This is a genomic window from Kineosporia rhizophila, assembly GCF_021277265.1.
GTDB lineage: Bacteria > Actinomycetota > Actinomycetes > Actinomycetales > Kineosporiaceae > Kineosporia > Kineosporia rhizophila.
Genome location: NZ_JAJSOH010000004.1, coordinates 1 through 57671, shown reverse-complemented (window position 1 = coordinate 57671; position 57671 = coordinate 1). Strand labels below are relative to the sequence as shown.

The window sequence follows — 57671 nt, the reverse complement described above, 5'->3', positions numbered from 1 at the left end:
GTGACGACGAGGGCGGCGACGCCGGCTCGGACGGCCAGGTCACGCTGAAGGTCTCGACCTTCGGCCGGTTCGGCTACGAAGAGCTCTTCAAGAAGTACCAGGCCGACAACCCGAACATCAAGATCGTCGAGTCCAACGAGGGTGACCTGGGCAAGTACACCAACGCCCTGACCCAGCGGATCGCGGCCGGCAGCGGTGCCGGCGACGTGGTCGCCATCGAGGAGGGCGCGATCGTCCAGTTCCTCCAGGCCCCGGACAAGTTCGTGAACTTCCAGGAGCACGGCTCCGAGGAGATCAAGAGCAACTGGCTGGACTGGAAGTACGCCCAGGGCACCACCGCCGACGGCAAGCAGACCATCGGTCTGGGCACCGACGTGGGCGGTCTGGCCATGTGCTACCGCACCGACCTGTTCAAGGAGGCCGGTCTGCCGACCGACCGCGAAGAGGTCTCCGCGCTCTGGCCCACCTGGGAGGACTACATCGAGGTCGGTAAGGACTTCGAGGCCGGCAAGAAGGGCGCCGCCAAGGACGCCAAGTTCGTCGACTCGGCCACGAACACCTACAACTCGATCCTGATGCAGACCGCGGGCGCCAACCCCGGCTACACGTACTTCGACCGCGAGAACAACTTCGCGATGGAGAGCAACCCGTCCATCAAGGCCGCCTGGGACACCACGAACAAGCTGCTGGACGCGGGCCTCTCGGCCAACCTGAAGTCGTTCACCGGTGAGTGGGACGCGGGCTTCAAGAACAGCGGCTTCGCCACCATCGCCTGCCCGTCCTGGATGACCGGCTACATCTCCGGCCAGGCCGGCGACGCCGGTGAGGGCAAGTGGGACATCGCCTCGGTGCCCGGTGGCAGCGGCAGCTGGGGCGGCTCGTTCCTGGCCGTTCCCACGCAGAGCAAGCACCAGGAGGAGGCCGTCGCCCTGGCCAAGTTCCTGACCACCGCGGACAGCCAGATCGAGGCGTTCAAGGCCGAGGGTGTTCTGCCGTCCTCGCCCGAGGCGCACAAGGACCCGGCGCTGGCCGCGTTCAAGAACGAGTACTTCAGCGACGCCCCGGTCGGGGAGATCTTCGTCAAGGGTGCGGCCAGCCTCAAGCCGGTCTACCTGGGCGCCAAGAACCAGGCCGTGCGTGACGTGATCGAGAACGACCTGCGGGCCATCGAGCAGGGTCAGCAGAGCGCTGCCGAAGGCTGGACCGCTGCCATCGAGCACGCCAAGGCCGCGGCGGGTGTCTAACACGCTCACCCCGGTTCCACCGGCTCCCGCGAAGGTCCGCCCCACCTGGCGGATGCGCGTGAGCCGGTGGGACCACAAGGGGTCCCCCTACGCCTTCGTCTCGCCGTTCTTCATCCTCTTCGCGATCTTCGGGGCCTTCCCTCTGCTCTACACCTTCTGGGTGTCGCTGCACGCCTGGCCCCTGCTCGGAGAGCACAGCTTCACCGGTCTCGACAACTACGAGAAGCTGCTGACCGACAAGCAGTTCTGGAACGCCGCGAAGAACACGCTCGGCATCTTCGTGGTCTCCACCGTCCCGCAGTACGTGCTCGGCCTCTGGCTCGCGGTCACGCTGAACCGGAAGATCCGCGCCCGCACCCTGTTCCGGGTCGGCGTGATCATCCCCAACGTCACCTCGGTGGCCGCGGTCACGCTGATCTTCACGATGATCTTCGCCAAGGGTTTCGGCCTCGCCAACTGGATGCTCAGCTGGTTCGGTGTGAACGCGGTCGACTGGACCGCCCACACCTGGTCGTCCTGGCTGGCCATCTCGGTGATGGTCGACTGGCGCTGGACCGGTTACAACGCGCTGATCTTCCTGGCCGCGATGCAGGCGATCCCCAACGACCTGTACGAGGCCGCGGCGATCGACGGCGCCAGCCGCACCCGGCAGTTCTGGTCGGTCACGCTGCCGCTGCTGCGCCCGACGATCCTGTTCACCACGATCATCTCGATCATCGGTGGTGTGCAGCTGTTCGCCGAGCCGCTGCTGTTCGCACCGGGGGCCGGCGCCATCCAGGGTGGTTCGCTGCGGCAGTTCCAGACGCTGACCATGTACCTGATCGAGAACGGCTTCACCCGCTTCGAGTTCGGTTACGCGGGGGCCGTCGCCTGGATGATCTTCCTTCTGGTGCTGATCATCTCGCTCATCAACATCTGGCTGGTCCGCCGGATCGGCGGGTCGGACTGAGATGCTGAACCAGGTTAGGAGGCGGTCGCGATGACCGCGGTGACACCCCCGATCCACGCCGAGCCCCAGGGCACCGGCACCACCCCGCCCCCGGCCGGCCGCAAGCGGCTGAGCCGCCGGGTGGCCGAGAGCAACAACCAGCTGTTCAACGCCAGCCCGCTGAACTACATCGTGCTCGTGATCACCTTCATCCTGTCGGTGTTCCCGCTGTACTGGATGCTGGTCATGGCCTCCCGGCGCAACGACGAGATCGTCCAGGTCCCGCCGGTGCTCACCCCGGGAGACCGCCTCGGCGCCAACTTCACGGCACTGTTCGACAACGCCGACGTGATGTTCGCCAAGGCCCTGATGAACTCGTTCATCGTGGCCGGCACGATCACCGTCGTGGTGGTGATCCTCTCGGCGCTGGCCGGGTTCGCCTTCGCCAAGCTGCGCTTCCGCGGCAACGGGGTGCTGCTGGCCCTGGTGGTGCTGACCATGATGGTGCCGATCCAGCTCGGCACCGTGCCGCTGTACATGATGATGGACTGGCTCGGCATCCAGGGCACCCTGGCCACGGTCATCCTGCCCTACCTGGCCAGCGGTTTCGGCGTCTTCATGATGCGCCAGTACGCCAGCCAGTCGGTGCCGGACGAGCTGATCGAGGCGGCCCGGGTGGACGGCGCCTCGACCCTGCGGATCTTCTGGTCGGTGGTGCTTCCCGCACTGCGCCCGGCCGCCGCGATCCTGGGTCTGTTCACATTCATGACTTACTGGAACGATTTCCTCTGGCCATACGTGGCGCTCAGCCCGGAGAATCCGACCGTACAGGTCGCACTCTCCAGGTTGTCCACCGGCTACTACACCGACCAGTCCCTGGTCATGGCGGGCACCCTGATGGCCACGCTCCCGCTGCTCGCCGTTGTCATCCTCTTCGGACGGCAGCTGATCAGCGGAATCATGGATGGAGCAGTGAAAGCATGAGTTTCTCGGACGATTTCGTCTTCGGCGGGGCCACGGCCGCGTACCAGATCGAGGGGGCCGCCGACGAGGACGGGCGCGGCAAGTCGATCTGGGACGTCTTCTCGCACACCCCGGGGAGAGTGGTCAACGGAGACACCGGCGACGTCGCGATCGACCACTACCACCGGTACAAGGACGACGTGGCGATCATGTCGGACCTGGGCCTGCAGGCCTACCGCTACTCGGTGTCGTGGCCGCGGATCCAGCCGGACGGGCGGGGCCCGGCCCTGGAGGCCGGCCTGGACTTCTACTCCCGGCTGACCGACGAGCTGCTGAACGCCGGCATCGACCCGTGGATCACGCTGTACCACTGGGACCTGCCGCAGGCGCTGCAGGACGCGGGCGGCTGGCCGAACCGTGACACCGCGTACCGGTTCGCCGAGTTCTCCGCGATCGTCCACGAGCACCTGGGTGACCGGGTGAAGCACTGGATCACCCTGAACGAGCCGTTCGTGTCGGCCTTCGTCGGCTACGCCGCGGGCCGGCACGCCCCCGGCATCCGCGACCCGCGGGCCGCCCTGAGCTCGGTGCACCACCTGCTGCTGGGCCACGGCCTGGCGCTGCAGGCGCTGCGGGACCAGAACGTGGAGCAGGCCGGGATCACGCTCAACCTGTACTCGGTCGAGGCCGCCTCGGACTCGGCCCTGGACACCGACGCCGCCCGCCGGGTGGACGGCTTCCAGAACCGGCTGTTCCTCGACCCGGTGCTGAAGGGCCGCTACCCGCAGGACATGCTGCACGACCTGGCCGAGTTCGGCGGGATGGGCGAGGTCCGCGACGGCGACCTGGAACTGATCAGCGCGCCGATCGACCTGCTCGGGGTGAACTACTACACCAAGTACCTGATCACCGGTGACCCGGAGCACCCCGACCTGGTCGGCGAGCGCACCGGTCAGCTCGACTCGCCCTACCCGGGCGCGGCGCACTGCCGCGAGGTCCGGCACGGCAAGCCGCTGACCGACATCGGCTGGGAGATCGACCCGGACGGTCTGCACGACGTGCTCACCCGGCTGAAGCGGGAGTACCCCGCGGTGCCGCTGGTGATCACCGAGAACGGTGCGGCGTTCGACGACGAGGTCGCCGAGGACGGCGGGGTGCACGACGAGCGGCGGATCGCCTACGTGCGTGACCACCTGGCCGCCTGCGAGCGGGCGATCGACGACGGGGTGCCGCTGCAGGGCTACTTCCTCTGGTCGGTCTTCGACAACTACGAGTGGGCCGAGGGCTACGCCAAGCGGTTCGGCGCGGTGCACGTGAACTACGGGACCCAGGTGCGCACGCCGAAGGACTCGGCGCTCTGGTACTCGAAAGTCATAGCCACCCGCTCGCTCGACGAGCAGTCATAATCGGCTGAATGAACAGGCGCAACCGGCCCCCGACGCTGGAAGAAGTGGCGGAGCGGGCCGGGGTCGGGCGGGGCACGGCGTCCCGGGTGATCAACGGCTCGCTGCAGGTCAGCGAGACGGCCCGGAACGCCGTGCTGCGCGCGGTCGACGATCTGGGCTACGTGCCCAACCGGGCCGCCCGGTCACTGGTCACCCAGCTCACCGACGTGGTGGCCCTGGTGGTCTCGGAGTCGGAGGACCGGCTGTTCGGGGAGCCGTTCTTCGCCCAGGTGGTGCGGGGGGTGAGCAATGCGCTGGCCGGTACGTCACGGCAGCTGCTGCTGGCCATCGCCCACGAATCCGACCGGGGCCGGCTGAACGACTACCTGAGCCGGCAGCACGTCGACGGCGTGCTGCTGCTCTCGATCCACGGCGACGACCCGCTGCCCGACCAGCTCGCCGCCCGCGGGGTGCCCGCGGTGCTCGGCGGCCGGCCGAACCGGAACGTCACGCTGCCCTTCGTGGACATGGACAACGCAGGTGGTGCGGCGGCCGCGGTGGAGCACCTGATCGCCGGAGGCCGTCGGTGCGTCGCCACGATCACCGGTCCCCTGGACATGACCGCCGGGCAGTTGCGGCTCGAGGGGTACACCTCGGCGCTGGCCCGGCACGGCCTTCCCGAGCTCATCGAGCACGGCGACTTCAGTGAGAACAGTGGACGAGTGGGGGCACGCAGGCTTCTCGAGCGGGCTCCCGGTCTGGATGCCATCTTCTGCGCCTCCGACCAGATGGCGATCGGGGCCCTGGCCGAACTCGCGGCGGCCGGGCGGAGGGTGCCCGAGGACGTGGCCGTGGTCGGCTTCGACGACTCCCCCACCAGCCTCTACACCAGTCCGAGCCTGACCACCGTGCACCAGCCGGTGGAGGACATGGGGGCCCGGATGGTGCAGACGCTGTCCCGGATGATCGAGAACCCGGGCGAGCCGGTGTCCGACGTGGTGCTGCCGACGCATCTGGTGGTCCGGCACTCCGGCTAGTACCGAAACTGGTTCGGCCGGAGTTATTGCAAAGCATGTGCAACTGAGCCAATCTGTGCTGGCCAGACACCATCCGTCCCTGAAGGGTCAGGATCACCGCCATGCATGCACCGGACGGATTCATCGACGTCCCCGTCTCGATCGCGGCCGGGGTGGTCGCGGTCGGCGGGGTCGCGCTCTGCCTGCGGGGCGCCCGCCGTGAGCTCGACGACCGCACGGCGCCGCTGGCCGGCCTGGTCGCGGTCTACGTGTTCGCCGTGCAGATGCTGAACTTCCCGGTGGCCGGCGGAACCAGCGGTCACCTGCTCGGCGGCACCCTGGCCGCGGTGCTCGTCGGGCCCTTCACCGGAGCCTTATGTGTCTCCGTGGTCCTGCTGGTCCAGGCGGTGCTTTTCGCCGACGGAGGCCTGACCGCGCTCGGGGTCAACATCTCCACCATGGCGCTGGCCACCGTGCTGATCGGCTACCCGCTGGCCCGGCTGCTGCTCAAGGCCCGGCTGGGCACGGCCCTCGCGGCCGGTCTGGCCGCCGGGGTCTCGGTGGTGGGGGCGAGCCTGGTCTTCGTCCTGTTCTACGCCCTGGGCGGCACCACCGACGTCGACCTCGCCCGGGTCACCGGGGCGATGGTCGGTGTGCACGCCCTGATCGGGATCGGTGAGGGCCTGATCACCGCGCTGACGGTCGGGGCGATCGCCAGTACCCGACCCGATCTGGTCCATCTCGGCAGGCCCGCCGCCTGGGGCCCGGTCTCCGCCAGCTGGAAGGCCTGATCTGATGCGTACCCGAAACCTGCTGGTCGGTCTGCTCCTGGTCAGCCTGCTCTTCGCCGGCATGGTCAGTTACTACGCCAGCAGCTCACCCGACGGCCTGGAGAAAGTCAGCGAGGACAACGGCATCTCGGCCCAGGCCAAGGAGCACGACCTGAGCGGTTCACCCCTGGCCGACTACGGGGTGAGCGGTGTGGACGATGCCCGGCTCTCCGGCGGGCTGGCCGGGGTGATCGGCGTCGGGGTGACGTTCCTGGCTGCCTCCGCCCTGGTCTTCGTGGTGCGCCGGAGCAAGAGCTCCGGCGAATGAGTGGCGGTCACGCGCACCAGGGCCTGCTGGTTCCGGGCGCCTCGGTGCTGCATAGCCTGCCAGCCCACGTGAAGCTCGTCGCCGCCCTGTTCTCGGTGCTGGCGATCGTTGCCGCGCCCGGTTCGCAGTTCTGGGCCTTCGGCGTCTTCGCCGGGGTGATCGCGCTGCTGGCGGCCGTCGCCCGGATCCCACCCGGCCTGATCGCCCGGCGCCTGCTGATCGAGCTCCCGTTCGTGGTCTTCGCCCTGCTCCTGCCCTTCGTCGCAGCGGGCGAACGTACTGAGGTGCTCGGAGTACCGATGAGCGTCGAAGGGCTCTGGAGCGCCTGGGAACTCGTGGCCACGGCCACGCTGGGCCTGGCCGTCTCGGTGCTGCTGGCCGCCACCACCGGTCTGCGGGAGATCCTGACCGGTCTGGAACGTCTGCGCATGCCCACGCTGATCGTGCAGATCATGAGCTTCATGATCCGCTACGCCGATGTGGTGGCGGACGAGCTGCGGCGGATGCGGATCGCCCGGGAGTCAAGGGGTTTCGTGGCCCGGGACATCCGCCAGTGGCCGGTTCTGGGACGTAGTGCGGGGGCGTTGTTCGTGCGGTGCTTCGAACGGGGCGAGCGGGTGCACCTGGCCATGCTCTCGCGTGGGTACGACGGAAGGATGCCGGGAACGGACGGCCCGGGCGCATCTTCCGTGGTCTGGGCAACCGGTCTGAGCCTGCCGTTGCTCTTCACCGTGGTCACCGCCGTCGCGGTGCTGACAGGAGGAGCGCGATGAACCCGGCAGTGGCGGTCGAAGGGCTGCGGTTCAGCTATCCGGACGGTCACGCCGCCCTGGACGGGGTGGATCTGACCGTTCAGCGCGGCGAGCGACTGGCCGTGCTCGGCCCGAACGGCGCCGGCAAGACCACCCTGGCTCTGCACCTGAACGGCATCCTCCGGCCCACCGACGGCTCGGTGCGGATCGACGGGGTGCCGGTGGTCAAGGAGAACCTGCAGCAGATCCGGCGGCGGGTGGGTCTGGTCTTCCAGGACCCGGACGACCAGCTGTTCATGCCCACGGTGCGCGAGGACATCGCTTTCGGGCCGCGTAATCTCGGCCTGAGCGCGGCCGAGACAGCCGCCCGGGTGGAGTCGGCGCTGGAGAAGGTGGGCCTGACCGATCTGGCCGACCGGCCGCCGCACCACCTCTCGTTCGGGCAGCGCCGCCGGGCCGCCGTGGCCACCGTGCTGGCCATGGACGCCGACGTGCTGGTGCTGGACGAGCCCTCGAGCAACCTCGACCCGGCCGCCCGCCGGGAACTGGCCGAGATCCTGCTCGGGCTCGACGTCACGGTGCTGATGATCACCCACGACCTGCCGTACGCCCTGCAGCTGTGCCCGCGGTCGGTGATCCTGGCCGACCGGCGGATCCAGGCCGACGCCCCGACCGCCGAACTGCTGGGCGACCCGGAACTGCTGGCCCGCTACCGGCTGGAACTGCCCTACGGTTTCGCCGTACCGGCTACTGCGTAGCCTTGAGCATCAGGTCCCGCAGAAGACCCATCCCGGTCAGATCGCCGGTGTAGCTGAGCTTCTCACCAGCGATCCGGTTGTACAGCCACAGTTCCAGGTCCGAGGCCCCGCCGCGGATCGTGGTGCCCGCCCGCCCGTCGGCCGAGACCTCGAGCCCACCCGGCTCGAAGTGCACGAACCACGAACGGGACGGGGTGCGCACCTCGAGGTCCGGCCGTCCGGCCGGGTAGTCGCCCGGTTCGATGTCGCTGACCAGCATGGCCACCAGCACCTCGTCGATGCCGTCCTCGGCCAGGCCGGCCTCGATCTCGGTGGGGGTGCCCACGGCCAGTTCGGCGTCGAACCGGTGCACCGCCGTCTCGTGGGCCATCCGCCGGATCCAGAAGGCCACGCTCTGGTCCGGCTCGAACCAGGTCCAGGCCGGGGCGTCGGGCGGGTACTCGTCGAAGGTCTCGTTCAGCCGGGCCCAGCCCTGCTCCAGCACCTGCAGGCTGCTCAGCCCGGTCAGGTCCGGCTCCTCGGTGGGCCGGGCGTTGAGCCGGATGCAGTCCACCTTGTGCCAGTAGACCTCGCCGACGTGCTGCACCAGGTCGTCCAGCGACCAGTCCGGGCACGACGGCACCCGGATCCCGGTCAGCGACGAGTCGGCCGGCAGCACCGACCGAAGACGCGAGTACTCGATCCCGAGGTGACGCCTGAGTTCTGAAGTCTCCATGAGATCGATGGTTCCCCAGGGGTCAAGCCGTTTTCACCTACCCAGGCCGACCAGACCGTCTTCGATCCGGATGTTGTCCAGGTTGTCGGTGAACCAGCGGTAGGTGCTCTCCACCCCTTCGCGCAGCGACACCGTGGGGGCCCAGCCGAGCCCTCGCAGGCGGGACACGTCCAGCAGCTTGCGCGGTGTGCCGTCCGGCTTGGAGGTGTCGAAGGACAACCGCCCCCCCCAGCCGACGACGTCCGCAATCGTCTCGGCGAGTTCCCGGATGGTGACGTCCACGCCGGTGCCGACGTTGATCGTCTCCGGCGAGTCGTAGTGCTCCAGAAGGAAGACCAGCGCCGAGGCCAGGTCGTCGACGTGCAGGAACTCGCGCCGCGGAGTGCCCGAGCCCCAGATCCTGACCTCCTCGGCCCCGGTCTGCTTCGCCTCGTGGAAACGGCGGATCAGGGCCGGCAGGACGTGCGAGTTGGTGGCGTCGAAGTTGTCGCCGGGCCCGTACAGGTTGGTCGGCATGGCGCTGACGTAGGGCAGGCCGTACTGCTTGCGGATCGCCTGGACCTGCATGATCCCGGCGATCTTGGCGATCGCGTAGGCGTCGTTGGTGGGCTCCAGCGCGCCGGTGAGCAGCGCGGACTCCTTGATCGGCTGCTCGGCGAACTTCGGGTAGATGCAGGAGGAGCCGAGGAAGAGCAGGCGCTGCACCCCGGCCTGGTGGGCGGCGTCCATCAGATTGACCTGGATCCGCAGGTTGTCGGACAGGAACTCGGCCGGGTAGGTGTCGTTGGCCAGGATCCCGCCCACCCGGGCGGCGGCCACCACCATCACGTCGGGCCGGTTGTCCAGGACGAACTCCGTCGTCGCGGCCCGGTCGCGCAGGTCCACCTCGGCCGAGGTGGCCCCGAGGAGGTCGCCGAACCCGCGGGCGGCCAGCGCGCGCCAGACGGCCGACCCGGCCAGGCCCCGGTGACCGGCCACGTAGACCTTCATGTCCGGAGTCAGCAGGGGCCCGCTCGACGTAGGGGTGCGCTCGACCGAGAGGTCCGCCGAGGAGAGGGAGGACGGAAGGGTGGTCATGACCCCGAACGGTACCCGAGCAAGGGAACTATGAGTGCTCATTCGGTGACCATCAGTTCTGACGACCAGCACACGGCGCATCGGGCAAACGCCGGAGGTTGGCCATACCCTGCAGTAACCGCTCTCCGTGATCGTCCCATCACGCTACGGTACGGACAGAATCGGCTACCCAACGGAATCAGCTCATCGCCATCAGTGACGCGGGCGGTGGGCACCCCCGTCCATCCTGGCGAGGAGCGGCATTTTGCAGACTTCGAAGAAGGCCCTGATCACCGGGATCACCGGTCAGGACGGTTCGTACCTGGCCGAACTGCTGCTGGAGAAGGGCTACGAGGTGCACGGCATCGTGCGCCGCTCCTCGCAGTTCAACACCTCGCGGATCGACCACCTCTACGTCGACCCGCACGACCCGCGGGCCCGGCTGTTCCTGCACTACGGCGACCTGACCGACGGCTCGCGGCTGGTCACGCTGCTGGAGAAGGTGCAGCCCAACGAGGTCTACAACCTGGCCGCGCAGTCGCACGTGCGGGTCTCGTTCGACGAGCCGGAGTTCACCGGGCTGAGCACCGGGGTGGGCTCCACCCGGCTGCTCGAGGCGATCCGGATGATCGGCCTGGAGTGCCGCTACTACCAGGCCAGCAGCTCGGAGATGTTCGGGGCGACCCCGCCGCCGCAGAACGAGAACACCCCGTTCTGGCCGCGCAGCCCCTACGGCGCGGCCAAGGTGTACGCGTACTGGATGACCCGCAACTACCGCGAGGCCTACGGGATGTTCGCCACCAACGGCATCCTGTTCAACCACGAGAGCCCGCGCCGGGGCGAGACGTTCGTGACCCGCAAGATCTCGATGGCGGTCTCCAACATCGTCGCCGGCAAGCAGGACTACCTGTACATGGGCAACCTGGACGCGGTGCGCGACTGGGGCTACGCCAAGGACTACGTCGAGGCGATGTGGCTGATGCTGCAGGCCGAGGAGCCCAGCGACTACGTGGTGGCCACCGGAACCGCCTACACCGTGCGGGACTTCCTGCAGTTCTCGTTCGAGCACGTCGGCCTGGACTGGGAGAAGTACGTCCGGTTCGACGAGCGCTACCTGCGCCCGACCGAGGTGGACTCGCTGATCGGCGACGCCTCGAAGGCCCGGGACATCCTGGGCTGGACGCCGAAGGTGCTCACCCCGGAGCTGGCCCGGCTGATGGTGGACGCCGACCGCGCGACCATCGACCTACGGACCGAACTGCCCGCCCAGCTGTGATCAAGGCGGCGGCCCCGGCCGCCGAGGAGTCGACCGTGGAGACTGTCCAGACCAAGGTTCGGCGGCCTCGGTGCCGGGTGTCGCCGGGGAACTTCCGCCGGCTGATCGAGCGCTTCTCGCCGGTGGTCGAGACCGGTGCGGTCGAGGCGTCGCCCCGGTCGGTGCTGGTGATCCGGACCGACGAGGTCGGCGACCTGGCCATGACCCTGCCGCTCCTGACCTCTCTGCGCTCGGCCTGGCCCCTGGCTCGGATCACGTTGCTGACCCGGGGCTCCCGCGGTGAGATGATGCGCGGCGGTGCCCTCGTCGACGAGGTGATCGCCTGGCCCGACCTGGAAAGCACCTGGTCCGGATCGCTTTCCGGCCAAGTGCGCTGCTGGCGCCTGGGCCGCCGCCTACTGCACCACAGCCGTCCGTTGCACGGGCGCTTCGATCTGGCGATCCTTCCCCAGCCCGACGCCGAGCCGTTCGGCACCCGATATGTGGCCTGCACCGCCGCACTTCGCGTGGTCGGTTTCGATCCCGCCGACTGTTTTTCCGGGGACGAGCGGGGCCTGCTCACCGATCCGGTCAGCCCGGGCGACCCGCAGACCCATGCGCTGCGGCACAGTGAGCGGCTGGCCTCGGCGCTGGGGATCACCATCACCCCCGACACCTACGACGCTCCTGGTCTGGCCCTGATCGGTCCGGCCGACCGGGCCGCGGCGCGCAGCCTGCTCTCCCCCCTGGCCCCGTCGCCGGGCCCACTGATCGCCGTGAATCTGACCGCGCGCGACTGGCCCCCGCAGTCCTGCGCGGCCGTCGTCAACGCGGTTCACGCCCGGGTTCCGGTGCGGTTGGCACTGATCGGCGAAACCAGTTCGCCCGAGGATTTTTTGAGGACGCTCGACCCCTCGATTCCGTTGGTGAGCGCGATCGGCCGGGCTCACCCTCGAACCCTCCTGGCGCTTCTGGCCGACAGTGACCTGTTCCTCGGCGGAGCCGGGGACGAGATGCACCTGGCCTCGTCGGTGGCCACGGCCTGCGTGGTGGTGGGCGATCCGCCCGCCGCTTCGGCCGGCCCCTGGTCAGCCGGTTCGCAGGTGGTGCCGGGCAGCGGGGTGAGCCAGGCCGTACTCGAGGTGCTGACCGGGCTGTCCTGGCCGGTGGTCGGTGGTCAGACCTCAACCCCGGCCGATCGGCGGGTCCGCCTGCCGGCTTGAGCGATCTGACCGCTCTTCACCCGATCGGCGGTCGCCCACCCGCCTCCCCTCGGGCGAGTCTTGCCCCCTTGGTTCGCTACGGCGGGAGGGGTGGCAGCAGATGGGGGCACGACGATGCGTCGTCATCCCGGTGATCGAGCGGGCCAACGGCATCATCATGACGCCGTCGGCGACCGAGGGCGGGTTCTTCCCCCGGGTGATCGTCGAAGGGCAGATCCGGTACTCGAGGCTGACCCGGGACGGGGTGGACGAGGTCTGGGGGCCGACACTGGCCGACGCCCAGGAGCGGGTCGCCGAGAAGAACGCCGCCTGGGGCCTGACCGGCGAGGACGTGCTGCAGATCCTGATCGGCTGGCAGCTCGCACGGGACGAGGAGGACGCCCGGGTGTTCTGCCCGGTCTGCCGTCGGCAGTACGACTGGGGCGCCGGTGACCGGTGTGCCTCCTGCGCCTGAGCTCAGGCAGGTCCGGTTCTCCGGTACCACCCAATTTTCCTGAGGTTTTCCTACGGTAACCAAAGACATGCGTAGGGTATGGGGCTTACGCGAGTTGGAGGGACTTGTCGTGGGTGCTGTTGGTGGTCTGATCGTGTCCGAACGCCGCTGGGTGAAGATCGCGCTGATCTCGGCGCTCGCCATCGCCGTCGGGTCGATGATGTTGGTGACGTCGCACCGGGCGCGCACCGGCGCGGCCGATCTGGAGCAACCCGGTGAGCACTGCACCACGATCACCACGCAGTGCTGAGGACCGTCGGTCCGGAGCAGGCTGAACTCGTCGCTTCCTGGGCCACCTCGGAGCAGGAGGCGAGGTGGTGGGCGGGCGCCCCGTACCCGGTCCCGCCGTCGCTGGTCTCGTCCTGGGCGGACGACCCGGACGCTCACGGTTTCGTGCTGTACCACGGCACGGAACCTATTGCCTACGGGGAGATCTGGGACGACGCCGACGAGGGCGAGTCCGAGCTGGCCCACCTGATCGTCGCGCCCGATTGCCGAGGTCAGGGTTTCGGTCGGCGGCTGGTGCGCTCCCTCGTGCCCCGGGCCGGGTTCGGGGCTCTGGTGATGCGCGTGCACCCGGACAACTCGGCGGCCCAGGCCTGTTACCTCGGCGCCGGTTTCGGCCGGGTGGACGAGGCCCGCGAAGCGGAGTGGAACGCGCCTCAGCCGGTGCGCTACGTCTGGCTGGAGTACACCGCCTTCTGAGTGGTGTGGTCTGAGGCACCGCGTCGTCGGGGACACGGGAGACCGCTCGTTCGTTCTTTCCGGTGGCAGCCGGTAGGTGTGAGCGAGTGGGAGGCCTGGTCTTGAGCGAGGGTCTGCGGGAGCGGCGACGGGCCGCCTCGAGGGCGATCACCGTCGAGGTGGCGCTGCGGTTGTTCAGCGAGCGCGGCTTCGAGAACGTGACGGTGGCCGACATCTGCTCGGCCGCCGAGATCGCCCCGCGCACGTTCTTCCGCTACTTCGCCACCAAGGAGGAGGTGCTGGCCGAGCCCTCCCGCGAGATGGCGGTCCGGATCCGGGAGTTCTTCGCCACCGCCCCGCTCGAGCTCGACGACATCGCGGTGCTCACCCTGGCCCTGCACGACCTGGCCGAGCACGTGATCGAGCACAGCGACCAGCTCCGGGGGTTCCACCGGGCGTCGGCGGTCCGGGTCAGTCCCTACGTGAGGCTGTCCGACCGGGAACGCCAGCTGGCCGTCGACCTGGTCAACCGGGCGGTGCCGGAAGGTCCCGAGGGCCCGGTACTGATCCCCGACTGGCGTACCCGGCTGATGGTCGCGCAGGGGGTGGCGGCGTTCCGGGTGTGGATGGAAGATGCGCTGGGCCCCGACGCCCCGGCCGACCCGCAGGCCCACCTGAGTCAGATCCTGGATCTGGGCGCCCCGGCCGGCGCCCTCGGCTGATCCACACTCAAGGTTCCCTGCATCCCCGCCGATATCGAGGACGGATCATCCCGTCCGCGGAATTGGGGGCGACGTAAGTGTCCAGTGTTCTGGTCGTCGAGGACGACAGCGACATCCGCAGGTTGCTCGAGATCCGGCTGGCCCGGATGGGCCACTCGGTGATCAGTGTGGGATCGGCGGCGGCCGCGCTGGCCGCGATCGATCGCTACGGCGTACCGGACGCGGTGGTGCTGGACATCGTCATGCACGGCGCCTCGGGCATCGACCTGCTGCGGCAGTTGCGCGACCAGCCCGGGTCCCGTGACCTGCCGGTCATCCTGCTCACCGCGCGTGACCTGCAGGAAGACCGGAAGGCGGCGCAGGAGCTGCACGCCCACCTGATGCAGAAGCCGATCGAGGTGGCCAGCCTGACCCGGATGCTGGAGCGGGCCCTGACCAGCTAGCCGCGCGCTGGGCGGGGCCTAGAGGATCGCGCCCACGGCCGTCTTCAGGTCGTCGGTAAGGGCCTGCGAGCCGATCCGGTTCAGGTGGTTGAAGTCCCAGTAGGCCAGCTCGCCGTCGACCAGGGGGCTGCAGACGTCGCCGTTGCAGAACCGGTCCCACGGGTCGTAGACGCTCACCCCGGGAACGCTGGTGACGACGTCCCACTCGGCCTGGCGGGAGGTGCCCTGGTACTCCAGCACGTCTTCCTGGCTCTTGTCGCAGACGAAGTTCAGGAAGCCGCCGCTGCACGCGGTCTGCCGATTCATCGCCTGGGTGGCGTAGTTCGGCACGTCCATCACATAGAGCACCGGGATGCCCGCCTCGGTCAGCTCCTGCAGCGCCGGCTTGAGCTGCTGCGGCCACTTCCCGTCGACGTCGTGCCGGGCCAGGGCCCACTGCCCGACGACCACCAGGGACGGCGGGTCGTCGCTCTTGGTGGCCCGGTCGAGCAGCGCCGAGGCCAGTTCACCGCAGTTGGCGACCTCACGGCTGGGCTGGGCGTCGCGCATCAGCGGGCAGCTGGCCCCGGTGAGGGCCAGGGTGCTGTAGCCGAGCCGGCGGTCGGCCTCGATCAGGCCGGTGGAGTAGGCCTCGGCGTGCGAGTCGCCGGCCAGCATCACCCAGCCCTTGGCGTTGGGCACGGTGTCCATGCAGCGGTCGAAGTCGGCGGCCTCGAACGACCGGTTGCGCACCAGACAGCCGTTCTCCCGGCCGAAGGTGAGCTCACCGCGCTGGCCCGCGTAGGCAGCCGCGTTGGGCACCGCCCACGGCCCGGCCACCTGCAGCGTGACCGCCGCAACCACCACCATGCCGGCCGCAACCGCACCACCCAGGTAGACCCGGGGCAGGCGCACCCCACCGTGACGCAGCGGCTGCTCCACGAAGCGGTAGCTCAGGTAGGCGGGCAGCAGCGAGAACAGGGCGGCCAGCACCGGGGTGTAGGGCCGGGGCCAGATCAGGGTGGCGATCACGATCGCCGGCCAGTGCCAGAGGTAGATGCTGTACGACAGGTCACCGGTGACCACGAACGGCCGCGACGAGAGCACCCGCTTGATCGGCCCCTCGCCCACCGTCCCGGCCAGGATCAGCAGGGCGGTCGCCACCACCGGGACGATCGCGGCGACGCCGGGCCAGACCGTCTGGTCGTTCACCGTGAGGTTCAGGTACACCAGCAGCGCCAGCCCGGCCGCGCCCAGGGCCACCGGCAGCACCGTGCGCTCCGCCGTGTAGTGGCGGGCGGCCCGCTTCGAGGCCCAGACCGCGAGCAGGGCACCGACGCCGAATTCCCAGGCCCGGGTGGGTGAGGAGTAGAAGGCCACGTCGGAGGCCGGGTAGCTGTGCACCCGGAAGTCGCCGTACGACAACCACATCGACAGGGCGAAGCTCGCCGCGGTGAGCAGGCCCAGACCGATCGCCTGGCTGCGCGCCCCACCTCGGCCGAACTTCCAGGTCAGCGCCAGCAGCAGCGGAAACACCAGGTAGAACTGCTCTTCCACGCTCAGCGACCAGACGTGGGTGAGCGGGTTCATCACCGCCCCGGCGGCGAAGTAGTCGCCCGAGGTGCTCAGCAGGTCGAAGTTCCCGGCCAGCAGAACCGCGGCCAGGGCCGTGCCGGCCGTGGTCGACTGCGCCCCGATCGGCGACTGGAACAGGAACGAGAGCAGCAGGACGGCCAGCAGCATGACGACCATGGCGGGCAGCAACCGGCGGATGCGGCGGGCGTAGAACGAGCCGAACCCGAACCGCCCCGAGGAGCGCAGGCGCTCGATCTGCCCGGTGATCACGAAACCGGAGATCACGAAGAACACGTCCACCCCGGCGAAACCCGCGGGCAGGGGAAGCTTTGCGTGATAGATGACGACGAGGACGACCGCGATCGCCCGCAGCCCTTGGATGTCGGCGCGCTTACTCTCCCGCTGCCTCTCCTGCTGAACAGGCGCAGTGGCTACGGCAGGGCGAACGCCAGGATCGGTGTCCGTGGACCAGCCAGCAGTACTCGTCATGATGCCCCATCGTGCCCAAGGACCCTATGCATCGCCTCCCGAAACGCACATCACAGGGTGTTCACAGGACAACTCGCCGTCAGAAGAACGAGCTCAGACCCGGTCCGACCAGACCTCAGGGCTACCCCGTTCCTCCTCCCGATCCTGCCCTTTCGAGCCCGGCCAGGACGAAGGGCGGGATCCGCGGATCCCGCCCTTCACCTGCGCTGTGAACTAGAGCACATTCACCGGTCGAGCTCGTGCCAGGCCGGCGCGCCACCCTCCACGTGAGCCACGTTGACGAAGCCCCGGCCGATCAGGTTCTGCGCCACCGGGCCCGAGCCGTTCACCGATCCGCAGATCACCACGATCGGGGTCTGCAGCGACGCGACCTCGGCGTGCCGCTCCGCGGAACCGAAATCGAACTCGGCGTCAAGGTTGTCACGGTCGACGATGATCGCGCCCTCGATCGGGCCGGTCTTCTCCCGGCCCCCCGGGCTGCGGGTGTCCAGCAGCACCGCTCCCTCGGCCACCCTTCGGCGTGCCTCGGCGGCGTCGATGAGCGGCGGCTCGGCCGGGCCGGTGGCCACGGGAGTGTCGGGCCGACTTGCCCACTGCGAGTAGGAACCCGGGTACAGCGGCACCCGGTCGGCATCGAAACCGGCCACGGCCAGGGCGAGCAGGTCGTGCGCGGCGGTGACTCCGGAACCGCAGTAGACCCCGACCGCCCGGTCGTCGCTCACCCCGAGATCCCCGAACTTCCGCCTGAGGACGTCGGGGGCGGCGAATCGTCCATTGTCACCGAGGTTTCCGGTCGCCGGAGCGCTGACCGCGCCCGGAATGTGGCCGGGCCGAGGATCGATCGAGGCGACCTCGCCGGAGAACCGGCCGGCCGGGCGGGCGTCGAGCAGCAGCCCGCCGTTCTCGACGAACTCGGGCACCTCGTCCACCTCGACGGTGGGGAGCTTGCCCTCGCCCAACGTGACGTCCCCTTCGGCCGGGGCGGGCTCGTCGCCCGTGGCCAGCGGCTGGCCGGCCTCCTTCCAGGCCTGCAGACCGCCGTCCAGCAGGCGGACCTCGCCGTCGAACCCGGCCCAGCGCAGGAGCCACCAGAGCCGGGCGGCCGCCAGCAGGCCGTTGTCGTCGTAGACGACAACGGTGTCGGAGCTGTTCAGGCCCCACGACCGGGCCGACTGCTGGAAGGCCGCGGCCGTGGGGAGCGGGTGACGACCGGCCTCGGAGCTGCCGGGCGAGGCCAGCTGCGCGTCGAGGTCGACGTAGACGGCGCCGGGGATGTGCCCGGCCCGGAACTCGTCCGGCCCGGGCGGGCCACCGAGCTTCCAGCGCACGTCGAGCAGTCGCGGCGAACCGCTGCTGCGCAGGGCCAGGAGTTCCTCAACGGTAAGGAGCGGGCTCATGCTTCTTCCTTCGTGTCAGCCGATGCCGGCAGACCTAGTGTCTCGTCTGGTTCGCGCGTGGTCAGGGAACGGGGATCAAGTCGGAGAGCAGGTCGGACAGACGGTTCGTGTCCGGGGGCAGTCCGGCGGCGGCCTGGGCCCCCAGCAGGCGTTGCAACCGTTCGTTGGCCGGTGTCGGTACCCCGTGCAACCGGCCGAGCCGGACAATCTCTCCGTTGAGGTGGTCGACCTCGCTGGAGCTGCCCCGGGCGAAGCTCTGCCAGGTGGAGAGGTTCCCGCCGACGTGCCCGGGCACCTCCTCGACCACCAGGTGGGCCGTCGCCTCGGGCGCGACCTCGATGCCCGCCGCCGCGAACACCGCGCGGGCCTCGGGCACCAGCAGCGCCCGGGCCTGCTCCCGCTCGGTGTCGCTGCCCTGCAGCACGCCCAGGCCGTTGGCCAGGTTGAGCAGGAGCTTGCGGGCCTTGTAGGCGCGGACGTCCTCGACCAGGCTCACGTCGTAGCCGGCCTCGCGCAGGTCGCGGGCGAACTGCGCACCCTCGTCGCCCGGATCCGCCGCCCGGTAGCGGCCCAGCCAGGCCACCCCGACGATCGGGTACGAGGGAGAGACCACCTCACCGGGGGTCAGATGGCTGGCGGCCACGCCGATCGAGACCCCGTAGACCCGCCCGAACCGGCGCACCGCCAGGTCCTCGGTGGCCAGGCCGTTCTGGAAGGTGAGCAGGGGCAGGTCGGCGGCCAGCAGGGTGGGCCGGCCGTGCTCGTCGGAGACCGGCAGCCAGGCCCACCCGGCCAGCACCGGCTCCGCGTCCTGGGTCTTGGTCGCCAGCACCAGCACGTCCTGGTGGGTCAGGTGCAGTTCCTGAGGCCCGCCGACCACCGGCACCCGGACCTGCTCGGTGCTGCGCGGCCGGCGCACCCGTACGCCGCCGGCCCGGATCGCCTCCAGGTTGGCGCCCCGGGCCACCAGGACCACCGACTTGCCGGCCAGTTCGAGCTGGGCGGCCAGCAGGGCACCGATCGCACCGGCCCCGATCACGACATAGCGAGTACTCATACCGGGTTCGCTCCGATCGGCCGGCCGGGGATGGAGTCGAGCAGTTCCCGGGTGTAGGGCGACTGCGGGGCATCGAACACCTGCGCGGCCGGGCCCTCCTCGACGAGCTGACCACGGCGTAGCACCGCCACCCGGTGCGACAGGCTGGCGACCACCGCCAGGTCGTGCGAGACGAACAGGTAGCTCAGGCCCAGGTCGTCCTGCAGCGAGGTGAGCAGGCTCAGGATCTGCGCCTGAACCCGCACGTCCAGGGCCGAGACCGGCTCGTCGAGGAGCAGCAGCTCCGGCTTCAGCGACAGCGCCCGGGCGATGGCCACCCGCTGACGCTGCCCGCCGGACAGCTCCGACGGCAGCCGGCCGGCGAAGCTCTGAGGCAGGTGCACCGCGTCGAGTAGTTCCCGCACCCGCTCCCGGCGGGAGGCCCGGTCGCCGATGCGGAACGACACCAGCGGCTCGGCGATCGTCTGCCCGACGGTGAACCGGGGGTCCAGGGCGGAGAACGGGTTCTGGTGTACGAGCTGGAACCGCCGGCGCAGCGGGCGTAGCTGTCGCCAGCCCAGACCGGTGATGTCCTGGCCACCGAACCAGACCTGCCCGCCGGTCGGCGCGACCAGGCCCAGCGCCACCCGCAGGGTGGTGGTCTTGCCCGATCCGGACTCCCCCACCAGGCCCAGGGTCTGGCCTTTCGGGACCTCGAGCGTCACCCCGTCGAGAGCGCGGAAGCTGCCGCCCCCGGGCAGGGTGTAGTCCTTGGACAGATTCTCCAGGCGCAAGACAGGTTCAGCGGTTTCGGCTGGGGCCCGGCGCTCGGTGAGTGAGAGCCCCGGAGCCGAGCGCAGCAGGTCTTTCGTGTACTCCTGCTCGGGCGCCCGCAGAACCGTTGCGGCCGGTCCGCTCTCGACCACCGCACCGGACCGCATCACCACCACCCGGTCGGCCCGGTCGGCGGCCACCCCCAGGTCGTGGGTGATCAGCAGCAGCGCGATCCCGCGCTCGGCGACCAGGCGCTGCAGATGGTCCAGGATCCGCTTCTGCACCGTCACGTCGAGGGCGCTGGTCGGTTCGTCGGCGATCAGCAGGTCGGGCTCCCCGGCCAGGCCGGCCGCGATCAGCACGCGCTGGCGCAGGCCACCGGAGAGCTCGTGCGGGTACTGCCGGGCCCGCAGCACCGGATCGTCCAGCCCGGCCGCGGCCAGAGCGGCCAGAACCTCGGCGTCCACACTGCGTTTCGGTACGTCGGGCCGCCGGCGCACGGCCTCGGCCACCTGCGGGCCGATCCGCCGGGTGGGGTTCAGGGTGACGGTCGGATCCTGCGGCACCAGGGCCACCACCCGCCCCCGCAGGTCTCTCAGGGCTCGTTCGCCGGCGCCGGTGACCGGTTTCCCGGCCACGGTGATCGAACCGCCGCTCACCCGGCCGGTTCCGGGCAGCAGGCCGAGCACGGCCGAGGCCAGGGTGCTCTTGCCCGAGCCCGACTCCCCCACCACCGCGACCGTCTCACCCGGGGCGATGCTCAGCGAGACGCCCCGCAGCGCGGGCACCGGAGGCCGGCGCCGGTGCGGGTGGTAGTCGACCGAGAGGTTCTCGATCTCGAGAACGTTGCTCATCGCTGGAGCTCCTCGAGGCTGCGGGAGATGTGGTTCAGGCTGAACACCATCAGCCCGACGAAGGCCCCGGGCAGCAGGGTCAGCCACGGTGAGGTGATCAGGTAGCTGCGGCCCTGCGAGATCAGCGTGCCCCACTCGGCCGACGGCGGGGCCGCCCCGAAGCCGAGGAAGCTGAGCGCCGAGATGGCCAGGATCGCCACCCCGAAGTCCAGCACCGCCAGCACCAGCACCGGGCCCCAGCTGTTGGGCAGGATGTGCCGCACCAGCACCCGGGTCCAGGACGCCCCGCCGGTGCGGGCCGCCTCGATGTAGGGCAGGGCCTTGATGCTCAGCACCCGGGCCCGGGTGATCCGGGCGAAGCCGGGAACGATGCCCACCCCGACCGCCACCGCGATCGGCAGGGTGCCGAAACCCAGTGCGGTGACGATGGTCAGGGCCAGCAGCAGACGCGGGATCGCCAGCAGCACGTCGATCACCCGCATCAGCACCGAGTCGGCCCAGCCGCCGAAGAAGCCGGAGACCACGCCGATCGCCAGCCCGGCCACCACGGCGATGCCGATCGCCCCGAGGGTGGCCTGGATGGTCAGCGTGGAACCGTGCAGCACCCGGCTGAACAGGTCGCGGCCGAGCTCGTCGGTGCCGAACCAGTGCGCGGCCGAGGGGGCCAGCAGCTTGTCCGCGCCGGCCGTGGCGTTCGGGTCGTGACCGGTGAACCAGCCCGGCGCCACGGCCGAGACCAGGACGAAACCCACGTAGACGAGGGCGAGCACGAGCCCGGGGCGGGCCGTGAGGGTTCTCCAGCGAGCCGGCGCCGCCGGTTCGCCGACCGCGTCGCCGGCCACCGGCGTCGTCAGTTCTGGTGCGAGATCGACCGACATTCCCTGTCCTCCTAGGAGATCCGCGGTGTGTGCGTGATCCGCGGATCGAACAGCGGGTACACCAGATCGATGAGCAGATTGATCACGACGAACACCGCCGCGGCCAGCACCACGATCGCCTGCACCAGCGGTACGTCCTGAGCCAGGACGGCCTGCTGGGCCATCTGCCCGACGCCCTGCCGGGAGAACACGGTCTCGGCGACCACGGCCTCGGTGACGGTGGCGCCCAGCAGCAACCCGAGCAGGGTCAGCGTGGGCAGCAGGGCGTTGCGCAGAGCGTGCCGGGCCTGCACGTACTGCCGGCTCAGACCCCTGGCGGCGGCGGTGGTCACGTAGGGTTCGGCCAGCTGGTCGTCGAGGCTGCGGGTGAGCACCTGGGCCAGCAGCGCCGCGGTGGGCAGGGCCATCGTGACCGCGGGCAGCACCAGGCTGCCGGCCCCGGTGGTACCGGTGGCCGGGAACCAGCCCAGCTCGAACGCGAACACCTGGATCAGCAGCAGGCCGACGAAGAACGGTGGGAGCGAGACCCCCACCGCCGGAAGCCGGTTCAGCAGCGTCTTCAGCCAGGAGACCCGGACGAAGGCGGCCAGGTAGGCCAGACCCCCGCCGAGCACCAGGGCCAGGGTGATCGCGGCGGCGCCCAGGGCCAGGGTGGAGGGCAGCCGCTCGGCCAGCAGCTCGCCGACCGGGCGGTGCAGTGAGATGGACCGGCCGAAGTCACCCCGCAGCAGCCCGCCCAGGTGGTCCAGGTACTGGTGGCCCAGCGGCTGGTCCAGACCGTACTGCTGCTTGGCGGCGGCCAGCTCGGCCGGGGTCAGCTCGTTCACCTGGACGTTGGCCGCCGCCAGCTGCAGCTCGACCGGGTCGCTGGGCAGCAGGTAGAGGATGCCGAAGGTGAGCGTGTAGACCGCCCAGAGCACCACCACCGCCTGGAGCACCCGGCCGGCGACGTACCTCGTCACTGACTGATCCAGATGTCGTTGGCCCGTAGGAAGGCCTCACTGGTCCAGGCGAAACCGTGCACCTTGGCGGCCACCCCGGCCGTCTGCACCCGCTCGTACAGCGGGAACATCACGCCCTGCTCGACGATCAGCTTCTGCAGGTCGGCGTAGGTGCTTGCCCGCTTGTCCTCGTCCACGTCCTGCAGGCCCTCGGCGAACAGGCCGCTGATCTGCGGGGCCACGTCGGCGGTCTGGGAGAGCTGGGCCGTACCGGCCTGGCTGACCTCGGAGTCCAGCACCGAGCCGAGCACGCTCGGGTCGGCCCGGGTGTAGTAGGTGGCCAGCAGGTCGTAGCCACCGTCGGCGGCGGCCGCCTGGTACTGGGCCAGGGTCAGCACCTTCAGGTCCACCTTGATCCCGACCTGCTTGAGCTGGTCCTGCACCAGCTGGTCGCCCGGGGTGGTGGTCTGCACCGGGATGGTCAGGGTCAGCGGCTTGCCGTCCTTGGCCCGGTAGCCGTCGGCCCCCGCGGTCCAGCCGGCCTCGTCCAGCAGGGCCTTGGCCCCCTCCGGGTCGTAGGCCAGGGCGCTGGAGGAGTCGGTGGCGTAAGGCGTGGTCTCGTCGAACGGACCGCTCACCACCGGGTAGCCGTCCCAGAAGACGGTGCTGGCGTAGCTCTTGCGGTCGATCGACTTCTGCAGGGCCTGCCGCACCTTCTCGTCGGCCAGCGGCTTGCCCGCGCTGACGTTCGGGAACAGGCTGCTGCTGATGCCGGGCAGGGAGCGCGACTCGATGCCGGCACCGGTGGCCTCGATCACCTTCTGGTCGGCCTCCGAGATCGGCAGGCGCGGCCACGCGATGTCGATCGAGCCACTGGTCAGGCTGCCGACCCGGACCCCGTCCTCCTTGATGTAGCTGACCTCGATCGCGTCCAGGTAGGCGTCACCCTGGTTCTCGATCAGCTCGGAGGGCCAGGCGTAGCCGTCGCGGCGGCTCAGTTTGGCCTCGGTGGCGGCGGTGTAACTGTCCAGGGTGAAGGCGCCGCTGCCGACGAGATTCTTGCCGGTGCAGCGTTCCTCGGGGGTCTGCTCGTACGTCTTCGGGCTCAGGATCGCCATCGTGGTGGTCGAACTGGCCTGCAGGAAAGCGCTGTTCGGCTTCTCGAAGTCGACCTTGACGGTGTAGTCGTCGACCACCTCGGTGGACTTGTACCCGGCCGTGTAGGTCAGGCCGAGCAGCGACTTGGCGCCCAGGGCGTGGGTGGCGTCGTAGGCGGTCTTGACCGCGGTGGCGTCGAACTTCGTGCCGTCGGAGAAGGTCACGTCGTTGCGCAGCTTGAAGGTGTAGCTGGTGGCGTCGTCGTTGACCTCCCAGCTGGTGGCCAGCCAGGGCACGATCTTGCCGGTCTCCGGGTCCTGGTCGGTCAGCGAGTCGGCGAACTGCCGGTTCAGCGAACGACTCTCGATCCAGTACACCTGGTTCGGGTCGATGCAGCCCTGGGCGTCGTCCCAGAAGGCGATGCGCAGCGTGCCGCCCTTGACCGGGGTGCCACCGGCGCTGTCGTTCGCCGCGTCTGCTCCCCCGCCGCAGGCGGTCAGCAGGGCGAGAGAGGTCAGGGCCAACAGTGGACGTTTGTAGCGCATCTTCGTTTCTCCTACGGCGTCTTGAGAGAAGCTCGGCCGGCGATCAGCAGGGCCGCGTCGTCCTGGGGCGGGTGCACCCTCGAACAGAGCACGTCCCGCAGGTGTCGCTGCAGCGGGTTGTGCCGGGTCAGCGCCGGGTTGCCGAGGGCGGCGACCGCGGTCTGCACAGCGGTGACGGCACTGCGGGTGGCGATCAGCTTGGCGCTGAGCAGACGCTGGGTGGCGACCGGATCGTGCGCGTCCACCCGGGCGGCCAGACCGAACAGCACCTCCTCGGCCTGGATCAACTGCACCTCGATCTCCCCCGCCACGGACTGGATCCGCTCGGTGGTGGCGATCGGCCGGCCCAGCGAGGTGGGCACCCGCTCGTTGGCGAACTTCACGAACCAGGCCTGGGCAGCTCTGGCCACGCCCACGTAGAGCGCCGCCAGGCCCAGCACCGCCGACCCGGACACGTCGCGCCCCTGCTGGGACAGCGGCACTCCGCGGAAGTTCTCCTCCGGCACGAACACGTCGGTGTAGACCACGTCGTGGGTGCTGGTGGCTCGCAGCCCGAGGTGGTCCCAGGTGCGGATCACCTCGATGCCCGGGGTGTCGCCGGGCACCACGGCGTGGGCCAGCAACGGGTCGTCGTCCGGATCGGTGGAGGTGGTGGCCCACACCAGGTGGTAGGCCAGCCCTTCCGAGCCGGTGGCGAAACCCTTGCGTCCGTTGAGGATCCAGCCGCCCTCGACCTTGCTCACTGTGGTGGCCGGCAGGCCGCCGCGGGCCGGTGCGCCCCACTCCGGTTCGGCCCGGACCGCGTTCAGCAGCACCGGCCGGCCCCACGAGTCGGCGACCACCTTGCGGTAGGTCTCTTCCGGCCACCACGGGGCCGTCGCCTGCAGTTGGTGCTGGAACACTGTCATCGCGGTCAGCAGCGCCACCGAAGGATCACCGGCCCCCAGGGCCAGGAACAGCCGGACCGCTTCGGCAGAGCTGAGGCCCGGCCCGCCGTAGGCACTTCCGATCCCGGCCCGGAGCAGGCCGGCCTCGTGCACCACCTGGATGCTTTCCCAGGGGAAGGCTCCGGTGCGGTCGTTCTCCTCGGCTCGCTTCGCCAGCTGATCCCTGACTTCGTCCAGATCCCATACAGTTTCGGGCTGAGCGGTCACGAGTTCACCAGGCCGCTGTTCTCCAACGGGTCCTGCTGCACCACGGCGCCGCGCTCACCGGTCGCCTCGCGGTGGGCGAGTTCCTGCCGCACCAGAGGGATCAGGTAGCGGCCGTAGTCGACGGCGTCGTTCAGGTTGTCGTAACCCCGGATCGAGATCAGGTCGGCACCGAGGTCGATGTAGTCGAGGATGGCCGCGGCGACCGTCTCGTAACTGCCGACCAGTGCGGTGGAGGCCCCCGCGGCGCCGGTCGCGGTCGCGGTCGGCGTCCACAGCGCCCGGTCGTGCAGATCCTTGCGAGAGGCGATCTCCAGCAGCCGCTGCGAACCGACGTTGGCCGGACCCTCCGGGCCGTTCCAGTTCTTCACCTGGGACCACAGCGACTTACCGCCGCCAGTATTACCTTTCAGGACGTCGAGCGTGCGGTGCGCCTTCTCCCAGGCCAGTTCCTCGGTCGGGGCGATGATCGGCCGGAAGGTGACCCAGGTGCGGGGCACGTCGGTGCGGCCGGCCAGTCGCGCCTGCTCGCTGAATCGGGCTATCTGCTGCGCAGTCTCGGCCAGCGGCTCGCCCCAGAGGCCGAAGATGTCGCCGAGCGCGCCACCCACGCGGTAGGCCTCGTCCGACGAACCACCCACGCTGACCGGGATCGTGCCGTTCACCGGCCGGACCCGCGAGACGAAATCCTTGAACTGGTAGTACTTCCCGTCGTGGTCGAAGGGCTCGGTCTCGGACCAGACCCGGCGCAGGATGCGGATGTACTCCTCCTGCCGTTCGTACCGGCCCACCTTGTCCAGCGTGTCCCCCTCGCGCAACTGCTCCCGGTCGCTGCCGCCGGCGATGAAGTGCACAACCGCCCGCCCCTCGGAGAGCTGGTCGAGCGTGGCCAGGGCCTTCGCCGCAACGGTGGGGTAGAGCGTGTTCGGGCGCAGCGCCACGATCGGCTTGATCCGCTCGGTGTACTGGGTGACCGCGGTGGCGATGCTGAACGGGTCGTGCCCGGGGGAACCGTAGGGCACGAGCGTGTAGTCGAACCCGCCGTCCTCCAGGATCCGCGAGTAGCGCTTCAGGTAGGGCACGTCGATGTCGAACCGCCCGAGGCGGTTGATCTCGTTGGCCGGGTTGACGTTGATGGCACTGATGAACTCGACAGACACGAAGCACCGTCCCGAGAGCTGGATTTGGCCGTGCAGCAGCGCACCGTCGACCGTGGCGGCACGACGGCAGAGGTGTTTCAGAAGAAGCGGAAATGGCCTCGGACTTGTCGGCGCACAACCAGTTTCAGCCGGCTGGGCCGGCCGCTCCCGATGTGCTCCACCGTTCCACGTGAATTACTCTACCTAGAGGGTAGAGATTGTCTAGACCCCGAATCATCACGGGCCCGACTGGAATCCATCACGCCTGGTGATGGGTCGGCGGCCGGTTCACGCCGGTTCGGGCAGGACCTCGCCGTCCTTGCGCATCTCGTCGGCCAGCGGGCCGGGCAGGCTCAGGTGATATCCCTGACCGTACTCCACCTTCAGGCCGCGCAGGCAGTTCAGCTCGGCCGCGGTCTCGATCCCCTCGGCGATCACGCTGCTGCCGATCTTCTGGGCGAACGCCGCGAGCGCACCGGCCAGGGCGCGCTTGGCCGGGTCGTCGTCGATGTTCCGGACCAGGGAGATGTCGAGCTTGATGAAGTCGGGCACCAGGGTCAGCACGTGCCGCATGCTCGCGAAGCCGGCCCCGGCGTCGTCCACCGCGATCCGCATCCCGTGCTCGCGCCAGGGCCGCAGCACCTCGTTCAGCGCGTCGTAGTCGTCGACCGCCTCGTGCTCGGTCACCTCGACGACGATGCTGCGCAGCGGCAGCGAGGTGACCAGCCGGCCGAAGGCGGGCGAGACCAGGGTGCGGGGCGAGACGTTGATGGCCAGGAAGCCGCGCAGGGCGGGCAGGATGGTCAGGGCGTTGCGCACGGCGGCCAGTTCCAGCTCCAGGCCCACGCCGGCCCGGGTGGCCGAGGTGAACCACTCGTCCGGGCGGCCGCTGCCGGCCGGGAACCGGCTCAGCGCCTCGACCCCCACGGTGCTCAGGCCGTCCAGGGCGTGCACCGCCTGGAACACCACCCCGGGCCCGCCGTTGGCCATCAGCCGGTCCATCCGGTCCAGCATCCGGTGCCGGTCCCGCTCGGTCCGGTCCTCGATGTCGACCAGGTCCATCACCACGGCGCCGATCGCCCGCAGCACCTCGGCGTCCCGCTCGCGCAGCGCCTCGTCCGGGGCGGCGGACCAGGTGCACAAGGTGCCGTAGAGCCGGCCGTCGCGGCGGTACAACGGCACCCCGACGTGCGATCCGATCCCGAGCCGACGGGTCATCGGCAGCGCCCGGGCCACCGGGTCGCGCGAGGTGTCGGCGATCACCGGGGCGAGCCGCTTCTCGGTCAGGGCCCGGCAGTACGTCTCGTCGGCCGCCTGCAGCTGGCCCACGGTCAGGGCCACCTCGATGGTGCTGACCAGGTTGCGCACCCGCTGCTGGCCGGGTGATCCGTTCTCGGGTTCGCTCTCGAAGGTGGCCAGGTAGGCCACGTCCATGCCGAGCTGGTCCTTGGCCAGCTGGAGCAGGGCGTCCACGCTGGTCAGCCGGCGCCCTACAGCCTCCACCGCGAGCGTCTGCACCGTTCCGGCCGCGAGGCGGGCCTCGGCGTCGGCGGTGGCAGGGGTCGTGGTGGAACCTTCGTCGTTCTCTCGCCGGCCTGGGCTCCGGCGCCGTTCGAGACCGGTGTAGGGCTCGCGGTCGCCCGGCCCGGACGGCCCGGCTTCGACGGTGACCGAGGTCTGACGCGGGATGCGCCGACTCGCGACCTGCAGCTTGTCCGCGTACATCTCCACGTCGGCGGCCCGCCAGGCGGCCTGCAGACCGGTGTTGGTGCGTCGCTGGCCGACTCCGAAGGAGGCCGTGATGCCTGCTGCGGACAACGCCTTCCGCAGGTCGCCGAGCACGGTGTGGGCCTGGTCGGCGGTGGTCTCGGGCATCAGGACGCCGAACTCGTCGCCGCCGATCCGGGCCACGAAGTCGACCGAGCGCATCCGCCCGGACAGCACCGCCGCGGTGGTGATCAGGACGTCGTCCCCGCTGGTGTGCCCGGTCCCGGCGTTGACCCGGCGCAGGCCGTCGATGTCCAGCACAAGCACGGCCGCCGACCCGGCGTAGCGCGAGGCCCGGGCGTCCTCCGCGCGCAGGGCGTCGTCCCAGGCCCGGCGGTTGGCCAGGCCGGTCAGCGGGTCGGTGAAGTCGGCGTCGGGGGTCTGCTCGCGGCGGTCCTCCTGCTGCGCGGACAGTTCGTGGGCCAGCAGCGCCCCGAGCAGGGTGGCCTGCCGGCGCACGGCGGGCAGGTGCTGTTCCAGGTCGGGAGCCGTTCGCGCGCTGATCCCGGTGAGCGCGCCCAGGACCTTGCCCTCGGGCGAGCGCAGCGCCAGCATCAGCGTGGACGCCACCGGCACCAGTGTGTCCTTCGCCGAGTTCATCAGCAGGTAGTTCTCGCTCGCATCGGGCACCGCCTCGGGGCGGCCCCAGTCGACGACCTGGCTGCAGTACGACTCGGCCCACGGCAGGGTCAGGCCGTCGTACATGCCGAAGATCTCGTCGTTGGTCAGCATGACCACGAGCTCGTCGTCGTCGCGACGCAGGATCGCCCAGGCCTCCAGGCCGATCCAGGTGCGCAGGTCGGCCAGCACGCCCAGGGCGACGGTGACGAAGTCCGACCCGGCCTCGCGCCCCGAATCCACCACCTGCGCTGCCCTTCGCTCTACGGCCTGCCTGCTCCGCGCCACCAGGAAGTCCCATCGGCCGGTAGGGGCCCGATCATGAGGACTTGGTGGTGGTGGTGACCACGTTCGCGGCGATCACCATGAACACGCCGAGCCACTCCCGGGCCTCGAGCAGTTCGCCCAGCACGACGATGCCCACGAGCGAGGCCAGCACCGGGTTGATGCTCATGAACACCCCGAAGAACCGGGCCGGCACGCGCCGCAGCATGATCAGGTCGAAGGCATAGGGCACGGCCGAGGAGGCGATCCCGGCCACGCCCGCGGCCAGCAGGGCCGTGGTGGTGAACCGGTCCTGGACGGCCAGGACGACCAGCACGGGCAGGTAGAGGACCACCGCGACGGTGGAGGCCGCGGCGGGCGCCTGCAGTCCCGGCAGGCGTGCCCCGACCTCGGCGTTGAGCAGGATGTAGGCGGCCCAGCAGACCGCCCCGAGAAGGCCCATCGCAATGCCGAACCAGTCGCTGCTCGGGCCGGGGGCGACCAGCACCACCACGCCCGCTCCGGCCAGCACGGCACACGCGGCGTCCCGCCGGGTACGCGAGCGGGCCAGCGCCACCCCGAGCGGGCCGAGGAACTCCAGGGTGACCGCCAGACCCAGACCGATCCGGTCGATCGCGGTGTAGAGGCCCAGGTTCATCGCCGCGAACACCACGCCGAGGGCGAGCGTGGGCCACCACTGCCGCCAGGTGAAGCGGTGCATCGGCGGCCGGGCGATCGGCAACAGCACACAGGCCGCCACGAGCTGGCGGACCGCGACCACCCCGGCCGGGCCGATCGCCCCGAAGGCCTGCGCCCCGGCTGCGGCCCCCACCTGGCTGCTGGTGCCGCTGAAGAGCATGGCGGCGATGGACAGCGGGAGACCGCCGCGGCCCCGGAAACCCTCGGCGGGCCGGGGCTGGGGCCCGGGCTGGACGGTGGACGGACTGGGCACGGCAGTGGTCATGACCAGAACTCTGCGATCCGGATGACCGGTTCCGGAAATGCAGATGGACTCGGATTCATACGATGTAGTCATGAATGGCCACTCCGGCATCGAGCTCCGGCAGTTGCGCTGTCTGGTGGCGGTGGCCGACAACGGCACCTTCACCGACGCCGCGATCGAGCTGGGCATCTCCCAGGCCGCGGTCTCCCGGTCGGTCGCCGCGCTGGAGGCCGCGCTCGGGGTGACCTTGCTGCACCGCACCACCCGCAGTGTCGAGGTCTCCCCGGTCGGCGCCGGAGTGATCGTCCGGGCCCGGCGGATCCTGGCCGACGTGGCCCAGCTGCAGCAGGTGGTGGATCCGCACCTGCGCCTGGGCTACGCCTGGTCGGCGCTCGGCCGGCACACCGTGGAGCTGCAGCGCACCTGGGCGCAGCGGTATCCGGGCACCCGGCTGACGCTGATCCAGTCGAACACGCCCACCGCCGGGCTGGACGAGGGCACGGCCGACGTGGCGGTGATCCGCCGCCCCCTGGCCGGCGCCCGCTTCGCCCACCTCGCCACCGAACTCGTCGCCACCGAGGCCCGTTTCGCGGCCGTGGCCACCGACGACCCGTGGGCCCGGCGCCGCTTCGTCCGGCTGCGCGACTTCGCCGGGCGCACGCTCGCGGTGGACCACCGCACCGGGACCACCACACCGGACCTGTGGCCGGCCGGCGAGGGCCCGGCCCGGGTGGTCGACTCCCACTCGGTGGACGAGTGGCTCACCATGATCGCGGCCGGGCATGCGGTCGGGATGACGGCGGAGGCGACGGTGGCCCAGTACCCCCGGCCCGGCATCGTCTACCGTCCGGTGCGCGACGCCGAACGCACCCCGGTCCGCCTGGCCTGGCGCCGGGACGCCCCTGCGCCTCTGGCCGGTGAGCTCCTCGCCCTGGCCCGGGAGCTCTACGACCGCTGAGCCCGCCCGCTGAACCCGTGTGCTGAAGGGGGCACCTGAACAGGTCGATGAGCGTTCCAGCTCTGGTGGGGTGCAGGATGCTTGCATCCTGCCCGGATGCCTGTTGCCGCGCACCGTTCGACCGGAGGGGTCGATGAACCTCGAGAAAGTGATCTTCGGCTTCTTCGTGCTGCTCGCAGCCACCCTGAACTTCGGGTTCTTCATCGGTGACATCTCCAACGCGAAGCTGCACAGCGAGTACGAGCTCTACGCGGCCGTGGTGGTCAGCCTGATCGTGACCGTGCTGAAGTTCGGCGACCGCACCCAGATCGGGGCCGTGCACCTGGCCACCAGCCTGGTCGCCGACCTGCAGCTGATCGCGGCGACGCTGGTCTGGGTCTACGCCGACCACGTCTCGTCCTCCGGTCTGGACGAGCACGCGATGGCCAGCATCGTCTCGCTCTCCGGCGGGGCGCTCCTGGCCAACCTCGTCTCGGTGGTGCTCCTGGTGATCGAGACCGTGTCGTTCCACCGTCGCTGATGCCCAACGCCGACCGCCCCCGCTCGGAGCAGGAGAAATGGCACGAGCGGCACCCGGGCCACCGGCCGGGTGCGCGGCGCCCGGGGGCCCGGGTGCGCAAGCCGGGCGAACCGCTGCTGCCCCCGCCGACCAACCACGACCCGGCCGCGACCAATGCGCTGATCACCGGGGCCGGCCGGTGGGCCGCCATCTCCCGCTTCCGGCACGCCGGTGACCTGCCCGGCCCGGCCGGCGGCCCGCTCAGCTCCCGCGGGGTCGAGGCGGTCTCGGCACCGATCTTCCTGATCATGCGACGGATGCGCACGCCGCTGATCGTCCTGATCATCATCTTCGCGATCACCACGTTCGGCCTGGCGGTGGCCCCGGGCGAGACGCCCGAGGGCGAGCCGCACCGGATGGGCATGTTCAACGCGTTCTACGTGATGAGCTACACCGCCAGCACGATCGGCTTCGGCGAGATCCCCTACCCGTTCACCGCCGAGCAGCGGCTGTGGATGACGCTGAGCATCTACCTCACCGTGGTCGGCTGGGCGTACACCATCGGTACCCTGCTCTCCCTGTTGCAGGACCGGGCCTTCCGCACCGCCCTGGACATGCGCCGCTTCACCAGCCGGGTGGAGCGGATGCGCGAGCCGTTCCTGCTGATCGCCGGTTACGGGCACACCGGGCAGCGGCTCGGCCAGGCCTGGGACCACCTGGGCCGCAACTTCGTGGCGATCGACGTGGAGGCCACCAAGATCGAGTCGCTCGACGTGGACCAGTACTTCGCCGACCCGCCCGGGCTGACCGCCGACGCCTCGAACCCGTTCAACCTCAAGCTCGCCGGGCTGAAGAACCCGCACTGCGAGGCGGTGCTGGCCCTGACCGACGACGACGAGGTGAACCTGGCGATCACCATGACCGCCGCGCTGCTGCGCCCGGACCTGCCGGTGATCGCCCGGACCATCTCGGCCCCGGTGGAGGACCGGATGCGGGCCTGGGGCGCGCCGACCGTGATCAACCCGTTCGACCGGTTCGGCGACCACCTGCGGATGGCCCTGCGCGCACCCATCTCGTTCCGGCTCTACTCCTGGCTGGAGGCGGGCCCCGGCTCGGAGCAGCCCCCGCCCGGGTCTCCCCCGGCCAAGGGCCTGTGGGTGGTCTGCGGCTACGGCCGGTTCGGTCAGGAGGTGGTGGGCGACCTGCTCGCCGAGGGGCTGGACGTGGTGGTGGTCGACCCGGACCCGCCGACCGACGAGTTCCTGGCCGCCGAGCTGGACATCCCGGTGGAACGGCTGCCGCGGGTGATCCACGGCGACGGGTCGGAGCCGGAGGTGATGGACGAGTGCCACATCGAGACGGCCGTGGGCTTCGTGGCGGGCACCGACGACGACACCACCAACCTCTCGCTGATCGCCGCCGCCCGAAGGCGCAACCCGGACCTGTACGTGGCCGGGCGGCAGAACCTGCCCACCAACCAGTCGCTGTTCACCGCCATGCACCTGGACATGCTGCTGGTACCGGCCGACCTGGTGGCCCGGGAGGCCTACGCCCGCCTGTCCACCCCGCTGCTGTGGCGTTTCCTGGAGGAGATGCCGCACCGCGGTGAGGACGAGGCGATCGAGCTGATCCAGCGCATCAAGAACCGGTGCGGGCAGTTCATGAAGGACGTGTGGAACGTCGAGTTGACTGCGTGGGAGGCGCCGGCCCTGGCCGGGTACCTCGATCCGGAGGCAGTGCCGGCCCGGGTGCGTCAGCGCCGCCACGCCGCCCAGGAGGGCCGGCGGGTGCCGCTGACCATCGGTGACCTGCTGCGCGACCCGGACGACAGGGAAGACCGGCTGGCGGTCGTGCCGCTGATGTTGCTGCGTGATGGGAAGGCGACGATCGGCCCGCCGGACGACACGGAACTGCGCCTGGACGACGAGTTGCTGGTGGCGGGCACCCGGATGGCCCGGCGTGAGCTGCAGACCACGTTGCTCAGTGAGAGCACAGCGCAGTACGTGGTGACCGGGACGCGGATGCCGGAGAGCTGGGTCTGGCGGCAGTTGGCCGGGCGGCGGTTGCCGCGGGCTGGCGTGGACGGCCCTGCAGCTGACGGCTCTGAGGGTGGTGGCTCTGAGGGTGATGGCTCTGAGGATGATGGCCCCGAAACTGATGGCTCCGATGGTGAGAGTCCTGCCGGTGAGAACCCTGGTCGTGGGAAGCCTGGGAAGTGAAGCCAGAAGGACGCCGAAGCCTGAGGACGACTGGGCGGCCAAGGTGCCGGGCCTGACCAAAGGCGGGCGTGGGTAGGAACCACTAGACGCTGGACACGACCGGAACCGGTCTAGGCGAGCCGGGCGTGACGCCGGCAGCTCAGACCAGCAGCTCGGGCGGGCAGCTCAGACCGGCAGCTCAGACCGGCAGCTCAGACCGGCAGCTCAGACCGGCAGCTGACCACCTCAGCACAACCTGGGCCGGGACCGGGCGGAAGCCGCTCCAGCCAGACTCGGGCAGTGCTCCGGGAGGGGTCGGAGCACCGCCCGAGGGCCTGTGCCGTGAGAACCGGGCCGCCACTGGTCAGCAACTCGGCCGACAGACTCGGCCAGCGGACTCGTCGGCCGGCAGACTCGGCCACCAACCGGGCCAGCCTCGAGCCAACAACGAGCCCGCGTGAGCCGGCACCGAGCCGCGACCGCGGCGCAGGACCGGTTCAAGCCCGGGTGGCCCCGTTCTCACTCGCAGAAAGTTTCACCATGGAATATTGCGCGGACAAATAGCGGCAAGAATTCAGCCGCCGGCGCCACAGGTAAATCAATCCGCACTGAAGTCAAATACCGACAGTGAAGCCGGATCAGCCCTACCCGAAACGCATTTGCCCATCATCCGAGCTCCGACTTCAGACACCCCCCGGATCTGATTTCTACTATCTGTGAAATCTACGCGCCGCAATGATCGCCGTCCACCACTGCGGCCATAAATCAATCATAAATAGCGATACCGGACATCGTTGCCGGATCCGGGGGGCCTGGACCGGCTCAGGCGGAGGGCAGTTTGGCGATCTTCTCGATCACCGCGGTGGTCGAGATCGAGGGCGTGCGCGGCAGGTAGACCACCTCGCAGTAGTCCTTGATCCAGTCGAAGCGCCCGGCCCAGTCGTCGCCCATCACCAGCAGGTCGGCGCCGTACTTCTGGACGTACTCGGCCTTGAGTTCCAGCGACTCCTCGACGAACACCTCGTCGACCACCTTGAGCGACTCGATCAGTTCCTTGCGCTCCTGCTCGCTGAAGATCGGGTTACGGCCCTTCTTGCTCATGTTCAGGGCGTCCGACGAGACGCCCACGACCAGGCGGTCACCGTGCGCCTTGGCCCGCTCGAGGATGCGCAGGTGGCCGATGTGCAGGACATCGAAGGTGCCGAAGGTGATCACAGTCGTCATTGAACGAGCTCCGTCTAGGACCGGGGGGACGCAGGCCTGCCGGACCCACCTCGGCCGGCGATGGCTTCCTGCCGTCGCACTGGTGAACGAAGTATGTCCGGTGAGCGAACTATTCTGCCTCACCTGGCGCGCCTTCCTCACCACTGCCGGCGCAATCGGGCGCAACCACCCGTCCGCCGCTGCGGGTGCCGAAGCGGGCAAGCACCCCGAGACTGGGGCCATGGCAAGAACAGTCCTGGTCACAGGCGCTTCCGGATTCATCGGCTCGCACCTCGCCGAGCACCTGGAACGCCGGGGCCACAGCGTGCGGGCGATGACCAGGAAGCCGGACAGTTACACCGGAGCGGGCGAACCGGTCTTCGGCGACGTCGACGACCCGCAGAGCCTGGCCACCGCGATGGCCGGCTGCGACGCGGCCTACTACCTGGTGCACTCGCTGGAGTCGGACGACTTCGAGCAGAAGGACGCCGAGGCGGCCCTGAACTTCGGCGAGGCGGCCCAGCAGGCCGGGCTGGAGCGGATCATCTACCTCGGCGGGCTCGGCGAGGACGACGGTGAGCTCTCCCCCCACCTGCGCTCGCGGCGGCAGGTCGAGCAGCTGCTGCCGCTGGCCGGGGTGCCGGTGACGGTGCTGCGGGCGGCCGTGGTGGTCGGGCACGGCGGGATCAGCTGGGAGATCACCCGGCAGCTGGTCGACCACCTGCCGGCGATGGTGACGCCGCACTGGGTGAACACCCGGACACAGCCGATCGCCCTGCCCGACGTGATCCGATACCTGGCCGGGGTGCTGGAGCCGGAAGAGGCCCGCGGGCGGGTGTTCGAGATCGGCGGGCCGGAGGTGCTGCGCTACAAGGACATGCTGGCCCGGGCCGCCCGGATCATGGGCAAGCGGCTGCCCAGCCTGACCGTGCCGCTACTCACCCCCGGCCTCTCGTCACGCTGGCTGGCCCTGGTCACCGACGTGGACACCGCCACCGGCCGGAACCTGGTCGACTCGATGATCAACGAGGTGGTGGTGCACGACCACTCGATCGAGCAGATCGTGCCCGGTCCGTCGATCGGCTACGACGAGGCCGTGCGGCTCGCCCTGGCCGACCGGGAGCGGGCCCTGGGTGAGCAACCCCCGCAGCAGACCAGCCAGACCAGCAAGACGCAGACAGGGCAGACAGTTCGTCCGGACGGCCAGGAACCCGGCCGACTGTGAGCGATCAGCCCACCGAGCGGTCCGGCGAACCCTCCAGCGAGTCGTCCGGGGCGCAGCCCACCGAATCCCAGACCCGGTCCAGCCTGGAGGCATGGGCCAGCCGACGGCTGGAAGGCTCGGCCGCGAACCTTCGCCGCACCGCAACCGGAAGAACCGTCGAGAACCTGCTCCGGTCGTCCCTGATCGAAAGAGTGCCGCGGGACCACCGGGAACCCGATGCGCACTTCCGCCGACGCCGGATCGTCACCGCCCTCACGCTCGTCCTCGGGGCCGCCCTGCTGGGCATCTCGCTCGCGGTCGAGCCGGGCGACCCGGTCTTCTACCCCCTCACTCTCTCGGTGGCCCTGGTCTGGACCGTCGGTGGCCTGGCGTCGGGCCCCCTGCACCTGGGCTGGATTCCCCACAGAGGTGCTCTCCGTCGTCCATTGATCAACGGAGTCGTGCTGGGACTGGTGGCGGGCGCGATCTTCGTGGCGGGTGCGCTGGTCGTGCGGGAGATCCCGCCCCTGCGGGACTTCGTGGCCCATGTGCTGGCCCATGAACGGGAGGGGGCGTTGCTGCTGATCGTGGCGGTGGCCCTGCTGAACGGCCTGGCCGAGGAGGTGTTCTTCCGCGGGGCGCTGTTCGCCGCGATCGGGCGGCAGCACCCGGTACTGATCTCGACCGTGATCTACGCCCTGGCCACCATCGCCACCCGCAATCCCATGCTGGTGTTCGCCGCCTTCCTGCTCGGGGCCGTGCTCGGGCTGGAGCGCCGGGCCAGCGGCGGGATCCTGGCCCCGATGGCCACCCACGCGACCTGGTCGCTGATCATGCTGGTGACGCTGCCACCCCTGTTCGCGGCCTAGCCGTAGGGGAAATCCCCCTAAAAGCCGCTCCAACCGTCACATCGCTCGTCATACTGACGCGTACGGATTGCATGGCGTAATGACAGTGGATCACGCCGTTGCGGTCGACGAAATGCGTGCGGCGAAACGGGAGTGATGCAGCGGTGGAGCAGATCGTGTCCGGCAGGCTCGAGGACGCCGACGGCAGCTACTGGAAGCTCTACGAGAACGCCTTCGACGACCTACGTAGTCTGGCGGTGCAGCGCCACCTTATGCTCCGCCCGGAGTTCGAGGAGCTGATGCAGGACAAGCGGGTCACCAAGTACGCGATCCGCGACGAGGAGCGGGGACGGGTGGCCGCGCTGGCGACGGCGACGAACGAGCTCGACGCGGTGCACCTGATCTCCCCCGAGTACTTCGAGCGGCGCTGGCCGGAACTGTATGCGCAGAAACGCATCTGGTACGTCAGCTTCGTGGCGGTGGAGCCGGACTACCAGGGCACCGGGGCGATGACCCAGCTGATCGAGATGGTCTGCCGGGACGCCGGGGCCTCCAGCGGGCTGATCTGCCTGGACATCTGCGAGCACGAGACGCGTGAGCGGCTGGCCACCGCGATCGAGCAACTGGCCCGGACCTACCTGCCCGGAGTGCGCCGCGAGCGCCTGGACGCGCAGGTGTACTGGGCCTACACGTTCCCCGAGCCGGGTGGAGCTCAGCTGTTGCCCACGCCGGCCTGAGGCAACCCCTTGGCCTGCTGCTGCACCGGGGGCGTCCACAACGCGTCCTCGGCCTGCTCCTCACGCAGCAGCGGGCGCAGGTGCTTCTCGGCGAACTCGGCGTGCCCGGCCGCCTTTCCCCACAGCCAGCCCTGCCCCCGGGTCACGTCCAGACTGATCAGCGCGTCGCGCTGGGCCGGGGTCTCCACCCCCTCGGCGATCACGCCGAGGTGCAGTGCGGTGGACATGGCGACGATCGCCCGGACGATGGCCTCGTCGCCCGGGTCCACCCCCAGGCCGGTGACGAAGGCGCGGTCCACCTTGACCGTGGTGACCGGGAAGCGGCTGAGGTAGCTCAGTGAGGAGTAGCCCGTGCCGAAGTCGTCCACCGACAGCCCGATGCCGAGGTCGCGCAGGCTGCCCAGCACCTCCAGGACCTGACTGCTGTCACCGATCAGGATCGACTCGGTGATCTCCAGGCTGAGCCGTTCCGGACCGAGCCGGTAGACCCGCAGGCCGTCGGCGATCTTGCGGCGGAGGTTGTGGTCGCGCAATTGGCGGGCGGAGGCGTTGACCGACATCCAGAAGCGCTCGGGCAGCAGGTTCTCGTCCCGCCAGAGCGCCATCTGGCGCAGCGACTCCTCCAGGACGAACGTGCCGATCTGGTCGATCAGGCCGGTCTCCTCGGCCACCGGGATGAACTCGGCCGGCGAGATGGGCCCCCGCACCGGGTGGGTCCAGCGCACCAGGGCCTCGGCCCCGACCGCCCGGCCGGTGCGGGTGTCGACGATCGGCTGGTACGACAGCCAGAGCTGGTTGCGCTGCACGGCCTGGCGCAGGGCGAGCTCGATCTCCACCCGCTCGCGCACGGTCTGGCGCATCCCGGCGTCGAACACCTTGACCCGGCCCCGGCCCTCCGCCTTGGCCCGGTACATGGCCAGGTCGGCGTCGCGCAGCAGCGACTCGGCGTTGCGCTGGTCGCTCTGCTGGGCGATGCCGATCGAGGCGACCGCCACCAGTTCGATGCCGGGCAGCTCGACCGGCCTGGTCAGCTCGGCCTGGATCCGCTCGGCCATCGCGGCGGCGTGCACGGTCTGGCCGTGGTCGGCGACCACGAACTCGTCACCGGAGATCCGGGCGAGCATCGCGCAGTCGCGGGTCAGCTCGCTCAGGCGCCGGGAGACCTCGACCAGCAGCAGGTCCCCGACCTCGTGCCCCCAGTGGTCGTTGACCAGCTTGAAGCCGTCCAGGTCGAGGTAGAGCAGCCAGATCCCCTCGGGCCGGCGTGCGGCCAGCATCTCGTCGACGTTCCGGGTGAGCAGGTCGCGGTTGGGCAGGCTGGTGAGCGGGTCGTGGGTGGCCCGGAAGACCAGGCCGCGCTGGATCTCGGCGTTGCTGCGCACGGCCGAGACCGCGCGGAAGACCAGCGCGCCGATCAGCCCACCGGTGGCCAGGGCCTGGACCAGGCGGTCGTAGCCGTTGCTCTCGACCAGCAGGATGACCACCAGCGGGGTGGCCAGGGCGGGCAGGATCAGCGCTAGTCGCGGCGCCGACCAGGCCTGCACCGGACGGGCCCGGATCGAGCTCATCTCGGCCATGGACGGGTGCAGGGCGGCCGCCGCGAGCATGACGAAACCGAGCAGGAGCGGCAGGTCCAGCAGGGCCGAGCCGGTGAGCTCGCCGCGGGCTCCGATGATCGCGTAGCCGGTGTCGCCGATGAAGAGGCCGACCACCGACAGCGCCATGAAGCGGAAGCTGGCCAGCCGGGAGGCGGTGGAGAAGCCGAGGTTCAGCACCAGCAGCAGGATCAGGATGTCCCACAGCGGGTACAGGCCGGCCAGCAGCGAGACCAGGTCAGGCCGGTCGCCGACCCGGGCCGCGGGCAGGGCGAGGAACTCGGTGGCCAGCAGCCCCGCCCCCAGGGCGACGATGAAGCCGTCGACCACCGCGTGCCGTTGCACCCCGACGTGGCGTAGGAACACGAGCATGGCCAGGCCGACCAGGACGTAGCCGGAGACGGCGAACGCGTCGGCGGTGAACTGGGTCAGACCGGACCGCCCGACGGCCCACGGGCGCGAGGCGACGGCACCGCCGAAACAGATGCTGGCCAGGACCAGCAGCACCCAGGGCAGCGGATCGGCCGGACGGTTACGGCGCAGCCCGACGAGCTGCAGCACGATCGTGCCGATGCCGATGACTGCGGCCACCACGGTCTCGACGGCGGCGCTCAGCTGCAGCGCGTAGACGCCACACAGCACCACACCGACGACCACGGCCAGCACGGAGGCACGACGGCCGACCAGCACCGATGTCCTCCCGGAAGCGGTCAGATACTTACCTGGCTCTTCGACGCACTCCCCCGCAACCTGAAGCTGAAGCAGCCGCTGGCAGATGTCAGAATAAGACCCAACGGGTGTTTCCGGCGGGTTTTCCCGGATCAGAATTGCGATCTGCACCCTCATCGCCCGGCATGGACAACCCCGGCCCGATGTGCATGGCTATGGGGATTACCAAGATTTGCCCACCTTGCATTTGCCCGGCTTACCCGTTAACGCCCGGCGGTAGTCAACTTCTGACGCAGTGTCGTGAACACGTAGCGCCACAAGGGAAATACGCAGGGCTATAGTCGCGGCGTGTCGGACTACTACCTGCCTGCTGACGGCCCAGGAGCGGGCAACTCGGGAACGCCCTACCCCCGTCGCCGGGATCGTCGGCAGGCTCAGCAATACAGTCCGCAGCCGGCGGAGGACACCTACGAAGCCGCTCCCGGAGAATCGTTTCGCAATCAAACATTCTCCGCCGACTTCCACGAGAGCGGCGTTGATCTTGATGAGTTCTCGGGGCCGGAACAACCCGGCTACGACTACGACGAGTCCGAGCAGTACGACGACTACCAGGGGTACGGCGGTTACGACCAGTACGGGGAGTACGCAGGCCCGTATGAGCGTTCAGCTTCCAACCCGCAGTTCGAGCAGGTGTACCACCAGCCCTACAACCAGCCGCACGAGCCACCCGGGCGCGACACCCTGGAGCTGGACGATGCCGAGCCGGGGTACGCAGGGCCCGAGCAGGAGTACGACGAAGGCGACGACTACGAGGACGACGCGCCCTACGAGGCCCCGCACCTCCAGGACGAGGAACGCGCCGCCTACCAGGCCGATTTCCAAAGGACGCTGGCTCGCACCCGGTACGAGGACGAAGAGGCCCCCGCTGCTCCCCCGGTCGAGGAACCACGAACCCCGGTGACCAAGACCGGGATGTCGGCGGCCCCGGCGTCTTTTCCCTTACCCATCATCGCTCGAGGTGGGGTCCCCTCCCAACGCTCGCCAGCGTCGTCCATTGGTAGCTCTGGCCCACAAGCTCACTCAACCGGCGCTCCCCGACTGGCCGCCCCGAACCGACCGCCGGTCGAGAAGCTGCCGCCGAGACGCCAGCCGCAACGCCGCCCTTCTCCAGCCGCGCGAGGGTTCGTGCCCAGCCAGGACCGCATCGGAACGGCCCGTGAGGTGATGAGTTACCTCGCCCGTCGGCCGTGGCTGCAGCTCGACGTCGTCGACATCATCCTGGGCACCCAGTTCGACCGGGACGACGTGGCGCACGCCCTGATCGTGCTGCAGCAGACCGGGCGGATCCGGAGCCACCTGCGTGGCGACCGGGTCTGCTACTCCTACGCCACAGCCGAGAGCTTGACCTGATGGGCGGCACCGGCGGCGAGACCGTCTGGCTGGGCGTCGTGCTCGGCGGGGCTGTGGTGGCGTTCGCGCTCTGCCTGAGCGGGATCCGGCGACTGCGCCGGGCGCTGGCCCAGGACGCGATCAACGCCCTACTCCGCCCGTACCGGCTGGAAGACCTCGACCAGACCGCCGGGCTGGCGGCGGGGCAGATCACGATGCGGCACGTGCGGCGCGGCACGTGGGGCTTCGCGGTCACGGTGCTCGACCTGCTGGCCTGGATCGCCGCTGTGACCGCGCTGATCAGCGGGGTCCGGTGGCTCCAGGACCAGTCCTCCGACAGCTACGCGTTCTCGGCCCTGGGCTGGCTCCCGTACGCCCCCGCGGCGGCCGTGCTCACCGCGTTCGCCCTGCTGCTGTACCTACTGGCCCACGAGCCCGAGCGCCGCACCCGACTGCGGTCGGTGCGCTGGCTGCGCCGGCTCCTGCCGCTGTCGGCGACCGGCTACCTCGACCCGGACTGCTCGGCCGAGTTCGGCATCCTCGCGCAGGCCCTGCTCACCCGTTCCCGCGCCACCCAGCAGGCCGCCCGGGACCAGGTCGCGGAACTGGCCCACGCCCTGCTGCCCCAGGCCCGGCAGATGGCCGACGACGATCTGCGGCGCACGGTCGAGAGCGCGGTCGCGTTCGTGCCCCGGCAGAACGGGCCGGGCCTGGACACCGACCGGTTCGCCGAACTGCTCACGCTTTTCGACGCACTGTTCGGCCGGCTCCGGGACGACACCGGGCACCAGGACGTCTGGCGGATCGCGATCCTGCGTCAGCTGATCCGCTACACCGGACCGAACGTGCTTCCGGAGATCTTCGGTCAGCTCCAGACCCGGCCGGACGCCGTCGGGATCGACGGGCTCAGCGTGACCCGTACCTCCGAGCCCTCGCTGCTGCACACGGCGTTCGGGCGGGAGGCCGGGGCCGACGACGGTCTGGACCTGCTGGTCGACCTCACCCGGCAGATGCGCCAGAACGCCGGCGACCGGGACGACGACCCGCGCTGACGGCGTGACCGATTGCGCGACGGTCAGGGTCGTCGCGAAGCGGTCACGCCGCCACCTGCGAGCTCCGGGCGAAACCGGCCGGAGGCAGCGGGATTCCGAGGCTGCGGAGTCCCGCCGCCAGATTCGTACCGGGCTCGCCGCCCATGTAATACCGCCGCCTCCGCAGCGTCAATTCATGTGGAGACTTTATATATGCAGCCTGATCAGGTCTTAACGTTCAGACCCGAACGACCTTCCGTTCCTTCATCGCGGTGAGGGCGACGAGCCGGATCTCCATCAGCTGCGCCACCGTGGCGGCGAGGTCGACCAGCAGGCTGATCTGGTTCGGGTCGAGCTGCGGGCGGCTGGTCTGGTCGATCACGTTGACCGTGCCCAGGGCGTGCCCCTCCACCTCGATCGGGGCCGCGGCGTAGAAGCGCAGCGCCAGATCCCCGGTCACCAGCGGGTGTTCCGCCGTGCGGGGGTCGGTCGCGGCGTCGTTGACGATGTAGGGGCCCTCGTGGTGGACCACCGAGGCGCACAGGCCGGGCTCGGTGCCCACCTGCCGGACCCCGTCCAGCCCCTGGGTGGCGGCGAACCAGACCCGGTCGTCGTCAACGATGCTCACCGTGGCGATCGGGGTGTTGAAGATCTTGGCGGCCATCTGGGCGATCCGGTCGAAGGCGCCGTCCTCCGGCGCCCCCAGCTCGTCGGTGTACTTGTGCACCGCGGCCAGACGGGCGTTGCCCTGGACGCTCAGCTGCGCTTCTTCGGTCTGCGGGACATCCGTGCTCATCTTCGTCTCCCCGGGCCAGGCGGTGGCGATGCCGCATTTGACGCGTTACGCGGCGATCCTAGACCACGGCTCGTGAGCAGTGACATGCATACAGTCATGAAATCAGTTCTCTTCCGGGTCCGGGCCGCGCACCGCGCGGCCACCGTCCACCGGCAGGACCACCCCGGTCACGAACGAGGCCGAGTCCGAGAGCAGGTAGGCCACCGCGTCGGCCACCTCGGCCGCCCGGGCGATGCGGCCGAGCGGGTGCAACTCGGCCATCTGGGCGTTCACCGCCGCCACCGCCGCGGCGTCCCGGCCGGCCAGGAACTGCTGGTAGCGCTCGGTCTGGACGGAGCCCAGGGCCACCGCGTTGACCCGGATCCCGGCCGGGCCGTGGTCGACCGCCGCGGCCCGGGTGAGCCCCTCGATCGCGGCCTTGGCGGTGGCGTAGGGCAGGGCCCCGCGAACCGGCCGCTGCGCCTGATGACTGGACACGTTGACGATGGCCCCGGCCCGGCCCGCGGCCAGGTAGTGCTTCACCGCCACGGCACAGCCGGTCACCGCGGCCGCCACGTTGCTGGTGATCAGGTCGAGAACGGTTGCCGCGTCGTCGGTGTCGAGGGAGGCGTCGCGGAACATCGCTGCGTTGTTCACCCAGCCGGCCAGGGGCGCGGCCTCGGCGGCGAGCACGGCCGCGTGCTCGGCCACCTCCTCCAGACAGGCGTCGCCGCGCACGGCGATCACGCGTTCACCGGCCGGATGATCACCGATCCAGGCCAGGGCCCGGGCGTCCAGCTCGACCGCGACCACCACGTCGCCGTCGGCCAGCAAGCGCTCCACGACCGCCCGTCCGACCCCTCGTCCACCGCCGGTGACAACGAAGCTCCGCATGGCCTCAGTCTTGTCCCGGTGCCGGATCGGGCGAAAGGGGCTTTCAGATCGCCTTACCCGGGTTGAAGAGGTTCAGCGGGTCGAGCGTCTGCTTCAGCGCCACCTGCAGAGCCTGCACCGGCGCAGGCAGCTCCCGGCGCAGCCCCTCACGTTTCAGCAGGCCGATGCCGTGCTCCCCGCTGACCGTGCCGCCCACCGCCAGGGCCGAGGTCAGGATCTCCTCGAAGGCCGCCTGGGCCGCGGCCCGGGACGCCTCGTCGTCGGCCGAGGTGCGGATCAGCGGATGCAGGTTGCCGTCGCCGGCGTGGGCGATGGTCGCGATGGAAACCTGGTGCCGCTCGCCGATCTCGACGATCGAGGCCAGCATGGCCGGGACCGCGGAGCGGGGCACGCAGACGTCCTCGGTGAGCACCGGGCCGAGCCGTTCCAGGGCCGGGTACGCCAGCCGCCGGGCCGCGAACAGCGCTTCGGCCTCCTGCTCGTCGGTGGAGACCGCCGCCCACAGCGCCCCGGCCCGGTCGAACACCTCGGCCATGGCCGCGGCCTCCAGCTGGCCGGACTCGCCCGGCGTGTCCACCTGCGCGAGCAGCAACGCCTCGGCGTCGGCCTCCAGCCCCAGGTGCTTCCAGTCCTCCACGGCCTGCAGGCAGGCCCGGTCGAGCAGCTCGAGCGCGGTCGGCAGCAGACCGGCCGCGGTGACGGCGGCGACCGCGGCACCGGCCGCGACCAGACTGGGGAAGGCACCCACGACGGTGCGCGGGGCCTCGCGGCGGGCCGGCCGCAGCCGCAGGGTGATCTCGGTGATCACGCCGAACGTGCCCTCCGAGCCGACGAAGAGGCCGGTCAGGTCGTATCCGGCCACCCCCTTGGTGGTGCGGCGGCCGAGCCGGGTGACGGTGCCGTAGGCCCCCGCCGGACCGCCCACCACGACCTCCAGGCCCAGCACGTAGTCCCTGGTCACGCCGTATTTGAGGCAGCACAGGCCACCGGCGTTGGTGCTGACGTTGCCACCGAGGGTCGACCACGGGGCGCTGGCCGGGTCGGGCGGGTACCAGAGCCCGTGGGCGGCCACCGCGGCCTTCAGGTCGTCGTTGACCACGCCGGGCTGGACCACGCAGATCATGTTCTCCACGTCGATCTCGAGGACCTGGTTCATCCGCGACAGGTCGATCACCAGGCAGCCGTCCACCGCGTTGGCGCCGCCCGAGAGCCCGGTGCCGGCCCCTCGGCTGACCACCGGGATGCCGAGGTCGGCGCAGGCCTTCACGGCCCGGCTCACCTCTTCGGTACTGGTCACCCGCACCGCCGCCAGCGCCTGACCGACCGGGGCCCACTCCGCGTCGTCGGCGCTGAGGCTGCGCACCACGTCGGCGTCCACGATGAGGTTCATCCCGGGCAGGGCCCGCTCCAGCGCCTCGAGCCTGGTCGTACTGATGGCATGCCTCCTGGTGACGCTTGTTGACTTCGTCTGTCGACATTGTGGGTCAGAAGCTGGTGAGACGGCAGTGCCCGCAGTCACCCACCGGGAATATCGGGGCGTGACTTTCCCGAGTCGAACGGCGCGAAGCGATCTCCGCTGACCTAGAGTGGTCATCATGGTGGGGCATTCAGAACGATTCGGCCCGGGCGTGCCCAAGGAGCTCGACCGCTACCTCATCCCCAGCGAGCAGATCATCTTCATGCTGCGCAGGCACTGGGTGGTGCTCGCCGAGCCGGTCGCCACGGCCGTCTTCGGCCTGATCATCCTGGCCTGGGTCAGCGGGCAGAACGACGTCCCCGGTCTGCTCACCCAGATCCTCACGGTGGGCTGGCTGCTGCTGCTGTCCCGGCTGATCCTCCGGGCCTGGGAGTGGTACGACGAGCTGTTCCTGGCCACCGACCGGCGGCTCATGCTGGTCCACGGCATCATCACCCGCCAGGTCGACATCATGCCGATGTCGAAGGTCACCGACATGCGCTACGACCGCACGGTGACCGGGCAGATCCTCGGCTACGGGAAGTTCGTGATGGAGTCGGCCGGTCAGGACCAGGCCCTCAGCACGATCAACTACATCCCCGACTCGGACCTGCACTACCAGCAGATCTCACAGATCATCTTCGCGCCGTCCGACCGCAAGGTGACCCAGAAGGCGGCCGCGCCCGGGTCGCGGGTGCCGATCAGTGAGCCCGAGCAGGCCTGGTGGCGGCGCAAGAACTAGAACTGAGGACGGGTGGCGCGGCCCGGGCGGGCCGGTCACCTCTGTTCTTCCGAGGACTTGTAGCCCCCGGGAAGCTTCTTGCGCATGTTCCCGCGGAACTCGTCGAGGAACAGTTCCCGGATCGCATCGCTGTCCAGGGCCCCGGACACGCTGGTCAGCTTGCCCTGGGCCAGGCGCGAGCAGACGGTGGTCCAGGCCTGGCCCACGGCCCAGGTGACGCTGGTGGCCACCGCTGCCGCGATGCCTCCGCCGACCAGTGAACCGGCCCCCGGAACCGTCTTGATCAGGCTGGTGACCAGGGAACGCCCACCGGCGGTGGCCGCTGCGGTGGCGGCCAGGGCGGCGGCGGTGGCCCGGTCCACGCCGACCCCGTAGATGTGCGAGATCGTGGCCATCATCGTGAGCTGGATCGGCACGAGCACCGCGGCGTCGGAGAACGGGATCGGGGTAGCCCCGGCCGCCGCGGCGGCTCCGACGGCGGTGCGGATCGCCTTGTTCGCCGAGTCGCGCTTGCGCTTCAGGTCGATCTTCTGAGCAGCCGTGAGCGCCTCTTCCACACCGGCCGGGGCAACGCGAAAGGTGGCATCGAGCAGTTCCTGCAGCCCGTGCGCCTCCAGGCCGGCGAAGTCGTCGGCCTTGGCGTTGGTCAGGAAGATCTCTTCCTTGGCGAGCGGGAGGTCGCGCCCGGCGATGTCGTCGCGCAGAGCCTCGGCGTCGGGGTGACAGCGGCCGTCCCGCCGGGGTACCTGGGTGAGGACGAGGAGCACCGGGAGCCCGAGCCGGTCGAGCTCGCGGATGAAGTGCTCCTCGGTCTCCTCGAAGCGCCGGTCGAGCGAGCGCACGCAGTACCAGGCAACATGGAGCTGCTCGGCCTGCGGCTGCCGGCGCATCTGGCGCACGTAGGCCTTGAGCTCGGACAGGATCGTCTCGTCGTCGGTACCGATCTCCAGCCCGCGGGTGTCCAGCACGCCGAAGTGACCGTCTGCGTGCATGTAGAGATGACTGTCCATGGTGACCGGCTGCCCGATGCCGGTCTCGGCCACGTCTTCCCCGAAGATCGCGTTGACCAGCGTGCTCTTGCCCACGCCGGTCTTGCCGAAGATGGCCAGGTTGAACCGGCCGATCTCGCGCGCCTTCTCGTCGAACGTGTCGCCGAACTGCTTGCTGAACCAGTCCCGGGGAGCGGGTGCCATGCGGGTAATCCTCGCATCTCTGCGCCGGCCCGCAGGTTCGGCCCGCTCGCCCACCTGGTGCGAGGACCAGGCGGGCGAGCAGTCTGTGCCCCGGCGACTCAGTGCATGACCACCGGCTCGGCCGGGTCGGCTGCGCTGTCGGCCGTGGTAGCGGTGACCTGCACGGTGGTGGCCCGCGAGCGGTACATCAGGGCCGCGAGCAGGGCACCGGCCAGGAAGAACCCGCCCACCCAGGCGTAGGCCGTGCTGTAGCTGCGCACCGCCGCCTCGGCGAGGACCTGGGCCGTGGCGGGCTGGTGCCCGGCCAGGTACGAGGTGGCCGCGGAGGCGGCGAGGGTGTTGATCAGCGCCGTGCCGAGCGAACCACCCACCTGCTGGCCGGTGTTGACCAGGGCCGAGGCCACGCCGGCGAAGCGCGGGTCGACGTTGAGGGTGGCCGTCTGGATCGCCGCGGGCATCATCTGGCCGAAGCCCATGCCCATCAGGATCAGCGGGAACAGGATGCCCGGGGCGTAGGCGCTGTCCAGGTCGAGCCCGGTGAGCCAGAAGGCGCCGACTGCGGCGAAGAGCATGCCCGAGGGCACCATCACGCGGGGGCCGAAGCGCGGCAGCAGGAAGTTGCTGGAGATCTGCGCGGTGAAGACCAGGGCCACGATCATCGGCAGGAACGACAGGCCCGTCTTGACCGGCGAGTACCCGAGGGTGAGCTGCAGGTAGTAGGTCAGGAACAGGAAGATGCCGAACATCCCGATGCCGGCCAGCAGCACCGACAGGTAGGAGGCGGAGCGGTTGCGGTCGAGCACGATCGCCAGGGGCATCAGCGGGTGCGCGGCCCGGGTCTGCCACCAGACGAAGCCCACGCCCAGCACCAGCGAGGCCACCAGCAGGCCGATGGTCAGAGTGTCGGACCAGCCGTCGGTCTCGGCGTGGGAGAAGCCGTAGACCAGCGAGAACAGAGCCGCCGAGACCAGCAGGGTGCCCGGCACGTCGAGCCGCGGACGGGGACCGGTGCGCGGCACCTCGGGCAGGAAGAGCAGGGCGCCGATCACCGCGACGACCGCGATCACGCAGTTGACGTAGAGGGTCCAGCTCCAGTCGAAGTGCTCGGTGAGGAAGCCGCCGAGCAGCAGGCCGATGGCGCCGCCCATCCCGGCGATGGCACCGAAGATGCCGAAGGCGCGGCGGCGCTCGACCGGGTCGGTGAAGGTGGTGGCGAGCACGGCCAGCGCGGTCGGGGCGAGCAGGGCGCCGAACACCCCCTGCAGGGCCCGGGCCGCCACCAGCCAGCCGAACGTCGTGGCGGCGCCGCCGAGCGCGGAGGCCGCGGCGAAACCGATCAGCGCGATGATGAAGGCCCGACGCCGGCCCATCAGGTCGGAGAGCCGGCCACCGAGCAGCAGCAGGCTGCCGAAGGTGAGCGCGTAGGCGGTGACGACCCACTGCCGGTCGCCGTCGGAGAACCCGAGGTCGGCCTGGGCCGACGGCAGGGCGATGTTCACGATGGACGAGTCCAGCACGACCATGAGCTGGGCGAACGCGACCGTGGCGAGAGTCAGCCAGCGCCCCTGGGGCGCGGCGGGCGCCGGCGGCGCAGATGTGGTCTGGGACATGGGCGCAACCATATACGAGACTCGCCAGTTCCGGAACAATGAAGTTTCGGGACTGCGCCGTTCCGGTACCCCCACGTTCCGTAACCCGGCCGTTCCGGAACGGCCGGGTACTATTTGCCACGGGGCGTCGTTGTCCTTCACAGGGCCGAACGCCACTCCACAACGATGAACCGAGGTGCCACCGCGATGACCACGCCGACGGCGAAGCCGGCCGAGCCGACCAGGGTGGGCCGTAAACGCGACCACTCGCGCGACCCGGAGATCCTCGAGGCCGCCCTCGACGTGCTGGCCGAGATCGGCTACGAGCGCATGACGGTCGACATGGTCGCCACCCGGGCCAAGGCCGGCAAGGCCACGCTCTACCGGCGCTGGCCGTCCAAGGCCGAGCTGGTGGTCGACGCGATCGCCTGCATGAAGCAACACCCGGGCCCCGGCCAGGCCACCGTCTTCGTGGCGCCGGACACCGGCTCGCTGCGCGGCGACCTGCGGGCGATGGTGAAGCCGAAGGCGATCAGCGACGGCAGCCGCCACCTCAAGATCATGCTCGGCGTGGCCTCGATGCTCTCGCAGCACCCGGAGCTGCTCGAGGCGATCAACGACATCATGATCCGCCCCCGGCAGAACATCTTCCGGCAGATCTTCCAGCAGGCGATCGAGCGCGGCGAGATCGAGGCCGGGGTGGACGTCGAGCTGATGTCGTCGCTCGGGCCCGCGATGGGCATGTTCCGGGCGCTCTACCAGCAGCAGGCCCCGTCCCGCGAGGCCATGCTGCACCTGATCGACACGGTGATCCTGCCCGCGGTCGGGCTGTCAGCGCCGCTGGAGGGTACGCACGATTGAGCCGTCGATCTCCTCGGTGATCGCCTGGGCCTGGGCCCGGCCCTCGGCATCGTCCTCGAACGGGCCCACGTAGACGACGAACCAGCCGGCGTTCATCGGTGCGTACCGGTCCGACTTGAGCACTCCGGCGTCCAGTCCGGTCTGCCGCAGCTCCCGTGCCTCACCGTGCGCCTCGTCGCGGGTGGGGAAGCTCGCCACCTGCACCACCACGAACGGTTCGTCGGTGGCCGCAGCGGGCAGGGGTGCCCAGTCGGTACGTGGGGTGCCGACCCCGACGGCGGTCATGGACGAGTGGGCGATGGCCGCCACGATGATCACGATCGCGGTGAGCACCGCCGCCAGAATCGGCCAGAACACATCGATCCCGGGCGCCTGCACCGACCATCGGGAGACACCGGTGGCCGGCGTCTGGGTCTGCTCCGCCTCCTGCCGGGAGGCGCTGCTCACGTCGGTCACGATGCCGGGAGTCTAGGCGCACCGGCTGCTTGCCTTCTGGCGATCCGGCTGGTCATCCCTCGGATCGACGCCCATCCAGGTCCATGGGTCACCCCTGTCACAGCCGTCACTGCGGTGCCTCGAGGAGCGCCCGCTGATAGGTACCGGCGGCCAGCCAGGCCCGGGCAAGTTCATCGTCGGCGCCTCCCGCGAGCCGTCCGAACACGTCCCGTCCGGCGGGCTGGGCGGCCGCCAGCAGACCCTCGAGCAGGGTGGCCGCCGTAGCGAGTTGCTCGCGGCGCAGTAACGCGGCCTCCTTGCGGACATCCTGAGGGACGCCGGGCACGGACAGCGTTCTACGGCCGCCCGAGACCACCCTCTGAAGACGACGCCGGTAGGCCAGAAGTGGATCCGTGACCTCGCCGGCCTGGGGATACGGCGGTGGCGGGCCGGAGGGCCGTAAGTATCGGGGGCTCAGCCGGTCGAACCCCAGATCGGCGTGCCCGTTCAGGGCGGCCGGCAGCCGCAGATCACCACCCCCGATGGCGATCAGCTCGAGCGTGGCGGGCAGTCCGAGGAATCGGGCCGGGGCGGCCGAGCCGTTCACGTCGTCAGGCCGAGGACGCGCGACCGCCAGCATCCGCAGCCCCGGTTTTTCGGCCAGCAGCCGCAGATTTTCGCGGTGGACCTGACGATGGTCACCACCAGGGACGACGAGCCGAACCCCCTCCCCCGCGTCGTCGACCGCGAGAATGGCATCCCGTTCGCTGCCACAGACCGTCAGCGAGAGCAGGCGAGGCACCCGCGCGGAGGCCGGCCGAGCGCTGTTCGCCTCGGCGGCCTGACCGTTCAGTGGACCGAACCGCACTGCCAGCTGAGGTTCGGTCCAGGCCACGCCCGCAGCGCGAACCGCCCGGACCGCGTTGCCCGACCCCAGTCGTCCGTCCGGATTGGCGGTGGCCGAGGCCATGATCATGCCGGCGCGGGTCAGTTCCCGGTGCGAAAGCCCGGTCTCGCCGACTGCGACCGGCCCCGAGGCTGATGCCGGGATGCGTTCCGCATCGCCGGGTTTGACGTCCGAGACCGACCACAGACGTCCATCGGCATCCGTGAGCCACACCACCACACCCGCGTAGCCGGCCGCGCTCGTCACCGGCTCCATACACAGACCGGCCAGTCTCAGCCCGCCGACTCCCTGATAGACCGTGCGCGCCGTTCCGCGCCACTGGTCCGGTCCACCTCGGCCGCTGATCACCACGTGCGCGACCGCCAGCACCTCGAGCAGGTCGGCGGTGAGCGAGGGCAACGAGAACGAGGCGTCGTCGGACCGTGCCGCCCGAATCCCGCTCACCACCCGGGTGGTGGCCGAGGCCAGGCGGTGCAGCGCCCGTAACCGCGCCTGATGAACCCCTGCCAGCAACTGTCCCTGCAAAGCCGCCCCCGCACCGACCGTCCCGGACTCGAGCAACTGGGCCGCCCCGTCCCAAATCATTTGTGCAGCGGCTTGTTCCGTGGGTTTCCACGGGTTCGCGGGGTGGTCCGGTTGCTCGATTGAAGACGTCGGTGGGCCTGTCCGGTCCTCCTCGGCACCAACCAGCGGGGGAACCTCGGGATCGCTGGGCCGGTCGCCCACCTGGTGACCTTCCGGGCTACCGGCGGACTCGACCGGCTCAGGAGCCGGAGTCTCGGCCTCCAGCACCGGTGCCACGCTCAGCACCGCGGCCCGGTGCAGACAGCCCGGCGCCAGAAGGCAGTCACAGAGCACATTCTCAGGACGGCGCAGGGCACCCTGCTCGGGCCGCAGGGTGACCTTGGCCGATCCCAGGTCGACGACCTCGTCGGCGTACTGCCACCCGGAGGCGCCGGAAACCGCTGCGTCCAGGCGCTTCTGCAGCCGTGCCGGCAGCCCGGCGATCGTCTCGGCCACGAGCAGCGGATCGGCCGGAGGCAGCTTCATCTGACCTGCTCCCCCACCCAGCGAGCGAGCTCGAGAGGACTCAGGGCGGCGACCGGCATGCCTGCCCCCACGAGCTGACCGGCCACCGAGACGCTGTATCTCGCCGCCCCGGTCTCGTCCAGCCCGGCGCAGCCCAGCACGTGCACCCCCGCGTCGACCAGCAGCCTCACCTGCGCCAGCAGCGGGCCGACGGCCCCGCCCTCCTCGAAGTCGCTCACCACCACGACCATGGTGCGGCTGGGCACGGTGACCAGCTGGCGGGCGGCCGCCAGCCCGGTGGCTATCGAGGTGCCACCGCCCACACTGACTTCCAGCAACAACGAGAGCGGATCGCTGACCATGCCGGTGAAGTCGATGACCTCGGTGGAGAAGGCCAGCAGGTGGGTGGTCAGAGCGGGCACACCGGAGAGCACCGCGGCGGTGATGGCCGACCAGACCGTCGAGGCCTCCATCGAGCCGGAGACGTCGACCAGCAGAATGATCCGCCAGTCGGTGGTGCGCTTGCTGCGGGTCTTGAACACCGGGTGCTCAGGAATGACGACCGGGGTTCCGTCGGGCCGGTAACGCGCCGTACGCAGATTGGCCCGGATGGTGCGGTGCAGGTCGATCGGCCCACCCGGACGACGGGTGGGCCGGGGCGAGGTCAGTCCGGTGAGAGCCGGGGTGAGCGTGCGGGACAGTTCCTGGGTGAGGTCGGCGACCACCTTGGCCACCAGCGGGCGCAGCCGGGCCACGGTTCGCTCGGGCAGGGCCCCGGCCAACGAGAGCACGCTGGTCAGCAGTTCCACGGAAGGCCGGGCCGAGGCCGGGTCGATCGCCAGCGCCGCATCCACCCGCCCACCGGCGGCGGCCGCGGCCAGAACCTCTTCCCGCACGCCGGCCCCGAACAGCTGTGTGAGTTCCTCGGACCATTCACGTACCCCCGGATAGGCCGGGCCGTCGCCCGCGCCGCCTCCGCCGAGGTCGCCCCCGGCCCCTTCACCCCGCCCCTGACCGTAGAGCTCGTCCAACGCCACGCCGTAGCGCTTGGCCTGCCCCTGCAGCTGCCCCTGCTTCTGGCCCAGCACCAGCCGCCACCGGTCGGCCGGGGCAAGGCTGACGGTGCCGGCCAGGCCACGCTCACGCAGGACCTCGAGAGCATGGGCGTCGGCCTGGGCCCAGCGTCCGAGCAGCACCGGATCGGTGGTCATCACCAGGTCGAGCCGGTCTTCCAGGCGGGCCTCGACCGCTGCCAGCAGACGACTGCGGGCGGCCGGGGTGAGGACGTCGAAGCCGCCGCGCACCGCCGGAAGCCTGCGCAGGAAAAGGGCGTCCGGCATCTGCTCGAGCCGGGCCAGCAACGGGTCGAGCACGTCCCCGCCGGCCTCCAGCAACGGGCCGGCCACGATGAGCAGGCCGGACAAGCGGGCGGTGAGCTCGACCGGAGTATCCAGGTCGAGCCAGCCCGCGGCCCGGTGACCGAGTTCGGCCGCGTCGTCCAGCCCGAGCAGCACCTGCACCGCCGCCCCGGCGCCCCGCATCAGCGGGCTGCCTTCGGTGGTCAGGCGTTTGAGCGCAGCCTCCAGGCGCAGCCCGGTCCCGAGCTGGTCGTGCCGCACGACCAGGGCCAGCAGGGCCCGGGCGTCGGCCGGATCGGTGGACCCGGCCAGGCCGTCCACCTGGCGGATCGCCGCCGAGTGCACCTCGTCGACGACCACGCCGAGCTGGATCTGGGGGTGGCCGGTCCAGGCCGCCGGGTCACCCAGGCCGGCCAGCCCCGGGATGGTCTGCTGCTCCAGCCGGCTGAGCAGGTCCAGGCCGGTCAGCAGCTCGGGCAGGGTGGCGGAGGCGGGCAGGACCCGGGCCACGTCGTCCAGCCGGTCGGCGGCCAGCCCGGGCAGCCCGCACTCGGCCGCCGCCAGCAGACCGTCGAGCACCTGCGAGGCCGTGCTGCCGCCCTCGGCCCGCTCCCGCTCGCGCTGCCTGCGCAAGGTGCCCTCGGCCGCCTGTTCCAGGGTCACGCCCAGGAGCCCGGCCATCTCGGTGAGGGCCGCGGACGACGGCGTCCACTCGGCCAGCCAGTGAGTGGTCAGAGCGGCGGCTGCCCCGACCCCCTGGACCTCGGCGGCCAAGGCGTAGTGAATGCCGCAGGCCTGGGTGCGCTGCAGGGTGATCTCGCGCCGCCGGTCGAGCGGACTACGCAGCGGATCGAGCCGGAGTTCCTTGCGCCCCGGAGCCTCTGGGTTCGGCAGCTTCAGCTCTCTGAGCAGGGCCTCGAGCGAGGGACCGAGCCCGGACCGGGGAGTGCCGGGGGCCAGCCGACCGCGACGCTCGCCGATCAGCACGCGCTCCATCGCCTGCGCCACCACCCGTCCGCGCCCCAGCGCCTCGCCCTGCGCCAGGACGGTGGTCAGCGCTTCGACGATCTCGCTGCGGCCGGGTGCGGGCAGACCACGCAGCCGGGCCAGGTCCTCGGTCAACCGCACCACCTCGCGAGCCTCACCCGGACCCGCCGGATGCCCGCCCGCCCGGATCTGCGCGCAGACCTCGACAGCCACCCTCGCAGCGGCGGTGGCGACCCGAGCGGGATCACCGCCGGCCCTGACCGTCTCGGCCTGCCAGCGCGGGTCGCGGATGCCGGCCGGATACCCAGAGCGGCTGTCCAGCAACGGATCGGCGTAAGGAACCAGGCTGGTGGTCACATCCCGGACCGGCCGGGGCTCGGTGAGCGCCTCGACCTTCGACTGCTCGGCCGGATCGGTGATGGCCGAGCCGACCAGTGCGGGCGCATGAAAGGCGCCGACCAGAACGGCAGTGCGGGCCTGCGGGTGCTGCTGCTGGTACTCGCGGATGACGGCCCGCATCTGCGCCTCGCGGCGGAGGTCGACCCCCGACACCCCGCCGTCGGCGGCCTCGTCGGCGCGCATCGCCCAGCCCACCGCCAGAGCAGCCCGCCGGACCTGTTCGGGGGTGGATCCAGGTGCGGGCGCCTCGACCACGCGGTCCCACAAGTCGTCGCCGTCGCGGCCGGTCTGGGCGTGACGTAGTGCGCGGGAGAAAGGTTGATGTGAAATAGTTTTCGGGCTCAGGTCGTCGCCGTGATCCGAACTGCTCCTCGCGTCGGCCGCGACCATGTTCTTCTTCTGGGCCTTCTTGGCCGTGCCCTCTCCCCAGCCCGCATCACCCAGCGGAAGGTCGCACGCAACGACCTTCACCCCGTGCGCGACCGCCCACCGGATCGCCACCAGTTCTGGGGAGAAGTCGGCGAACGGATAGAACGGCAGCGGCTCGCCCGAGCCCGCGAGCGCGACCGGGGCGACCGTGTCCGGATGCCCCAGCCAGGGCATCCACCGCTCGAACTGGCCAGGCATCTCGATCAGCAGGGCATCGGGCCGCAGCTCCTCGAGCAGGGTTGGGATCACCGCCGAAAGGGAGGGCGAATGATGGCGAACACCGATGAGATACGGGTGAGCGGCGACCATCTCGGCGACGGCCGCCCGGGGATCAAGCAACGCACTGCGCCGCTCGGTCGCGCGACCATCACGCTTGCCGGCTCCGCGCGCTCGGGGACGGGCGTCGCGGGCGACTGCGTCGCGGGCCGCTGCGTCCGACACGGCCAACGATCGTACGGCGGCGTCCTGACCGGCCACGTCCTGCCCCGCGCTGCCCCGCCCAGCGCCGCCCTGCCCGGCGTTACCCCGCCCGGCACTGCCCCGCCCGGCACTGTCCCAACCGGCGCCGCCCTGCCCCGCGCCGTCCCGCCCGGCACTGCCCCGCCCGGCACTGTCCCAACCGGCGCCGCCCTGCCCCGCGCCGTCCCGCCCGGCACTGTCCCGCCCGGCGCCGCCCTGCCCCGCACCGTCCCGCCCAGCACCGCCCTGCCCGATGCTTTCCTGAATCACCGCACCCCAAGAGGTATCTCGTGCAGCGTTGCCTCCCGACCGTCGACGCCCAGCACCGAAATCAGACCCGGTACCGGCGAGCCCTTCTGCAGACAGCACGGTTCCGACCTGCGGCGTCGCGTCGCCGCGGGCCAGATCGGCCGGCTCGGTCAGATTGGCCGGATTGGCCGGCGGGGGTGAACTTCCCATGGTTGTTCTCAGACCTCCAGCCTTCCGCGCAGCTCCCAGACCTGTCGCCAGAGCCGTCCACCGCGCTCGGCCCTACGCCGCACCGCTCCGTCCCAGTAGCCCAGAAGCCTTGCCGCGTCGGCCGGGTCGTCTTTGCGGACCACCCCCAGCAGGTGCCCGGGCAGCAGCGAGAGCACGTCGCGACCGGTCGGGAAGTAGGCCGAGGCGAGGCCCAGGGCAGCGGCCACGGACACCGCCTCGGCGGTGCTCATCACGGTGGACGGGCGTTCCACCTCCCAGCCCTCGACCGTGCTACCGGTGCGCAGGTCGCGGAAGGCGGTGACCAGGACCTCCAGCACCGCGTCGTCCACCGTGAAGGGAGCCTGCACCCGCTCCAACACCGCCGCGGCCTGACGCCGGACCAGCGCCGTCTCCAGTTCGATGTCGGCGATCGGCTGCACCTGCTCGAAGTTGAACCGCCGCTTGAGCGCGGCCGACATCTCCGAGACCCCGCGGTCACGCAGGTTGGCCGTGGCGATCAGGCAGAAGCCGGGGGCGGCGTGCACGGCCGAGTCCTCCCCGGTCAGTTCCGGCACCGCGATCCGGCGGTCGGACAGGATGCTGACCAGCGAGTCCTGCACCTCGGGAAGGCAGCGGGTGACTTCTTCGACGCGGGCGACGGCTCCGGACGACATCGCGCTCATCACCGGGGAGGGCACCAGGGCGGCGCGGCTCGGCCCCTGAGCCAGCAGGGCGGCGTAGTTCCAGCCGTAGCGCAACTGGTCTTCGGTGGTTCCGGCGGTGCCCTGGACCACCAGGCCACTGGTTCCGCAGACGGCCGCCGAGAGCAGTTCGGAGAGCATGGACTTGGCCGTGCCGGGCTCGCCGACGAGCAGCAGGCCGCGCTCGCCGGCCAGGGTGACCACGCAGCGCTCGACCAGGGCCCGCTCGCCGACGAACTTCTCCGAGATCGTCATCCGCTGAGGAATGCCCTCGCGCTGAACGCCTTGCGGCAAGGACAGTGGGCGCTCGCTACCGACGACGAAGGTGACGACGGCGCGGGGAGTGAGCCGCCAGCCGGGAGGACGGGCTCCGTCGTCATAAGCGGCCAGGAACTCCAACTCGGCGGCGAACTTGTGCTCCGGCGGATCAACCTGCCGCGGGCCGCCAGCCCCGGCCCCACCGGCCCCAGCCCCACTGGCTCCG

The 57671-nt window shown here is 70.3% G+C and carries 48 protein-coding genes and 1 pseudogene (1 of these 49 running past the window's edge); 25 read left to right on the top strand and 24 right to left on the bottom strand.

Annotated features, from left to right (window positions below):
• The 8 genes and pseudogenes from LWF15_RS08820 to LWF15_RS08780 all read left to right on the top strand — a co-directional run.
• Window positions 1–1244, top strand: the 3' portion of a protein-coding gene (locus LWF15_RS08820) for an ABC transporter substrate-binding protein (protein ID WP_232809921.1). The gene continues 106 nt to the left of window position 1, outside the view; the window shows 1244 of its 1350 coding nt (coding positions 107–1350); its start codon lies off the left edge, out of view; it ends in the stop codon at window positions 1242–1244.
• On the top strand, window positions 1237–2193 hold the full coding sequence (locus tag LWF15_RS08815) for a carbohydrate ABC transporter permease (RefSeq protein WP_232809920.1): 957 nt from the start codon (window positions 1237–1239) through the stop codon (window positions 2191–2193). The genes LWF15_RS08820 and LWF15_RS08815 overlap by 8 nt, the downstream gene beginning before the upstream one ends.
• Before the next feature lie 30 nt (window positions 2194–2223).
• A complete protein-coding gene (locus tag LWF15_RS08810; protein ID WP_232809919.1) occupies window positions 2224–3156 on the top strand; it encodes a carbohydrate ABC transporter permease in 933 nt (310 codons plus the stop codon).
• Window positions 3153–4541, top strand: a complete 1389-nt coding sequence (locus LWF15_RS08805; protein WP_232809918.1) for a GH1 family beta-glucosidase — start codon at window positions 3153–3155, stop codon at window positions 4539–4541. Before LWF15_RS08810 ends, LWF15_RS08805 begins: the two co-directional genes overlap by 4 nt.
• A gap of 8 nt (window positions 4542–4549) precedes the next feature.
• The gene (locus tag LWF15_RS08800; protein WP_232809917.1) at window positions 4550–5557 is read left to right on the top strand and encodes a LacI family DNA-binding transcriptional regulator; all 1008 of its coding nucleotides are present in this window, start codon (window positions 4550–4552) and stop codon (window positions 5555–5557) included.
• A 101-nt stretch (window positions 5558–5658) separates the two neighbouring features.
• Window positions 5659–6634, top strand: a pseudogene (locus LWF15_RS08795) (energy-coupling factor ABC transporter permease).
• On the top strand, window positions 6631–7407 hold the full coding sequence (cbiQ, locus tag LWF15_RS08785; RefSeq protein ID WP_269809851.1) for a cobalt ECF transporter T component CbiQ: 777 nt from the start codon (window positions 6631–6633) through the stop codon (window positions 7405–7407). The pseudogene LWF15_RS08795 and the gene cbiQ overlap by 4 nt, the downstream one beginning before the upstream one ends.
• On the top strand, window positions 7404–8144 hold the full coding sequence (locus tag LWF15_RS08780) for an energy-coupling factor ABC transporter ATP-binding protein (protein ID WP_232809913.1): 741 nt from the start codon (window positions 7404–7406) through the stop codon (window positions 8142–8144). Before cbiQ ends, LWF15_RS08780 begins: the two co-directional genes overlap by 4 nt.
• Here LWF15_RS08780 and LWF15_RS08775 read toward each other — a convergent pair.
• On the bottom strand, window positions 8134–8859 hold the full coding sequence (locus LWF15_RS08775; protein ID WP_232809912.1) for a maleylpyruvate isomerase family mycothiol-dependent enzyme: 726 nt from the start codon (window positions 8857–8859) through the stop codon (window positions 8134–8136). The two genes, LWF15_RS08780 and LWF15_RS08775, sit on opposite strands and share 11 nt — an antisense overlap.
• 33 nt (window positions 8860–8892) lie before the next feature.
• On the bottom strand, window positions 8893–9936 hold the full coding sequence (locus tag LWF15_RS08770) for a GDP-L-fucose synthase family protein (protein ID WP_269809850.1): 1044 nt from the start codon (window positions 9934–9936) through the stop codon (window positions 8893–8895).
• 244 nt (window positions 9937–10180) lie between these two features.
• On the opposite strand from LWF15_RS08770, the gene gmd reads away from it, so the two are divergent.
• From gmd to LWF15_RS08735, 7 genes are all read left to right on the top strand, one after another.
• Window positions 10181–11191 (top strand): GDP-mannose 4,6-dehydratase, encoded by a 1011-nt coding sequence (gene gmd / locus LWF15_RS08765; RefSeq protein WP_232809911.1) that lies wholly within the window; start codon window positions 10181–10183, stop codon window positions 11189–11191.
• Window positions 11192–11226: 35 nt separating this feature from the next.
• The gene (locus LWF15_RS08760) at window positions 11227–12393 is read left to right on the top strand and encodes a glycosyltransferase family 9 protein (protein WP_232809910.1); all 1167 of its coding nucleotides are present in this window, start codon (window positions 11227–11229) and stop codon (window positions 12391–12393) included.
• A gap of 100 nt (window positions 12394–12493) precedes the next feature.
• On the top strand, window positions 12494–12847 hold the full coding sequence (locus LWF15_RS08755) for a hypothetical protein (RefSeq protein ID WP_232809909.1): 354 nt from the start codon (window positions 12494–12496) through the stop codon (window positions 12845–12847).
• Window positions 12848–12956: 109 nt separating this feature from the next.
• The gene (locus LWF15_RS08750; protein ID WP_232809908.1) at window positions 12957–13136 is read left to right on the top strand and encodes a hypothetical protein; all 180 of its coding nucleotides are present in this window, start codon (window positions 12957–12959) and stop codon (window positions 13134–13136) included.
• Entirely contained in the window at window positions 13130–13591 is a 462-nt protein-coding gene (locus LWF15_RS08745) for a GNAT family N-acetyltransferase (RefSeq protein WP_232809907.1), read from the top strand. The genes LWF15_RS08750 and LWF15_RS08745 overlap by 7 nt, the downstream gene beginning before the upstream one ends.
• A gap of 101 nt (window positions 13592–13692) precedes the next feature.
• Window positions 13693–14292 (top strand): TetR family transcriptional regulator, encoded by a 600-nt coding sequence (locus LWF15_RS08740; protein WP_232809906.1) that lies wholly within the window; start codon window positions 13693–13695, stop codon window positions 14290–14292.
• A gap of 77 nt (window positions 14293–14369) precedes the next feature.
• A complete protein-coding gene (locus LWF15_RS08735) occupies window positions 14370–14735 on the top strand; it encodes a response regulator (RefSeq protein WP_232809905.1) in 366 nt (121 codons plus the stop codon).
• Window positions 14736–14753: 18 nt separating this feature from the next.
• On the opposite strand, the gene LWF15_RS08730 is transcribed toward LWF15_RS08735, so the two are convergent.
• The 11 genes from LWF15_RS08730 to LWF15_RS08680 form a co-directional block, all read right to left on the bottom strand.
• Complete coding sequence (locus LWF15_RS08730) at window positions 14754–16778, bottom strand: acyltransferase family protein (protein ID WP_232809904.1); 2025 nt, start codon at window positions 16776–16778, stop codon at window positions 14754–14756.
• A gap of 224 nt (window positions 16779–17002) precedes the next feature.
• The gene (locus LWF15_RS08725) at window positions 17003–18175 is read right to left on the bottom strand and encodes a sulfurtransferase (protein WP_232809903.1); all 1173 of its coding nucleotides are present in this window, start codon (window positions 18173–18175) and stop codon (window positions 17003–17005) included.
• 61 nt (window positions 18176–18236) lie between these two features.
• The gene (locus tag LWF15_RS08720) at window positions 18237–19232 is read right to left on the bottom strand and encodes a ketopantoate reductase family protein (protein WP_232809902.1); all 996 of its coding nucleotides are present in this window, start codon (window positions 19230–19232) and stop codon (window positions 18237–18239) included.
• Window positions 19229–20839 (bottom strand): dipeptide ABC transporter ATP-binding protein, encoded by a 1611-nt coding sequence (locus LWF15_RS08715; protein ID WP_232809901.1) that lies wholly within the window; start codon window positions 20837–20839, stop codon window positions 19229–19231. Before LWF15_RS08715 ends, LWF15_RS08720 begins: the two co-directional genes overlap by 4 nt.
• Window positions 20836–21717, bottom strand: a complete 882-nt coding sequence (locus LWF15_RS08710; protein WP_232809900.1) for an ABC transporter permease — start codon at window positions 21715–21717, stop codon at window positions 20836–20838. Before LWF15_RS08710 ends, LWF15_RS08715 begins: the two co-directional genes overlap by 4 nt.
• A gap of 11 nt (window positions 21718–21728) precedes the next feature.
• Complete coding sequence (locus LWF15_RS08705) at window positions 21729–22679, bottom strand: ABC transporter permease (protein ID WP_232809899.1); 951 nt, start codon at window positions 22677–22679, stop codon at window positions 21729–21731.
• On the bottom strand, window positions 22676–24301 hold the full coding sequence (locus LWF15_RS08700; protein WP_232809898.1) for an ABC transporter substrate-binding protein: 1626 nt from the start codon (window positions 24299–24301) through the stop codon (window positions 22676–22678). Before LWF15_RS08700 ends, LWF15_RS08705 begins: the two co-directional genes overlap by 4 nt.
• An 11-nt stretch (window positions 24302–24312) precedes the next feature.
• Window positions 24313–25455 carry an acyl-CoA dehydrogenase family protein gene (locus LWF15_RS08695; RefSeq protein WP_232809897.1) on the bottom strand — a complete coding sequence of 381 codons (1143 nt, stop codon included), beginning with the start codon at window positions 25453–25455 and terminating at the stop codon, window positions 24313–24315.
• Window positions 25452–26612: an LLM class flavin-dependent oxidoreductase gene (locus tag LWF15_RS08690; protein WP_232809896.1), complete on the bottom strand. Its 1161-nt coding sequence runs from the start codon at window positions 26610–26612 to the stop codon at window positions 25452–25454. The genes LWF15_RS08695 and LWF15_RS08690 overlap by 4 nt, the downstream gene beginning before the upstream one ends.
• A gap of 267 nt (window positions 26613–26879) precedes the next feature.
• A complete protein-coding gene (locus LWF15_RS08685) occupies window positions 26880–29222 on the bottom strand; it encodes an EAL domain-containing protein (protein WP_232809895.1) in 2343 nt (780 codons plus the stop codon).
• Window positions 29223–29295: 73 nt separating this feature from the next.
• A complete protein-coding gene (locus tag LWF15_RS08680) occupies window positions 29296–30204 on the bottom strand; it encodes an EamA family transporter (RefSeq protein WP_232809894.1) in 909 nt (302 codons plus the stop codon).
• 70 nt (window positions 30205–30274) lie between these two features.
• On the opposite strand from LWF15_RS08680, the gene LWF15_RS08675 reads away from it, so the two are divergent.
• The 3 genes from LWF15_RS08675 to LWF15_RS08665 all read left to right on the top strand — a co-directional run bounded on the left by LWF15_RS08675 (window position 30275) and on the right by LWF15_RS08665 (window position 33859).
• The gene (locus LWF15_RS08675; RefSeq protein ID WP_232809893.1) at window positions 30275–31141 is read left to right on the top strand and encodes a LysR family transcriptional regulator; all 867 of its coding nucleotides are present in this window, start codon (window positions 30275–30277) and stop codon (window positions 31139–31141) included.
• A 133-nt stretch (window positions 31142–31274) separates the two neighbouring features.
• A complete protein-coding gene (locus LWF15_RS08670) occupies window positions 31275–31661 on the top strand; it encodes a DUF6394 family protein (protein ID WP_232809892.1) in 387 nt (128 codons plus the stop codon).
• A complete protein-coding gene (locus LWF15_RS08665) occupies window positions 31661–33859 on the top strand; it encodes a potassium channel family protein (protein ID WP_232809891.1) in 2199 nt (732 codons plus the stop codon). Before LWF15_RS08670 ends, LWF15_RS08665 begins: the two co-directional genes overlap by 1 nt.
• An 801-nt stretch (window positions 33860–34660) precedes the next feature.
• On the opposite strand, the gene LWF15_RS08660 is transcribed toward LWF15_RS08665, so the two are convergent.
• Window positions 34661–35062, bottom strand: coding sequence for an adenylyltransferase/cytidyltransferase family protein (locus LWF15_RS08660; RefSeq protein ID WP_232809890.1), 402 nt, complete (start codon window positions 35060–35062; stop codon window positions 34661–34663).
• 220 nt (window positions 35063–35282) lie between these two features.
• Here LWF15_RS08660 and LWF15_RS08655 point away from each other — a divergent pair, with 220 nt between their 5' ends.
• The 3 genes from LWF15_RS08655 to LWF15_RS08645 all read left to right on the top strand — a co-directional run bounded on the left by LWF15_RS08655 (window position 35283) and on the right by LWF15_RS08645 (window position 37830).
• Window positions 35283–36266: an NAD(P)H-binding protein gene (locus LWF15_RS08655; protein ID WP_232809889.1), complete on the top strand. Its 984-nt coding sequence runs from the start codon at window positions 35283–35285 to the stop codon at window positions 36264–36266.
• Window positions 36267–36430: 164 nt separating this feature from the next.
• Window positions 36431–37114, top strand: a complete 684-nt coding sequence (locus LWF15_RS37395) for a CPBP family intramembrane glutamic endopeptidase (RefSeq protein WP_408622943.1) — start codon at window positions 36431–36433, stop codon at window positions 37112–37114.
• Window positions 37115–37257: 143 nt separating this feature from the next.
• Window positions 37258–37830, top strand: a complete 573-nt coding sequence (locus tag LWF15_RS08645) for a GNAT family N-acetyltransferase (RefSeq protein WP_232809887.1) — start codon at window positions 37258–37260, stop codon at window positions 37828–37830.
• On the opposite strand, the gene LWF15_RS08640 is transcribed toward LWF15_RS08645, so the two are convergent.
• Window positions 37806–40115, bottom strand: a complete 2310-nt coding sequence (locus LWF15_RS08640; RefSeq protein WP_232809886.1) for a putative bifunctional diguanylate cyclase/phosphodiesterase — start codon at window positions 40113–40115, stop codon at window positions 37806–37808. The two genes, LWF15_RS08645 and LWF15_RS08640, sit on opposite strands and share 25 nt — an antisense overlap.
• A 327-nt stretch (window positions 40116–40442) precedes the next feature.
• Between LWF15_RS08640 and LWF15_RS08635 the strand changes: the two genes are divergently transcribed.
• Window positions 40443–41504 (top strand): hypothetical protein, encoded by a 1062-nt coding sequence (locus LWF15_RS08635; RefSeq protein ID WP_232809885.1) that lies wholly within the window; start codon window positions 40443–40445, stop codon window positions 41502–41504.
• Window positions 41504–42535: a hypothetical protein gene (locus LWF15_RS08630; protein WP_232809884.1), complete on the top strand. Its 1032-nt coding sequence runs from the start codon at window positions 41504–41506 to the stop codon at window positions 42533–42535. Before LWF15_RS08635 ends, LWF15_RS08630 begins: the two co-directional genes overlap by 1 nt.
• A 217-nt stretch (window positions 42536–42752) precedes the next feature.
• Here LWF15_RS08630 and LWF15_RS08625 read toward each other — a convergent pair whose 3' ends face one another.
• The 3 genes from LWF15_RS08625 to LWF15_RS08615 form a co-directional block, all read right to left on the bottom strand.
• A complete protein-coding gene (locus tag LWF15_RS08625; RefSeq protein ID WP_232809883.1) occupies window positions 42753–43310 on the bottom strand; it encodes a GAF domain-containing protein in 558 nt (185 codons plus the stop codon).
• A gap of 102 nt (window positions 43311–43412) precedes the next feature.
• Window positions 43413–44183, bottom strand: a complete 771-nt coding sequence (locus LWF15_RS08620; protein WP_232809882.1) for an SDR family NAD(P)-dependent oxidoreductase — start codon at window positions 44181–44183, stop codon at window positions 43413–43415.
• A 43-nt stretch (window positions 44184–44226) separates the two neighbouring features.
• Window positions 44227–45573 carry an FAD-binding oxidoreductase gene (locus LWF15_RS08615; protein WP_232809881.1) on the bottom strand — a complete coding sequence of 449 codons (1347 nt, stop codon included), beginning with the start codon at window positions 45571–45573 and terminating at the stop codon, window positions 44227–44229.
• Between the two features lie 205 nt (window positions 45574–45778).
• On the opposite strand from LWF15_RS08615, the gene LWF15_RS08610 reads away from it, so the two are divergent.
• The gene (locus LWF15_RS08610; protein ID WP_232809880.1) at window positions 45779–46381 is read left to right on the top strand and encodes a PH domain-containing protein; all 603 of its coding nucleotides are present in this window, start codon (window positions 45779–45781) and stop codon (window positions 46379–46381) included.
• A 35-nt stretch (window positions 46382–46416) separates the two neighbouring features.
• Here the strand turns inward: LWF15_RS08610 and LWF15_RS08605 are convergent, their stop codons facing one another.
• Together LWF15_RS08605 and LWF15_RS08600 are read right to left on the bottom strand one after the other, a co-directional pair.
• Window positions 46417–47574, bottom strand: coding sequence for a GTPase family protein (locus tag LWF15_RS08605; RefSeq protein ID WP_232809879.1), 1158 nt, complete (start codon window positions 47572–47574; stop codon window positions 46417–46419).
• 98 nt (window positions 47575–47672) lie between these two features.
• The gene (locus LWF15_RS08600; RefSeq protein WP_232809878.1) at window positions 47673–49184 is read right to left on the bottom strand and encodes an MFS transporter; all 1512 of its coding nucleotides are present in this window, start codon (window positions 49182–49184) and stop codon (window positions 47673–47675) included.
• A gap of 186 nt (window positions 49185–49370) precedes the next feature.
• On the opposite strand from LWF15_RS08600, the gene LWF15_RS08595 reads away from it, so the two are divergent.
• Complete coding sequence (locus tag LWF15_RS08595) at window positions 49371–50024, top strand: TetR/AcrR family transcriptional regulator (protein ID WP_232809877.1); 654 nt, start codon at window positions 49371–49373, stop codon at window positions 50022–50024.
• On the opposite strand, the gene LWF15_RS37390 is transcribed toward LWF15_RS08595, so the two are convergent.
• From LWF15_RS37390 to LWF15_RS08575, 4 genes are all read right to left on the bottom strand, one after another.
• Entirely contained in the window at window positions 49995–50480 is a 486-nt protein-coding gene (locus LWF15_RS37390; protein ID WP_232809876.1) for an SPOR domain-containing protein, read from the bottom strand. The two genes, LWF15_RS08595 and LWF15_RS37390, sit on opposite strands and share 30 nt — an antisense overlap.
• Before the next feature lie 106 nt (window positions 50481–50586).
• Entirely contained in the window at window positions 50587–52416 is a 1830-nt protein-coding gene (locus tag LWF15_RS08585; protein ID WP_232809875.1) for a hypothetical protein, read from the bottom strand.
• Window positions 52413–55877: a DUF5682 family protein gene (locus tag LWF15_RS08580; RefSeq protein ID WP_269809863.1), complete on the bottom strand. Its 3465-nt coding sequence runs from the start codon at window positions 55875–55877 to the stop codon at window positions 52413–52415. The genes LWF15_RS08585 and LWF15_RS08580 overlap by 4 nt, the downstream gene beginning before the upstream one ends.
• 617 nt (window positions 55878–56494) lie before the next feature.
• Window positions 56495–57671, bottom strand: a 1177-nt coding sequence (locus LWF15_RS08575) for an ATP-binding protein (protein WP_232809873.1), incomplete at its 5' end; no start/stop codon positions are given.

What these genes read in the sequence shown, in the direction of transcription:
- LWF15_RS08810 (WP_232809919.1), top strand. Translation starts at nt 2,224, where the DNA reads ATGACCGCGGTGACACCCCCGATCCACGCCGAGCCCCAGGGCACCGGC.
- LWF15_RS08805 (WP_232809918.1), top strand. Translation starts at nt 3,153, where the DNA reads ATGAGTTTCTCGGACGATTTCGTCTTCGGCGGGGCCACGGCCGCGTAC.
- LWF15_RS08800 (WP_232809917.1), top strand. Translation starts at nt 4,550, where the DNA reads ATGAACAGGCGCAACCGGCCCCCGACGCTGGAAGAAGTGGCGGAGCGG.
- cbiQ (WP_269809851.1), top strand. Translation starts at nt 6,631, where the DNA reads ATGAGTGGCGGTCACGCGCACCAGGGCCTGCTGGTTCCGGGCGCCTCG.
- LWF15_RS08780 (WP_232809913.1), top strand. Translation starts at nt 7,404, where the DNA reads ATGAACCCGGCAGTGGCGGTCGAAGGGCTGCGGTTCAGCTATCCGGAC.
- LWF15_RS08775 (WP_232809912.1), bottom strand. Translation starts at nt 8,859, where the DNA reads ATGGAGACTTCAGAACTCAGGCGTCACCTCGGGATCGAGTACTCGCGT.
- LWF15_RS08770 (WP_269809850.1), bottom strand. Translation starts at nt 9,936, where the DNA reads ATGACCACCCTTCCGTCCTCCCTCTCCTCGGCGGACCTCTCGGTCGAG.
- LWF15_RS08755 (WP_232809909.1), top strand. Translation starts at nt 12,494, where the DNA reads ATGGGGGCACGACGATGCGTCGTCATCCCGGTGATCGAGCGGGCCAAC.
- LWF15_RS08730 (WP_232809904.1), bottom strand. Translation starts at nt 16,778, where the DNA reads ATGACGAGTACTGCTGGCTGGTCCACGGACACCGATCCTGGCGTTCGC.
- LWF15_RS08725 (WP_232809903.1), bottom strand. Translation starts at nt 18,175, where the DNA reads ATGAGCCCGCTCCTTACCGTTGAGGAACTCCTGGCCCTGCGCAGCAGC.
- LWF15_RS08720 (WP_232809902.1), bottom strand. Translation starts at nt 19,232, where the DNA reads ATGAGTACTCGCTATGTCGTGATCGGGGCCGGTGCGATCGGTGCCCTG.
- LWF15_RS08715 (WP_232809901.1), bottom strand. Translation starts at nt 20,839, where the DNA reads ATGAGCAACGTTCTCGAGATCGAGAACCTCTCGGTCGACTACCACCCG.
- LWF15_RS08710 (WP_232809900.1), bottom strand. Translation starts at nt 21,717, where the DNA reads ATGTCGGTCGATCTCGCACCAGAACTGACGACGCCGGTGGCCGGCGAC.
- LWF15_RS08700 (WP_232809898.1), bottom strand. Translation starts at nt 24,301, where the DNA reads ATGCGCTACAAACGTCCACTGTTGGCCCTGACCTCTCTCGCCCTGCTG.
- LWF15_RS08680 (WP_232809894.1), bottom strand. Translation starts at nt 30,204, where the DNA reads ATGACCACTGCCGTGCCCAGTCCGTCCACCGTCCAGCCCGGGCCCCAG.
- LWF15_RS08675 (WP_232809893.1), top strand. Translation starts at nt 30,275, where the DNA reads ATGAATGGCCACTCCGGCATCGAGCTCCGGCAGTTGCGCTGTCTGGTG.
- LWF15_RS08670 (WP_232809892.1), top strand. Translation starts at nt 31,275, where the DNA reads ATGAACCTCGAGAAAGTGATCTTCGGCTTCTTCGTGCTGCTCGCAGCC.
- LWF15_RS08665 (WP_232809891.1), top strand. Translation starts at nt 31,661, where the DNA reads ATGCCCAACGCCGACCGCCCCCGCTCGGAGCAGGAGAAATGGCACGAG.
- LWF15_RS08660 (WP_232809890.1), bottom strand. Translation starts at nt 35,062, where the DNA reads ATGACGACTGTGATCACCTTCGGCACCTTCGATGTCCTGCACATCGGC.
- LWF15_RS08655 (WP_232809889.1), top strand. Translation starts at nt 35,283, where the DNA reads ATGGCAAGAACAGTCCTGGTCACAGGCGCTTCCGGATTCATCGGCTCG.
- LWF15_RS08630 (WP_232809884.1), top strand. Translation starts at nt 41,504, where the DNA reads ATGGGCGGCACCGGCGGCGAGACCGTCTGGCTGGGCGTCGTGCTCGGC.
- LWF15_RS08625 (WP_232809883.1), bottom strand. Translation starts at nt 43,310, where the DNA reads ATGAGCACGGATGTCCCGCAGACCGAAGAAGCGCAGCTGAGCGTCCAG.
- LWF15_RS08620 (WP_232809882.1), bottom strand. Translation starts at nt 44,183, where the DNA reads ATGCGGAGCTTCGTTGTCACCGGCGGTGGACGAGGGGTCGGACGGGCG.
- LWF15_RS08615 (WP_232809881.1), bottom strand. Translation starts at nt 45,573, where the DNA reads ATGAACCTCATCGTGGACGCCGACGTGGTGCGCAGCCTCAGCGCCGAC.
- LWF15_RS08610 (WP_232809880.1), top strand. Translation starts at nt 45,779, where the DNA reads ATGGTGGGGCATTCAGAACGATTCGGCCCGGGCGTGCCCAAGGAGCTC.
- LWF15_RS08605 (WP_232809879.1), bottom strand. Translation starts at nt 47,574, where the DNA reads ATGGCACCCGCTCCCCGGGACTGGTTCAGCAAGCAGTTCGGCGACACG.
- LWF15_RS08600 (WP_232809878.1), bottom strand. Translation starts at nt 49,184, where the DNA reads ATGTCCCAGACCACATCTGCGCCGCCGGCGCCCGCCGCGCCCCAGGGG.
- LWF15_RS08595 (WP_232809877.1), top strand. Translation starts at nt 49,371, where the DNA reads ATGACCACGCCGACGGCGAAGCCGGCCGAGCCGACCAGGGTGGGCCGT.
- LWF15_RS08585 (WP_232809875.1), bottom strand. Translation starts at nt 52,416, where the DNA reads ATGAAGCTGCCTCCGGCCGATCCGCTGCTCGTGGCCGAGACGATCGCC.
- LWF15_RS08580 (WP_269809863.1), bottom strand. Translation starts at nt 55,877, where the DNA reads ATGGTCGCCGCTCACCCGTATCTCATCGGTGTTCGCCATCATTCGCCC.